This window comes from Corallococcus sp. CA054B (assembly GCF_003611625.1).
GTDB lineage: Bacteria > Myxococcota > Myxococcia > Myxococcales > Myxococcaceae > Corallococcus > Corallococcus coralloides.
The window spans coordinates 1-50,630 of record NZ_RAVY01000047.1 but is presented as its reverse complement, the minus strand read 5'-3'; the positions used below and the strand labels follow the sequence as shown (position 1 = coordinate 50,630).

48 protein-coding genes are annotated in these 50,630 nt (G+C 70.1%); 28 read left to right on the top strand and 20 right to left on the bottom strand.

What is annotated here, in order from left to right; translation table 11 throughout:
* The 4 genes from D7V80_RS41780 to D7V80_RS42235 form a co-directional block, all read left to right on the top strand.
* A partial coding sequence (locus tag D7V80_RS41780; protein ID WP_158616630.1) for a hypothetical protein occupies positions 1-860 on the top strand: 860 nt, incomplete at its 5' end.
* Positions 861-1,084: 224 nt separating this feature from the next.
* Positions 1,085-2,395 carry a cytochrome-c peroxidase gene (locus D7V80_RS14610; protein ID WP_120588739.1) on the top strand — a complete coding sequence of 437 codons (1,311 nt, stop codon included), beginning with the start codon at positions 1,085-1,087 and terminating at the stop codon, positions 2,393-2,395.
* 12 nt (positions 2,396-2,407) lie between these two features.
* Positions 2,408-3,526: a metallophosphoesterase gene (locus D7V80_RS14605; RefSeq protein WP_120588738.1), complete on the top strand. Its 1,119-nt coding sequence runs from the start codon at positions 2,408-2,410 to the stop codon at positions 3,524-3,526.
* A gap of 23 nt (positions 3,527-3,549) precedes the next feature.
* Entirely contained in the window at positions 3,550-4,380 is an 831-nt protein-coding gene (locus D7V80_RS42235) for a c-type cytochrome (protein WP_199738627.1), read from the top strand.
* Positions 4,381-4,420: 40 nt separating this feature from the next.
* Here the strand turns inward: D7V80_RS42235 and D7V80_RS41775 are convergent, their stop codons facing one another.
* Both D7V80_RS41775 and D7V80_RS14595 read right to left on the bottom strand, forming a co-directional pair.
* A complete protein-coding gene (locus D7V80_RS41775) occupies positions 4,421-4,567 on the bottom strand; it encodes a hypothetical protein (protein WP_158616629.1) in 147 nt (48 codons plus the stop codon).
* Between the two features lie 50 nt (positions 4,568-4,617).
* A complete protein-coding gene (locus tag D7V80_RS14595) occupies positions 4,618-4,827 on the bottom strand; it encodes a hypothetical protein (protein WP_120588737.1) in 210 nt (69 codons plus the stop codon).
* A 649-nt stretch (positions 4,828-5,476) separates the two neighbouring features.
* On the opposite strand from D7V80_RS14595, the gene D7V80_RS14590 reads away from it, so the two are divergent.
* Positions 5,477-7,846: a hypothetical protein gene (locus D7V80_RS14590; protein WP_147447104.1), complete on the top strand. Its 2,370-nt coding sequence runs from the start codon at positions 5,477-5,479 to the stop codon at positions 7,844-7,846.
* Positions 7,847-7,887: 41 nt separating this feature from the next.
* Here D7V80_RS14590 and D7V80_RS14585 read toward each other — a convergent pair whose 3' ends face one another.
* From D7V80_RS14585 to D7V80_RS14575, 3 genes are all read right to left on the bottom strand, one after another.
* Entirely contained in the window at positions 7,888-8,922 is a 1,035-nt protein-coding gene (locus D7V80_RS14585; protein WP_014400170.1) for a rod shape-determining protein, read from the bottom strand.
* Between the two features lie 243 nt (positions 8,923-9,165).
* Positions 9,166-9,885, bottom strand: coding sequence for a glycosyltransferase family 2 protein (locus tag D7V80_RS14580; protein ID WP_120588735.1), 720 nt, complete (start codon positions 9,883-9,885; stop codon positions 9,166-9,168).
* 56 nt (positions 9,886-9,941) lie between these two features.
* Entirely contained in the window at positions 9,942-11,411 is a 1,470-nt protein-coding gene (locus D7V80_RS14575) for an aminotransferase class I/II-fold pyridoxal phosphate-dependent enzyme (protein ID WP_120588734.1), read from the bottom strand.
* A gap of 198 nt (positions 11,412-11,609) precedes the next feature.
* On the opposite strand from D7V80_RS14575, the gene D7V80_RS14570 reads away from it, so the two are divergent.
* The 8 genes from D7V80_RS14570 to D7V80_RS14535 all read left to right on the top strand — a co-directional run bounded on the left by D7V80_RS14570 (position 11,610) and on the right by D7V80_RS14535 (position 20,581).
* Positions 11,610-11,921: a hypothetical protein gene (locus D7V80_RS14570; protein ID WP_120588733.1), complete on the top strand. Its 312-nt coding sequence runs from the start codon at positions 11,610-11,612 to the stop codon at positions 11,919-11,921.
* 63 nt (positions 11,922-11,984) lie between these two features.
* A complete protein-coding gene (locus D7V80_RS14565; protein ID WP_120588732.1) occupies positions 11,985-12,812 on the top strand; it encodes a 2,3,4,5-tetrahydropyridine-2,6-dicarboxylate N-succinyltransferase in 828 nt (275 codons plus the stop codon).
* A gap of 83 nt (positions 12,813-12,895) precedes the next feature.
* Positions 12,896-13,528 (top strand): cupin domain-containing protein, encoded by a 633-nt coding sequence (locus tag D7V80_RS14560; protein WP_120588731.1) that lies wholly within the window; start codon positions 12,896-12,898, stop codon positions 13,526-13,528.
* A gap of 45 nt (positions 13,529-13,573) precedes the next feature.
* Complete coding sequence (dapE, locus tag D7V80_RS14555; RefSeq protein WP_120588743.1) at positions 13,574-14,662, top strand: succinyl-diaminopimelate desuccinylase; 1,089 nt, start codon at positions 13,574-13,576, stop codon at positions 14,660-14,662.
* 151 nt (positions 14,663-14,813) lie between these two features.
* Positions 14,814-15,215, top strand: coding sequence for a cell envelope biogenesis protein TolA (locus D7V80_RS14550; RefSeq protein ID WP_120588730.1), 402 nt, complete (start codon positions 14,814-14,816; stop codon positions 15,213-15,215).
* A 221-nt stretch (positions 15,216-15,436) separates the two neighbouring features.
* Positions 15,437-17,695, top strand: coding sequence for a family 2 encapsulin nanocompartment cargo protein terpene cyclase (locus tag D7V80_RS14545; protein ID WP_120588729.1), 2,259 nt, complete (start codon positions 15,437-15,439; stop codon positions 17,693-17,695).
* Between the two features lie 54 nt (positions 17,696-17,749).
* A complete protein-coding gene (locus D7V80_RS14540) occupies positions 17,750-19,147 on the top strand; it encodes a family 2B encapsulin nanocompartment shell protein (protein ID WP_120588728.1) in 1,398 nt (465 codons plus the stop codon).
* A 33-nt stretch (positions 19,148-19,180) separates the two neighbouring features.
* A complete protein-coding gene (locus tag D7V80_RS14535; RefSeq protein ID WP_120588727.1) occupies positions 19,181-20,581 on the top strand; it encodes a family 2B encapsulin nanocompartment shell protein in 1,401 nt (466 codons plus the stop codon).
* 63 nt (positions 20,582-20,644) lie between these two features.
* On the opposite strand, the gene D7V80_RS14530 is transcribed toward D7V80_RS14535, so the two are convergent.
* Genes D7V80_RS14530 through D7V80_RS14520 form a run of 3 tightly spaced genes read right to left on the bottom strand, consistent with a single transcriptional unit; the run spans position 20,645 to position 23,489 of the window.
* A complete protein-coding gene (locus D7V80_RS14530) occupies positions 20,645-21,658 on the bottom strand; it encodes a hypothetical protein (RefSeq protein ID WP_120588726.1) in 1,014 nt (337 codons plus the stop codon).
* A complete protein-coding gene (locus D7V80_RS14525; protein ID WP_120588725.1) occupies positions 21,655-23,166 on the bottom strand; it encodes an FAD-binding protein in 1,512 nt (503 codons plus the stop codon). Before D7V80_RS14525 ends, D7V80_RS14530 begins: the two co-directional genes overlap by 4 nt.
* 2 nt (positions 23,167-23,168) lie before the next feature.
* Entirely contained in the window at positions 23,169-23,489 is a 321-nt protein-coding gene (locus D7V80_RS14520; protein ID WP_014400157.1) for a hypothetical protein, read from the bottom strand.
* A gap of 109 nt (positions 23,490-23,598) precedes the next feature.
* Between D7V80_RS14520 and nrfH the strand changes: the two genes are divergently transcribed.
* Positions 23,599-24,117, top strand: a complete 519-nt coding sequence (gene nrfH, locus D7V80_RS14515; protein ID WP_120588724.1) for a cytochrome c nitrite reductase small subunit — start codon at positions 23,599-23,601, stop codon at positions 24,115-24,117.
* Positions 24,114-25,589 carry an ammonia-forming cytochrome c nitrite reductase subunit c552 gene (locus tag D7V80_RS14510; RefSeq protein ID WP_120588723.1) on the top strand — a complete coding sequence of 492 codons (1,476 nt, stop codon included), beginning with the start codon at positions 24,114-24,116 and terminating at the stop codon, positions 25,587-25,589. Before nrfH ends, D7V80_RS14510 begins: the two co-directional genes overlap by 4 nt.
* Before the next feature lie 4 nt (positions 25,590-25,593).
* Here the strand turns inward: D7V80_RS14510 and D7V80_RS14505 are convergent, their stop codons facing one another.
* From D7V80_RS14505 to D7V80_RS14485, 5 genes are all read right to left on the bottom strand, one after another.
* Positions 25,594-27,036, bottom strand: a complete 1,443-nt coding sequence (locus tag D7V80_RS14505; RefSeq protein WP_147447103.1) for a hypothetical protein — start codon at positions 27,034-27,036, stop codon at positions 25,594-25,596.
* 318 nt (positions 27,037-27,354) lie between these two features.
* On the bottom strand, positions 27,355-28,599 hold the full coding sequence (locus tag D7V80_RS14500; RefSeq protein WP_233585359.1) for a hypothetical protein: 1,245 nt from the start codon (positions 28,597-28,599) through the stop codon (positions 27,355-27,357).
* A gap of 8 nt (positions 28,600-28,607) precedes the next feature.
* Positions 28,608-28,919: a 4a-hydroxytetrahydrobiopterin dehydratase gene (locus D7V80_RS14495; RefSeq protein WP_120588720.1), complete on the bottom strand. Its 312-nt coding sequence runs from the start codon at positions 28,917-28,919 to the stop codon at positions 28,608-28,610.
* Positions 28,920-28,994: 75 nt separating this feature from the next.
* The gene (gene glpK / locus D7V80_RS14490; protein WP_120588719.1) at positions 28,995-30,479 is read right to left on the bottom strand and encodes a glycerol kinase GlpK; all 1,485 of its coding nucleotides are present in this window, start codon (positions 30,477-30,479) and stop codon (positions 28,995-28,997) included.
* Between the two features lie 214 nt (positions 30,480-30,693).
* Positions 30,694-30,930, bottom strand: a complete 237-nt coding sequence (locus tag D7V80_RS14485) for a hypothetical protein (protein WP_120588718.1) — start codon at positions 30,928-30,930, stop codon at positions 30,694-30,696.
* A 399-nt stretch (positions 30,931-31,329) separates the two neighbouring features.
* Between D7V80_RS14485 and D7V80_RS14480 the strand changes: the two genes are divergently transcribed.
* The 4 genes from D7V80_RS14480 to D7V80_RS41425 all read left to right on the top strand — a co-directional run bounded on the left by D7V80_RS14480 (position 31,330) and on the right by D7V80_RS41425 (position 34,124).
* The gene (locus tag D7V80_RS14480; RefSeq protein ID WP_233585357.1) at positions 31,330-32,415 is read left to right on the top strand and encodes an alpha/beta hydrolase; all 1,086 of its coding nucleotides are present in this window, start codon (positions 31,330-31,332) and stop codon (positions 32,413-32,415) included.
* A 303-nt stretch (positions 32,416-32,718) separates the two neighbouring features.
* Positions 32,719-33,186: a type II toxin-antitoxin system RelE/ParE family toxin gene (locus tag D7V80_RS14475; protein WP_147447102.1), complete on the top strand. Its 468-nt coding sequence runs from the start codon at positions 32,719-32,721 to the stop codon at positions 33,184-33,186.
* A 33-nt stretch (positions 33,187-33,219) separates the two neighbouring features.
* Positions 33,220-33,612, top strand: a complete 393-nt coding sequence (locus D7V80_RS14470) for a helix-turn-helix domain-containing protein (protein WP_120588716.1) — start codon at positions 33,220-33,222, stop codon at positions 33,610-33,612.
* Positions 33,609-34,124 carry a hypothetical protein gene (locus D7V80_RS41425; protein WP_147447101.1) on the top strand — a complete coding sequence of 172 codons (516 nt, stop codon included), beginning with the start codon at positions 33,609-33,611 and terminating at the stop codon, positions 34,122-34,124. Before D7V80_RS14470 ends, D7V80_RS41425 begins: the two co-directional genes overlap by 4 nt.
* Here D7V80_RS41425 and D7V80_RS14465 read toward each other — a convergent pair.
* Positions 34,112-35,164, bottom strand: coding sequence for an SDR family NAD(P)-dependent oxidoreductase (locus tag D7V80_RS14465; RefSeq protein WP_120588715.1), 1,053 nt, complete (start codon positions 35,162-35,164; stop codon positions 34,112-34,114). The two genes, D7V80_RS41425 and D7V80_RS14465, sit on opposite strands and share 13 nt — an antisense overlap.
* Positions 35,165-35,430: 266 nt before the next feature.
* Here D7V80_RS14465 and D7V80_RS14460 point away from each other — a divergent pair, with 266 nt between their 5' ends.
* Positions 35,431-36,774, top strand: coding sequence for a hypothetical protein (locus D7V80_RS14460; protein WP_120588714.1), 1,344 nt, complete (start codon positions 35,431-35,433; stop codon positions 36,772-36,774).
* Between the two features lie 12 nt (positions 36,775-36,786).
* Here the strand turns inward: D7V80_RS14460 and D7V80_RS14455 are convergent, their stop codons facing one another.
* Complete coding sequence (locus D7V80_RS14455; RefSeq protein ID WP_120588713.1) at positions 36,787-37,398, bottom strand: TetR/AcrR family transcriptional regulator; 612 nt, start codon at positions 37,396-37,398, stop codon at positions 36,787-36,789.
* A 77-nt stretch (positions 37,399-37,475) separates the two neighbouring features.
* On the opposite strand from D7V80_RS14455, the gene D7V80_RS14450 reads away from it, so the two are divergent.
* Positions 37,476-38,369, top strand: coding sequence for an NmrA/HSCARG family protein (locus D7V80_RS14450; RefSeq protein ID WP_120588712.1), 894 nt, complete (start codon positions 37,476-37,478; stop codon positions 38,367-38,369).
* Here D7V80_RS14450 and D7V80_RS14445 read toward each other — a convergent pair.
* Positions 38,366-38,788: a DUF3574 domain-containing protein gene (locus tag D7V80_RS14445; RefSeq protein WP_233585355.1), complete on the bottom strand. Its 423-nt coding sequence runs from the start codon at positions 38,786-38,788 to the stop codon at positions 38,366-38,368. The two genes, D7V80_RS14450 and D7V80_RS14445, sit on opposite strands and share 4 nt — an antisense overlap.
* Before the next feature lie 107 nt (positions 38,789-38,895).
* Between D7V80_RS14445 and D7V80_RS14440 the strand changes: the two genes are divergently transcribed.
* Complete coding sequence (locus D7V80_RS14440) at positions 38,896-39,309, top strand: DUF6194 family protein (RefSeq protein ID WP_120588710.1); 414 nt, start codon at positions 38,896-38,898, stop codon at positions 39,307-39,309.
* Between the two features lies 1 nt (position 39,310).
* Here the strand turns inward: D7V80_RS14440 and D7V80_RS14435 are convergent, their stop codons facing one another.
* The 3 genes from D7V80_RS14435 to D7V80_RS14425 are packed head-to-tail and all read right to left on the bottom strand — an operon-like array spanning position 39,311 to position 43,779.
* Positions 39,311-40,510 (bottom strand): lipocalin-like domain-containing protein, encoded by a 1,200-nt coding sequence (locus D7V80_RS14435; protein ID WP_120588709.1) that lies wholly within the window; start codon positions 40,508-40,510, stop codon positions 39,311-39,313.
* Between the two features lie 3 nt (positions 40,511-40,513).
* Complete coding sequence (locus tag D7V80_RS14430; protein WP_120588708.1) at positions 40,514-43,054, bottom strand: FtsX-like permease family protein; 2,541 nt, start codon at positions 43,052-43,054, stop codon at positions 40,514-40,516.
* The gene (locus tag D7V80_RS14425; RefSeq protein WP_120588741.1) at positions 43,051-43,779 is read right to left on the bottom strand and encodes an ABC transporter ATP-binding protein; all 729 of its coding nucleotides are present in this window, start codon (positions 43,777-43,779) and stop codon (positions 43,051-43,053) included. The genes D7V80_RS14430 and D7V80_RS14425 overlap by 4 nt, the downstream gene beginning before the upstream one ends.
* A 223-nt stretch (positions 43,780-44,002) precedes the next feature.
* Here D7V80_RS14425 and D7V80_RS14420 point away from each other — a divergent pair, with 223 nt between their 5' ends.
* The gene (locus D7V80_RS14420) at positions 44,003-46,123 is read left to right on the top strand and encodes an ATP-binding protein (protein ID WP_120588707.1); all 2,121 of its coding nucleotides are present in this window, start codon (positions 44,003-44,005) and stop codon (positions 46,121-46,123) included.
* Here the strand turns inward: D7V80_RS14420 and D7V80_RS14415 are convergent.
* Positions 46,074-46,898: a carboxylesterase gene (locus D7V80_RS14415; protein ID WP_233585360.1), complete on the bottom strand. Its 825-nt coding sequence runs from the start codon at positions 46,896-46,898 to the stop codon at positions 46,074-46,076. The two genes, D7V80_RS14420 and D7V80_RS14415, sit on opposite strands and share 50 nt — an antisense overlap.
* Positions 46,899-46,968: 70 nt before the next feature.
* Here D7V80_RS14415 and D7V80_RS14410 point away from each other — a divergent pair, with 70 nt between their 5' ends.
* From D7V80_RS14410 to D7V80_RS14390, 5 genes are all read left to right on the top strand, one after another.
* Positions 46,969-47,265: a DUF3467 domain-containing protein gene (locus D7V80_RS14410; RefSeq protein WP_120588705.1), complete on the top strand. Its 297-nt coding sequence runs from the start codon at positions 46,969-46,971 to the stop codon at positions 47,263-47,265.
* A gap of 57 nt (positions 47,266-47,322) precedes the next feature.
* Positions 47,323-48,075: a hypothetical protein gene (locus tag D7V80_RS14405; protein ID WP_370452493.1), complete on the top strand. Its 753-nt coding sequence runs from the start codon at positions 47,323-47,325 to the stop codon at positions 48,073-48,075.
* Between the two features lie 43 nt (positions 48,076-48,118).
* Complete coding sequence (gene hemF / locus D7V80_RS14400) at positions 48,119-49,018, top strand: oxygen-dependent coproporphyrinogen oxidase (protein ID WP_120588703.1); 900 nt, start codon at positions 48,119-48,121, stop codon at positions 49,016-49,018.
* Entirely contained in the window at positions 49,018-49,548 is a 531-nt protein-coding gene (locus D7V80_RS14395) for a hypothetical protein (RefSeq protein ID WP_120588740.1), read from the top strand. The genes hemF and D7V80_RS14395 overlap by 1 nt, the downstream gene beginning before the upstream one ends.
* 174 nt (positions 49,549-49,722) lie before the next feature.
* Positions 49,723-50,630: hypothetical protein (locus tag D7V80_RS14390; RefSeq protein ID WP_120588702.1), on the top strand; the 908-nt coding region annotated here is incomplete at its 3' end.

Below are 50,630 nucleotides of genomic sequence, written 5' to 3'. Positions count from 1 at the left end.
CGCTCGCCCTCGCCCCCCACCAGGGCATCAGCGCCTTCACCGGTCCGGCGCCCCTCACCCCGCTGGCCGAGGGCAGAACCGGCGTCCGGTATGCTCAGGGCCCCTGCCCCCCGCTGGCCGCGGCGGATCCGCAACGACGTCAGACGGCCCTCAGCCTGGACAGCGCCGCCTGCCTCACCCACGGCATCTCCCCGGAGCACGTGCAGACCGCCCTCCAGCAGGGCCAGCTCAACTCCGCCTACACCCGGCTGGGCAAGGACGGCATCTACTCGCGGACCGCGGACAAGAACGGCGGCGGAGCGCTGGCCGTCTACACGCGCGCGGTGGGAATCGAGCAGCGCTCCTGGAAGGCCCAGGGCAGCGGCGTGGGGAGCAATGACAGCAAGGTGCAGATGATCCTCAGCCCCGCCGTGCTGGAGAACCCCGGCCACGGCTGGCGGGCGTCCTCCACGGACAACATGGGCAAGGTCCCGGGCTCGACCAGCGCGCATCAAGCGGGCCTCCCCGTGAATGATCCGCTCGGCCGCGCCCCCCTCTGGAGCCGCCAGACCGAGTCCGCCCGCAACAGCGCCTTCAACGAGACCGTGCGCGGCAGGAGCCCCCAGGCGAACAACGAGCAACTCCACTGGCAGAGCGTCCCCCTCCAGGGAAACCTCAAGGGGATGTTGGTCACGTCCAGGTCCAGCTTCGACATGCTGATGATGCTCCCCGGCGCCCGGCCGGACGAGGGCGCGCCGGGCAGGGGCACCGTCCGGTTCGGGGAGCAGGACATCCCCGTCCTCCTCACGGACGGCGCGAACCCGTTGCTGGGCGTGCTGAAGAGGGCTGGCATCGCGGACTCCAGCGGAAGGGTCCGCTGACGCAGGCTCGGGACTCGCACGGGCGGAAAGATGAAGCCCGTGCGTGTCTTTCCCTCTGCCCGGTGGGGGAGCGTGACGTCCAACGTTCCAATCCCAGACACTCTCCCTCCCCCTGGACCTAGAGACCGTTGAACAGCTTTCGCGGGTGGCATGAAATGCGCGGACCGGCCTCGGACCCGGGCGGATGTCCCGCGGCGGCTCCAGAGAACGGGTAGGAGGCGTTCATGCGGCTGCCTTCGGGCGTCGTCACGATGCTCGCCGTGGTGCTCAACTCCGGCGCAGGACTGGCAGCACCTCCCCCTTCACAACCCGCGAATGCGACACCGCCGCCGCTGCCGCCGGGCGTCTCCGCGACGCTGTGGCGGCTCTCGGTGCCCAAGGGCTCCGAGCCCACGCCGGAGCGGGTGGCGCTGGGGGAGAAGCTCTTCCGGGACAAGCGCCTCTCCGTGGACAACACCGTGGCCTGCATGACGTGCCACGAGCCGGAGCTGGGCTTCACCGACGGCAAGCCGCTGTCCGAGGGCGTCAAGCAGCAGAAGGTGACGCGCAACAGCCCCACCGTCCTCAACGCCCTCTTCAACGCCACCCAGTTCTGGGACGGCCGCTCGGCCACGCTGGAGGACCAGGCGAAGCTGCCCATCCTCAACCCGCGTGAGATGGGCATGCCGGACCCCGACACCGTCGTGAAGAAGGTGCGCGGCATCCCCGAGTACGTCACCGACTTCCAGAAGGTGTTCGGCCGCGAGCCCAACTTCGACGACCTGGCCGTCGCCATCGCCGCGTTCGAACGGATGCAGTTCTCCGGCGACGCGCGCTTCGACAGGTTCATCGCGGGCGACAGCAAGGCGCTCACCGCGTCGGAGAAGAACGGCTGGGCGCTCTTCAACGGCAAGGCGCGCTGCAACTCCTGCCACGCGGGCAACGCCGTCTCCCCGCTGTTCAGCGACCAGAAGTTCCACAACATCGGCGTCGCCGCGCACAAGCAGGACTTCGTCACCCTGGCGCGCAAGGGCGTGCAGGTGGTGCGCACCGGTGATGAGAAGCAGATCGACGAACTGGCGCTCAACTCGGAGTTCTCCGAGCTGGGCCGCTTCCTCGTCACCAAGCAGGAGAACGACGTGGGCTCGTTCAAGACGCCCATCCTGCGCAACGTGGGCATCACCGGTCCGTACATGCATGACGGGTCGCTCACCACGCTGTGGGACGTGATGGACCACTACAACAAGGGCGGCGTGGCCAATCCCTACCTCGACGGGGGGATGCAGCGGCTGGGGCTCACCGAGCCTGAAATCGACGACCTGGTGGCGTTCCTCTTCACCCTCACGGATACGAAGTTCGACAAGCTCAACAAGGAGCAGCTGGCGAAGCAGCGCGCCCGGAAGAACACCCGGCCGGAGCGGGACACCGCCACCGCCATGGGCAAGAAGGGCAACCTGGGCGACCTGGCTCCCAACCCGGACCTGAACGCGAAGAATCCGGCGGACCTGGGCTTCTACGGCGACGTCACCCCGGTGACGACCCCCAAGCAGCGGTAACCGAGGCGCGCCATGGCAAACAAGCTCCAGAGCATCGAGACGAAGCACTACGCCGAGCGCGACGCCTTCTTCGAGGGCCTGCGCAAGCTGGACCGCCGCGCCTTCATGCGCGTCGCCGGCATCTCCGCCGGCATTGTCGCGGGCATGGGCAAGCTCACGCCCAACAGCTTCCAATTGGTCAACGTGGCGGAGGCGCAGGGGGAGAAGCCCAGGTTCTCCTTCGCGTACATCTCCGACACGCACCTATACGAGAACAAGCTCAACGACCGCTTCGTGCGCGCCATCCTCAAGGCCGTGGACGACGTGAACGCGCTGGACCCCCAGCCGGACTTCGTCCTCTTCGGCGGTGACCTGGCGCAGCTGGGCCAGGCCGGCGAGCTCAAGCTGGGCGCTCAAATCCTCAAGTCCGTGAAGGCCCCCATCAAGATGATGGTGGGCGAGCACGACTGGTTCCTGGACATGGGCGAGCTGTGGCGCGACCTGTTCGGTGCGCCCAACTACTCCTTCGACCACAAGGGCGTGCACTTCGTGGTGCTCAACTCCATCCTGGAGAAGGACTTCTGGACGGAGCGGAAGCTCTCCCCCATGGAGCGCATGAAGATCGTCGCCGGCCTGGACAATGGCATCCAGTCCCGCTTCGAGGTCGGCGCCGAGCAGCGCCAGTGGCTCCAGAACGACCTGGCCAAGGTGGCGAAGACGACGCCCGTCATCGTCTTCAGCCACTCGCCGCTCTACAAGTACTACAAGCCCTGGAACTTCTGGACCGACGACGCGGACGAGGTGCAGGCCATCCTCAAGCCGTACGAGAAGGTCACCGTCATCCACGGCCACACGCACCAGCTGCTCAGCAACCGCATTGGCAACATCTCCTTCCACGGGATGCTGTCCACCGCGTGGCCGTGGCCGTACGCGCCGGAAGGCCTGCCTTCGCTCACGGTGCCCATGAACCGCGCGGATCCGTTCAGCCAGTTCGACGGCTGCGGTAACGGCCGCATGGACGTGCTGGAGTCGGGGCTCGTGGACAAGCTCTACAACCTCTGGCAGCGCGACCCCATCACCGTGCGCGCCAGCTACCTGGGCTCCGGTGGCAAGCAGTCCGCGCCCCCCAAGCCCAAGCTGCCCACCTACTAGGACCGGAAGAGGAACTCCCTCCCATGAACCTGCGAATGAAGCTGCTCGTGGTCCCGTGCGCGGCCCTGTCCTTCGCGGGCGGCGTGGCGCTCGCCACGTCCCCGGAGTCGAAGGCCGCCCCCCAGGCGCAAGCCCTGCCCAGGCACGTCGTGCCCGCGTCCAAGGACGGCAACCTGGTGCTGGGCCTGTGTGACGGTGAGACGTCCCTGGAAGTGCAAGGCGTGAAGGACGGCCAGAAGCTCACCCGCGCCCAGGCCATCACCGCCACCGCTCAGTTGATGGACGACTGGCGCAAGAAGAACCCGAACGCGAACTGGGACGTCGTGCCCGGCCCGGTGCTGGCGCAGGCCACGCCTCCGGCCGCGAAGAAGAACCCGACGCCCGCGCCCCAGCCCAACCCCGGCTCGAAGCCCTCGGGCAACGACGTGCGCCAGGGCGGCGTGGGCGCGGAGACGGGCGCCAAGGCGGTGCCCCAGCAGCAGAAGACGAACCTCCAGACGGGCCACACCTACGGCGCGTTCTCAGAACGTGACGAGCAGGTGTGGGCGGCCTCCGTGCAGGAGACCGTGAAGGAGGGCCACCGCGTGTTCCACGACGCGGAGGCGCTGGGCGGCACGATAGGCGTGTCGTGCGACATGTGCCATCCGGACGCGGCCAACACGCACCCGGAGACCTACCCGAAGTACCAGGTGCAGCTGGGCCGCACAGCGCTGCTGCGCGACATGATCAACTGGTGCATCGAGAACCCGGTGCGCGGCAAGCCGCTGGCGGATGGCGACCCGAAGATGCGCGCGATGGAGGCGTACATCTACGCGCAGCGCAAGGGCGTGAAGCTGGAGTACGGCAAGCACTGAAGCCCGGGCTCGCCCCTCGGGCCCCGGGCGCTTCGTGCGCTCAGGGGCCCAGGTACAGGCCCAGGGCCGTGTAGGCCGCCAGGCTGTAGGTGAGCCGCGGCGGCGTCAGGTGCCGCCGTTCGATGACGCCCTTCGTGGGGCCGCGGTCATCCCAGCGACGCAGGGATGTCCCCAGCGCGAAGGGCACCGACCCCCGACACGAGCCATGGGGTCATGGGGGAAGGCATTCCGCATCCGTCACATCCGGCTGAGGAAGAAGCGGACCAGGATGAACAGCGCCATCGCGTAGGCGTACCCCAGCAGCACGCGCCCGGCGATGCGCTGCGGCGTCGGCTTGCGCGGACCGGCCTCCGGAGGTGGCGCGCGGCGCTGGTCGCGCATCACGAGGAAGCGCCCCAAGCCGAGCGCGACGATGACGGAGATGATCACGAGGTCGAAGGCGCCCATGGTGCGGGAGCTTCGGCCAACGGCCTGACGGGATTCAAGGCAAGCGGCATGCCTCATCCCGCCAGTGGTGCACTGCACGAGCCGGTCCAACAGGTTTCCGCTGGCCCGATGGGGTGCTCTCCCGGCCGCGGTTGCTCCGAACCTGTCCGACAGTCGGACAAGTTCCTGCGGGCGGGGCGGAGCGGGGCCCCGGCCAGCCACGGTGGCCCAAAGCTGTCCGACAGTCGGACAAGTTCCAGGGGGCGGGGCGGGGCCCCGGCCAGCCACGGTGGCCCAAAGCTGTCCGACAGTCGGACAGGTTTCCTCGGCTCGGATGGAGCGGAGGCCCCGCCAACCGAAGTGGTCCAAACCTGTCGGACAGTCGGACAGGTTTCCTCTACTCGGGGGGCGGAGGTCTCGGTCGCGGTGGCCCGAAGCTGTCCGACAGTCGGACAGGTTTTTGATGCGCGCCGCCAGGAGGCCGGCAGGGGGCTTACGTCCTCATCCGAGGGGACGGCCTTCTGCCCGAGAGCCCGGTGCGGCGATGGATGATGGTGGCCCTCTTGAGGTCGAAGGCATCCAGTGCGCTGGCGCTTCGGGCCATGTCCTGACGGGATTCAGGGCTCGGGGGCTTGCCTTCCCCCCGCTGGCACCCGGTTGAATGCGGGCCATGTCCCTCTCCCCTGTCATGGACCCCAGCGGCCTGCTGGAGCGCGCGCCGCGTCTGGCGGAGCTCCTGCCGGATGCCGCGCTGTCGGAGGCGCTCGCGCGGGGTGATGCGTGGGCGGTGCACGCGGTGCTCTCACGCCGGCTGGAGCACGAGCCGCCCGGGCCCACCCTGGAGCTGCTGGCGGCGCTGGTGGAGGACCGGGGCGCCTTCGTCATCGCGACCCGCCCGCCGTCCGCGTCCTCCGTGCTGGGGACGGGCGTGCGGTGGAGGGGCATGCCTCCTCGCGGCGCCGCCCCGAAGGCTCCCTTCGTCGCCGAGCGCACCGTGACGGTGCTGGGCGTTCCGGTGTGGCCCCTGGACGGCTACCTCGTGCGCTCTGACGGCAAGGCGCCGCTCCAGGTCATTGGTCAGGTGCCACCTTCACGCGGCAGGTCTCGCCGCCGCGCGACGTCCCTTACCGCGATGGCGCTGGGGCTCTGCGGCCTGGCGGGGCTGGGCGCGATGTGGCTGGAGGCTCGCAGCATGCGCGCCGTGACGGTCGTCAATGGCCTGTCACGCCCCGTGGACGTGCGCATCGGCGGCGAGCACTGGGTGGTGGCGCCCGGGACGCAGGAGCAGGGGCGCGTGAAGCTGGGAGACGACCTGCTCCGCGCGGTGACGACCTGGCCCGGCCAGGAGCCCGTCATCGAGGACGTGTGGCTGCCGACCGACGGCGAGCGGATCCTCTACAACGTGAAGGGCGCGGCGATGCTGGAGGCGGTCCCGGATGACGGGGCCACCTACTCGGGCCCACGCTCCAGGTCCCTGCCGGAGAGCGCCATGGTGCTTCAGCCGGGCGAGCGACTCTCCGTCCAGGCCGCGAACTGGGAGGCCGCTGCGCGCGCCTTCGCGGAAGCAGGACGCTGGGAGTCCGCGGGCCGCGTGGCGTCCGCCGTCGCACAGGTGGAGCCAGGGAATGCCCTGGCGCGGGAGGTGGCCGCGCGCGCCCTGCTCATCCTGGACTCACAGGCGCCGGTGAACCTCCCGGACGCCCTGCGCTGGCGCAACACGCGCGGCTACGCGGCGATGCTGATGCACACCTGGCAGGAGGATCCGGGCGCGCAGGCGCTGGCGCTGTCACTGCTGCGCCTCATTGGAGACGGAGACGCGGCCCGCGCCCGCTACACGGAGCACGCGCAGCAGCATCCGGACTCACCGCTGGCCGCCCTCTACCTCCAGCGCGCGAGCCCGCCGTCCCTGGGCACCGCGGAGGCCGTCACCGCGTACCAGGCGCTGGCGAAGCGCTTCCCGGATTCGCCCGACGTGGTCCGTGCCTGGCTGGATGCGCGCTGGCGCTTCGAGCTGGGGGACTCGCGCTACTGGAGTGACAGCGAGCGCCAGGACTTCATCACCGAGACGGCGAGACAGCTGAAGGCACTCGAGGAGAAACACCCGCCGGACACCCTGGAGGCGCTGGAGCTGGACGTGCGCATCCTCCTGCGCGCGCAGCTGCGCGACGCGGCCACCACCGTGGTGCGCCGCTACGCCGAGGACACGCGCCGCCGGACCTGGGACTTCCTGGTGCTGGCCGGACGCACGGCCGCGGCCGCCGGGCCCGAGCACACGTCCTACGTGATGCGCGACTGGATTCCCTCCCCCCTGGCCCGGCAGCCGGAGCGGATGGCGCTGTTGGACCTGCTCACCGGCCAGCGCTCGCCCAAGGCGGCGGAGGTCGCGGCGGTGACGTCGCCCGTGGACCGCGCCGTGCTGCGCCTCACCCGGGACGTGCTGCAGGACCCGAAGCGCGCGCTGAAGGATGCCGTGGGCGAGTCCGAAGCCGTGCTGTCCCGCCTGGACCCGGAGGTCGCCGCGCTGCTCGCGCTGGAGCTCACGCGGGTGGGGGATGCGCGCGCGAAGAACCTCTTCAACGCGTCGCTGCCGGTGATGCTCGCGCGCGAACCGCTGCGCAACCACGCCCTGTCCGCCTCGCGCGACACCGGACCGGGGCTCATCCGCCTGGACCCGGGGCTGCGCGCCGCCGCCATCCTGGTCCACGCCCGGCGAGACGCGCGGGAGGGCTACCCGGTCTTCGTCGAGCGCCTGGATGGCCTCACCCGCGTGGACGCGCTGGGAGGCTTCGCCGTCCGCGCCACCGGCCCCTGGATGCGGCGCGCGTTCGACGCCTGCATGGACACGAAGGTGGAGCGGTCCATCCCCCCGGGGATGCTCCTGCGAGGCGCCGTCGTGGAGGAGCAGGCCCGCCAGGAGGACGACCGGGAGGGACGCCGCCCCCACTGCGAGGCGCGCATCGTCAGGCCCACCGGGCTGCCGCTGCCCCGGGCCGCCACCGTCACCACGACGGCCGGAAACGCGAACGGCGCCGACCCCTGAAAGAGGTCCGGCGCCGTCACGGTGCAGCGGGAGAGGGAACCTCAGCCCGGCTGGCAGACCTGGCGGAGGATGTCCAAGGACTCCAGCGCCTTGCCCGCGCCAATCACCACGGCGGACAGCGGGTCCTCCGCGAGGAACACCGGCAGGCCCGTCTCCTCACGGAGCAGCGTGTCCAGGTTCTTGAGCAGCGCGCCGCCACCGGCCAGCACGATGCCGCGGTCCGCGATGTCACCGGCCAACTCCGGCGGCGTGCGCTCCAGCGTCAGCTTCACCGCTTCGACGATGCCGTTGACGGGCTCCGCGAGCGCGTCGCGCACCTCGTCGCTGGACACCGTCAGCGTGCGCGGCACGCCGGCCACCAGGTCGCGACCCTTGATCTCCATGGTCATGACCTCGTCCGTCGGGTACGCCGTGCCGATGCCCATCTTGATGAGCTCCGCCGTGCGCTCACCGATGAGCAGGTTGTACTTGCGCTTGACGTACTGGATGATCGCCTCGTCCAGCTTGTCGCCGCCGATGCGCACGGACTTGGCGAACACGATGCCCGCGAGGCTGATGACCGCGACGTCGGACGTGCCACCGCCGATGTCCACAATCATGTTGCCGCTGGGCTCCGTCACCGGCAGGCCCGCGCCAATCGCCGCGGCCATGGGCTGCTCGATGAGGTAGACCTCGCGCGCGCCCGCGTTGGCGGCCGCCTCACGCACCGCGCGGCGCTCCACCTCCGTGATGCCGGACGGGATGCCGATGATGATGCGCGGGTTCACCAGCGTCTTGCGGTTGTGCGCGCTCTGGATGAAGTAGCGCAGCATCGCGGCGGTGATTTCGAAGTCGGCGATGACGCCGTCCTTCATGGGCCGGATGGCCACGATGTTGCCCGGCGTCCTGCCGAGCATCTCCTTGGCCTCCTTGCCCACGGCGAGCACCTTCTTGCCGCCGCGCGAGTCCTGCTGCACCGCCACGACGGAGGGCTCGTTGGACACGATGCCCTGGCCGCGGATGTAGATGAGCGTGTTCGCCGTACCCAGGTCGATGGCGAGGTCGCGCGAAAACAGGGTGTGGAGCCAGTCGAACATACGGGGACGGAAACTTTCGGAAGGGCCGCGAAACTCCCCGCCCTTCAGACGGAGTGCGTTGTCGAAACTACTACGCGCCGCAATACGGAGGAAGAAAAGCCGGAACCCCTCGCGGGGTGCCGCTCGCTGGACAACCAACCGCACCCGCCCGTCTGTTCCCTTGTCCCCATTCGGAGCGCGATTTTCTTGAAGGACCCGTGCCGCATCCTCCCCCGGACAGCGGCCGGGCGGACGTCAGGGTGTTCAGCGCTTCAGGGAGTACTTCCCGATGGCGTAGAGGGCGCGCACGCCGTCCTTCCAGCCAATCTTCTTGCCCTCCTCGTAGGTGCGCCCATGGTAGCTGATGGGCACCTCGAAGACGCGCCAGTTGCCGCGCGCCACCTTGGCGGTGATTTCGGGCTCGAAGCCGAACCGGTCCTCCTCCACGTGCACGGAGCGCAGCACTTCCGCGCGGAAGGCCTTGTAGCAGGTCTCCATGTCCGTGAGGTTCAGCCCGCTCGTCATGTTGGAGAGCATGGTGAGCAGGTTGTTGAGGACGGTGTGCCAGTAGTACAGCACCCGGCGCGGCGACCCGATGAAGCGGCTGCCGAAGACGACGTCCGCGTCGCCGTCGAGGATGGGCTGGATGACCCGGGGGATGTCCCGGGGGTCGTATTCCAGGTCCGCGTCCTGCACGAGGATGATGTCCCCCGTGGCCTCGGCGAAGCCCCGGCGCAGCGCGGCCCCCTTGCCCTGGTTGTTCTCCTGGAAGAGCACGCGGATTTCGTTCCGGTTCTTCGGCGCGCCCCCCAAAATGTCCAGGCCCTGTTCGGACAGCTGACGCAGGAATTCGCGGCTGCCGTCCTTCGAGCAGTCGTCCACCAGGACGAGCTCCTTGGGGAAGTCCACGGCGATGCAGCGCCGGAGGATTTCCGCCAGGGTGGGAATCTCGTTGTAGACGGGGATGACGAGCGAGACGAGCATGGCGGCCCCGCCCTATCGCATTTCCCCCGCCAGGGCGACTCCCTTGCTCACAAAATTCAGGGCTGGGCCGCCGCGCTCCGGAGCGCGTCCAGCAGGGACTCCAGGTCCGCGTCCCCGGTGAGCGGGTGGATGAGCGTGGTGCGCAGGTACACGCCCCGGGGCAGCCGCGTCTGCACCAGGTAGAAACTCCCACGGGAGACCAGCGCTTCACGCAGGCGGACCTGGAGCGCGTCCCAGCCCTCCGGCGGCACGTGCGCGGGGGTGTGGCGGAAGCAGACGATGTTGCAGTCGGGCTCCAGGGCCAGCTCGAAGTCCGGGGCGGCGGTGAGCATCCCCGCGAAGCGCCGGGCCAGGTCGTAGGAGGCGGTGACGGCCTCCTCGAAGACGCGCGTGCCCAACACGGACAGGCACGCGTAGACCTTGAGCGGCATCATCTCCTTGGTGCACTCCAGCGTGCGCAGGCCCACGTCGCTGTAGGGGCGCGCGTCGTCGCCGTCGCCGTGGAAGAGGTAGTGGGCCTCCTGGGAGAAGGCGTCGAAGGAGCGCGCGCCGTCGCGGAAGAGCACGGCCGTCACCAGCGCGGGCATGAGCAGCCCCTTGTGCGCGTCCCACACCACGGAGTCCGCCCGCTCGATGCCCTTCACCTGCGCGCGGTACTTCGGGCTCAGGGACGCCGCGGCCCCGTGCGCGCCGTCCACGTGGAACCACAGGCCGTGCTTCTGGGCGAAGTCCGCCACGGGCTCCAGCGGGTCGAACGCGCCGGTGGCGGTGGAGCCCGCGCTGGCCACCACGGCGATGGCCTTGCGCCCCGCGCGGGTGGCCCGCTCGAGCGCGTCCTCCAGGGCGTCCGGCCGCACGCGGAAGTGGTCGTCCACGTCCACCGGGGTGAGGCCGCCCTCGCCCCAGCCCATGATGCGGACCGCGCGGGCCAGGCAGTAGTGGGCGGAGCGGGGGACCAGCACCGTCAGGGGCGGGCCCGCGTGCGCGCCGCCGTTCCACGCGTCGTAGCCGGCCTTCGCCTGACGGGCGGCGAGCAGGGCGGTGAGGTTGCCCGCGCTGCCGCCAGAGGTGAGCACGCCCCGGGTGCTGGATGGCAGGCCCAGCTTCGCCGCCATCCACGCGAGCACGTGGTGCTCCATCGCGGTGGCGACGGGGCCCATCTCGTACACGGCCATGCCGTTGTTGAGCAGCGACGACACGGCGTCGCACAGCGCGGCCAGCGGCACGGGCGCCGTCACCTGATGGCCCACGTAGCGCGGGTGGTGCAGGTGGTGCGAGCCCTCCAGCACGCGCGCCATCAGTGACGCGAAGGCCTGGGAGACCTCCGGCGCCGGCTCCTCCGGGAAGGCCGTGGCGAAGCGCTCCTGGTTCACCGCGGGCGGGGCCCAGGGCAGCACCGGCATCGCGCCCCCGGCGAGCGCGGCCTTCAGGTAGTCCGCGAGCTGATCCATCAGGGCGTGAGCGGTGGCCCGGAAGGCCTCCGGTTCATAGGCGGCGCGCAGCGGCGGGAAGACGGGGGTCGTCATGGCGGGCCCACGCTAACGGGAGCGCGTCCTCCAGGCGCGGGAAACCCGGGCGCGAAGGGCCGGACGGGCTCCAGGCCGGCCGGCGGACCCCCTCTGCTCCCGGGGCGGCCGGGCGGGCAGGGGCCCGGCGAAGGGGTGGGCGGCTCGCGGCGCCCACGGACCGTCCCCACCTTTCCGACGCACAGGAGGAGACGACCGATGGCTTTCGACGACACGCCGTCCGAACGGCGCTCCATCATCAGCGGCATGCGCGTCCGCTCGGCGGACGGGAAGCTCCTGGGGTACGTGGCCCTCATCGGGCAGGAGCATCTCTACGTCCGGCGCTCACCCTTCGTCCGCCACCGCGAATGGAAGGAGGCCCCGCTGTCCGCCGTGGGCCGGGTGCTCCAGGGCGCCGTCATCCTGAAGGAGGGCACGGGCCCGCTGGCTCATGCGGATGCCATGTTTCACGGAGAAATCCCGACACAGACCCTGCCCCTGGTGCTGGGGCCCGAGCCGTCGCACGCGTGAGGCCGTCCGGCGGTGGACATTGAGGGGGGCGCGGACACCTGAAGTGTGATTCAACCCGGCGTCATGGCGACATCCCTCGAAGAGCTCTCCCAGCGGGTGTCCGCGGCGTTCGCGGACCGGGCGAAACTGAAGGACGCGGACACGGTGGCGGCGGTGCGCGAGACGCTCGCGCGGCTGGACACCGGGGAGCTGCGCGTCGCGGAGAAGGGCCCGGACGGCTGGCGGGTCAACGCCTGGGTGAAGGAGGCCATCCTCCTGTTCTTCGCCGTGTCGGAGATGAAGGTGATGGAGGTGGGCCCCTTCGAGTTCTACGACAAGGTGCCCCTGAAGAAGGGCCTGGAGGCGGCGGGCGTGCGCGTGGTGCCTCCGGGCACCGTGCGCTACGGCGCCTTCGTGGAGAAGGGCGCGGTGATGATGCCCGGCTACGTGAACATCGGCGCGCGGGTGGGCGCGGGCACCATGGTGGACACCTGGGCCACCGTGGGCTCCTGCGCGCAGGTGGGCCGCAACGTCCACCTGTCCGGCGGCGTGGGGCTGGGTGGCGTGCTCGAGCCGCCCACCGCGTCGCCGGTCATCATCGAGGACGGCGCCTTCCTGGGCAGCCGCTCCATCGTGGTGGAGGGCGTGGTGGTGGAGGAGGAGGCGGTGCTCGGCGCCAACGTGGTGCTGACCGCGTCCACGCAGATCATCGACGTCACCGGGCCCCAGGAGGTCATCCACAAGGGCCGCGTGCCGGCGCGCAGCGTGGTGATTCCGGGCATGCGGGAGAAGCAGTTCCCCGCCGGCAAATACATGGTCCCGTGCGCGCTCATCATCGGGCAGCGCAAGGCGTCCACCGACCAGAAGACCAGCCTCAACGCGGCCCTGCGGGACTTCGCCGTCGCGGTGTGAGCCTGCGACAAATCCGGCGCGGGCGGGGGCGCGTATAGGGGTTGTCGCGCGACTTGTTACGTCCGCGTCGTTCTCAGGAGAGCATGGAACACCTCGACGACATCCTCCCCGAGTGGCTGCTCGGGACCCTGGAGCCGGCCCGGCGCGACGCCGCGGCCCGGCACCTGGAGGGCTGTGAGCGCTGCCGGGCGGAGCTGGCCCGGCTGACGCCCGCGGTGGATGCGCTGGGGGCGCTCGTGGAGCCGGTGGCGCCTCCCGCCTCCGTGCTCACGCGCCTGATGGAGCGGATGGAGAGCCCCGGCCGCTTCGCCCGCTGGACCGGGAAGGTCGCCGCGTTCCTGGACGTGGCGGAGGCTCGGGCCCGCGAGCTGCTGGAGTCCATGGCGGAGCCGTCCCACTGGATGCCCGGCCCGGTGGAGGGCGTGGAGCTGATGCCGGTGGAGACGGGCCCGGCGCGCGAGGGGATGATGGCCGCCGTCGTGCGCCTCCAGCCCGGTGTCCGCTACCCGCGCCATGCGCACCTGGGCCGCGAGTGGAACCTGGTGCTGGAGGGCGGCTTCCGCGAGGACTCCGGCCATGAGGTGTGGCCCGGAGACGAGCTGGAGAAGACGGACGGCTCGCTGCACGACTTCACCGCGCTGCAGGGCCCCGCGTGCATCTGCGTCACGGTGTTGGATGGCGTGACGTCCTTCGCGGACCTGGCGGACGGCGCCTGAGGGGACGGTGTGCCGGGCACGGGCGGGGAGTATGGTGCTTCGCGCATGGCCTCCACCGACCTCGCCACCCGACTCGCCCAGACGACGCTCGAGCTGTGTCGCATTGAGAGCCCCATTGGCCACGAGGGTCCCATCGCGGACCACGTGGAAGGCTGGGCGCTGAAGCACTTCCGCCGCGAGGAGGTCTTCCGCGTCGGGCACACGCTGCTGTTGGGCTCGCTGGAGGACCCCCGGCCCACGGTGGCGCTCATCGGCCACCTGGACACGGTGCCCATGCACCCCGGGGATGTGGGCCGCGCGCCGCGCATCGAAGGGGAGCGCGTGCACGGGCTGGGCGCGTCCGACATGAAGGGCGGCGTCGCGGTGATGATGGCGCTGGCGGAGGACCTCAAGCGCGACGCGCTGCCCGTCAACGTGGCTTTCCTCCTGTACGAGCGCGAGGAGGGCGCCTACGCGGAGAGCGGCCTCATCCCCCTGTACGAGAGGCGGCCGGACCTGTCCCGCGTGAAGTTCGGCATCGCCATGGAGCCCACGGACGGCGTGGTGCAGGTGGGCTGCGTCGGCAGCATGCAGGTGACCGTCCGCTTCACGGGGCGCAGCGCGCACTCCGCGCGGCCGTGGCAGGGGGAGAACGCCATCCACAAGGCGGGGCCGCTGCTCACGGAGCTCCTGGGCCGCGAGCGCGTGGAGGTAAACGTCGCGGGCTTCCCCTTCTATGAAGTCATCAGCGCCACGCTGGCCAAGGGCGGCCGGGCGCGCAACGTGGTGCCGGAGGCGTTCGAGCTGAACCTCAACTACCGCTTCGCGCCGGGCAAGAGCGTGGCGCAGGCGAAGGAGGACGTGCTGGCGCTGGTGGCGGGCCGCGCGGAGGTGGAGTTCACGGACGCGTCGCCCAGCGGGCCGGTGGCCGCGGGCAACCCGCTGTTCCAGCGGCTGATGTCGCTCACGGGGCTGCCCGCCGCGTCGAAGCAGGCGTGGACGGACGTGGCCCGCTTCGGCGAGTGGGGCGTGGACGCGGTGAACTTCGGACCCGGTGAGACGGCGCAGGCGCACCAGCTCCACGAGAGCGCGCCCATCCCTCCGCTGGCCGTGGCGTACGAGAAGCTGGCCGCGTTCCTGAAGGGCGCGGCTTGAGCGGTCCGCGCGGCGCGTGCGCTCCGGAGCCGGATTTTCGGCCTCGCGCGTGAGCGCATTCGTCAGCTGGCGTGCATCTGCTCGGGGGGGCATGCGTGCACTTCCGGCGGTTGCGCTTACCCTTGCAGGGTCGTCACCCTGGAGGTTGTTGATGCACGCCGAGTCGAACATGCAGGACCCGAACGAGACCCCGTCGTCCAACACGATGCTGCCGGTCGGTGAGGCCACGCCGGCGCGCCGCCGCTCCTCCGGTGCGCGCAAGGGCGCCCGCAAGGCGTCGTCCCGCCGCACGGGGGCCGCGAAGAAGGCGACCTCCAAGCGCACCACCGCGAAGAAGGCCGCGGGCAAGCGCACCGCGAAGAAGGCCGCTGGCAAGCGCGGCACGGCGAAGCGCGGCGCCGCGAAGAAGGCCACCGCCAGGCGCGGCGCCCGCAAGGCTCCGGCCCGTCGCGCCGCCGCCGGCCGCACCGCGCGCAAGACGTCCGCTCGCGGCACGTCCACGCGCAAGACGTCCGCTCGCAAGAGCTCCGCGCGCCGTTCCACGCGCCGCTAGCAGGTCACGCGAGGGTCACGCGGGGAGGCGAACGTCGCTCGACGGAATGCGCCCCCCGCGGGAGGTCTCCTTCCTTCTCAACGACTGATCCAGGAGGGTCATCCCCCATCCCCGCGAACCCTTATCTGCGGGATTAATCAACTTTTGCCGCTCAAACGGGCATCCGTGGTGTTGCCCACTGGACGACAGTACAAGCCCCTGGGGATCAACGAGGGGCGAGCATGTCCAAGGGGAAGCAGAAGCAACCGTTCCAGTTGCCGGATTTCTACGTGCCGTGGCCGGCGCGCCTGAACCCGAACCTGGAATCGGCCCGCGCGCACACCAAGGCGTGGTCGTACCAGATGGGCATCCTGGGTCCACCCCGGGATGGTACGGACCGCGAGGTCTGGTCCGAGCGCCGCTTCGACGGCATGGACTACGCGCTGCTCTGTGCGTACACGCACCCGGAGGCGCCGGGCCCGGAGTTGGATCTCATCACGGACTGGTACGTCTGGGTCTTCTACTTCGACGACCACTTCCTGGAGGTCTTCAAGTACTCGCGCGACGTGAAGGGCGGCCAGGCCTACCTGGACCGGCTGCCGCTGTTCATGCCGCTGGACATGTCCCCGCCGCCGGAGCCGGTCAACCCGGTGGAGCGCGCGCTCTGGGACCTGTGGCAGCGCACCGTGCCCTCCATGTCCATGGACTGGCGCAAGCGCTTCTTCGAGAACACCAAGCACCTGCTCGATGAGTCGATGTGGGAGATCGAGAACATCAGCGAGGCGCGCGTCTCCAACCCCATCGAGTACATCGAGATGCGCCGCAAGGTGGGCGGCGCGCCCTGGTCGTCCGACCTGGTGGAGCACGCCGTCGCCGCGGAGATTCCGGACCGCGTCGTGAGAAGCCGGCCGATGCGCGTCTTCAAGGACACGTTCTCGGACGCGGTGCACCTGCGCAACGACCTGTTCTCCTACGAGCGCGAGCTGGAGGAGGGCGAGCTCTCCAACGGCGTGCTGGTGGTGGAGAAGTTCCTCGACTGTGACACCCAGCGCGCGGCGGAGCTGGTCAACGACCTGCTCACGTCGCGGCTCCAGCAGTTCGAGACCACGTTCGCCACGGAGCTGCCGTGGCTGTTCGCGGAGTACGGGCTCAACCCGGTGGAGCAGGCGCAGGTGCTCACGTACCTGCGCGGCCTGCAGGACTGGCAGTCCGGCGGCCACGAGTGGCACATGCGCTCCAACCGCTACATGAACCAGCACTCGGAGGAGCGGCCGGCGCTGTCCATCCCCGTGCCCTCCGGTCTGGGCACCTCCGCGCTGCGGATTCCGCTGACGCCCGGCGGGCTGGGGCTGGGGCCTCGCTCCCGCTCCCTGAGCCACGTGCCCCGCCAGTACGTGGGCCCCACGAAGCTGCCGAAGTTCTACATGCCGTACAGCACGTACCAGAGCCCCCACCTGGACCGCGCGCGCAAGAACTCCAAGGAGTGGGCGCGGCGCGTGGGCATGCTGGAGGTGGTGCCCGTGGTGGGGTTCTACGTCTGGGACGACCACAAGTTCGACGCGGCGGACGTGGCGCTCTGCGGCGCGTACATCCACCCGGACGCGACCCCGGAGCAGCTGGACCTGACGGCGTGCTGGCTCGTCTGGGGCACCTATGCGGACGACTACTTCCCCATGCTCTACGCGAACACGCGGGACATGGCGGGCGCGAAGATGTTCACCGCGCGGCTGGGCCAGTTCATGCCGGATGACGTGGAGGCCGCCAGCGCCGCGGTGCCCACCAACCCGGTGGAGCTGGGCCTGGTGGACCTGTGGAAGCGCACCGCCGGCCCGCTGTCGCCGCGCGGCCGCATGCTGTTCCGCAAGGCCATCCAGGACATGACGGACAGCTGGGTGTGGGAGCTGAACAACCAGCTCACCCACCGCGTGCCGGACCCCGTGGACTACGTGGAGATGCGCCGCAAGACGTTCGGCTCGGACCTCACCATGAGCCTGTCGCGCCTCTCCAAGGGCGACGCGGTGCCGGAGGACGTCTTCAACACCCGCACGCTGCGCGGGCTGGAGAACTCCGCCGCGGACTACGCCTGCTTCGTCAACGACCTCTTCTCCTACCAGAAGGAGATCCAGTTCGAGGGCGAGCTCAACAACTGCGTGCTCGTGGTCCAGAAGTTCCTGGACGTGGACAAGGACGAGGCCGTCCTCACGGTCAACGCGCTGATGACCGCGCGCATGAAGCAGTTCGAGCACCTGGTGGCCAAGGAGCTGCCGGTGGTCATCCGCACCTTCGACCTGGATGCGAAGGCGCAGGAGAAGCTGAACAAGTACGTGGAGCAGCTCCAGCAGTGGATGGCGGGCATCCCCCGGTGGCACGCGGAGGTGGCCCGTTACACCGAGAAGGAGCTCATCCACGACGCGGCGCCGAAGCTCAAGGCGGGGAGCGTCTCCCGCCTGGGCACCTCCGCGATGCGCGTCGCCGAGCTGTTCCGCGCCGGCAGGTCCTGAGTTCAACCGCAGTCCGAAGCCTTTTCGATTCTTCAACCTGCAGAAGGGTGACCCATGTCCAACGACACCAAGAAGTTCGACGACAACAACCAGAGCCTTGGCACGCAGGCGGCGCGTCAGCTGGCGACGACGACCAAGTCCGAGCCGCAGATGCAGGGCATCTCCTCGCGGACGCTGCTCAAGCTGCTGCCGTGGGTGCAGGTGTCCGGCGGTACGTACCGCGTCAACCGCCGCATGACCTACGCGGTGGGCGACGGCCGCGTCACCTTCACCAGCACCGGCGCCAAGGTGCAGGTGATTCCCCAGGAGCTGGGCGAGCTGCCCCTGCTGCGCGGCTATGAAGACGTGGACGCGCTCACCGCGCTGGCCAACCGCTTCGAGCAGAAGGAGTACAAGGCCGGTGAGGTCATCACCGAGGCCGGCAAGGAAGCGGACTCCATCGTCCTCATCGCCCACGGCAAGGTGAACCGCATCGGCACCGGCAAGTACGGCGAGCCGCTGGTGCTGGAGACGCTGGCGGACGGCGACCACTACAGCTACCAGGCGCTGCTGGAGTCGCAGGACTACTGGCAGTTCACGGCGAAGGCCGTGACGCCCGTCATCGCGCTCGTCCTCCAGCAGTCCGCCTTCGAGGCGGTCGTGGCGCAGGTGCCGTCGCTGCAGAAGCACATCGAGAACTTCAAGGCCCGCTCCAAGAAGAAGCAGGACACCTCCGGCCAGAAGGCCATCGAGCTGGCCGCCGGCCACCACGGCGAGCCCGTGCTGCCCGGCACCTTCGTGGACTACGAGACGCACCCGCGCGAGTACGAGCTGGCCGTCGCGCAGACCGTGCTGCAGATCCACACGCGCGTCGCGGACCTCTTCAACGACCCCATGAACCAGACCCAGCAGCAGCTGCGTCTGACGGTGGAGGCGCTGAAGGAGCGCAAGGAGCACGAGCTCATCAACAACCGTGAGTTCGGCCTGCTGCACAACGCGGACCTGAAGCAGCGCATCCACACCCGCTCCGGCGCGCCGACGCCGGACGACATGGACGAGCTCCTGGCCACGGTGTGGAAGGAGCCGTCGTTCTTCCTGGCCCACCCGCGCGCCATCGCCGCGTTCGGGCAGGAGTGCAACAAGCGGGGCATCTACCCCACCAGCACCGACATGAACGGGACCATGGTGCCCGCGTGGCGCGGCATCCCCATCGTGTCCTGCAACAAGCTGCCCATCAGCGAGTCGCGCACCACGTCCATCATGCTGATGCGCGCGGGTGAGAAGAACCAGGGCGTCGTCGGCCTGCACCAGGCGGGCATCCCGGATGAGATCGAGCCCAGCCTCAACGTCCGGTTCATGGGCATCAACGAGAAGGCCATCATGAACTACCTGGTGACGGCGTACTTCTCCGCGGCGGTGCTGACGCCGGACGCGCTGGGCATCCTGGAGAGCGTGGAGCTGGGCCGCTCGTAGTTCTTCGTCCGCACGTAACGGGAAGGTTCTTCCATGACGACTTCACAGAAGGACGTAGCGGCGCACGAGGGCACCACCCTCAGCACGGCGGGTGCGCGCCAGCTCGCGACGACGACGAAGACGCAGCCGGTGATGCAGGGCATCTCGCCCCGCTACCTGCTGAGCATCCTGCCCTGGGTGCAGGTGTCCGGCGGCACGTACCGCGTGAACCGGCGGCTGACGTACACCGTGGGCGACGACCGGCTGAACTTCAGCAACATCGGCGCCAAGGTGGAGATCATCCCCCAGGAGCTGCTCAAGCTGCCGCTGATGCGGGGCTTCCAGGACGTGGATGACCTGCTCATCCGCACCCTGGCGGGCCGCTTCACCCAGCAGCACTACAGGGCGGGCGACACCATCGTGGAGGCGGGCAAGTCCGCCGAGCACGTCTACCTGCTGGCGCACGGCAAGGCGCAGAAGCTGACGGCCGGCAAGTACGGCGACCCCGTCGTGCTGGACACGCTGGCGGACGGCGACCACTTCGGTGACCAGGCGGTGGTGGAGTCGAACGACGTGTGGCCCTTCACCGTCAAGGCCGTCACGGCCTGCACGGTGATGGCGCTGCCGCAGGGCGTGTTCGAGTCCCTCATCGCCCAGTCGCCGGTGCTGAAGGCGCACGTGGAGCGCTACCGGGCCAACCTCAAGAAGCCCCAGGACAAGGCGGGGCAGGCCGCCATCGCGCTGGCCGCCGGCCACCACGGCGAGCCCGTGCTGCCCGGCACCTTCGTGGACTACGAGCTGAAGCCGCGCGAGTACGAGCTGAGCGTGGCGCAGACCATCCTGCGCGTGCACACCCGCGTGTCGGACATCTTCAACGACCCGATGAACCAGACCGCGGAGCAGCTGCGGCTGACCATCGAGGCGCTGAAGGAGCGCAAGGAGTGGGAGCTCATCAACAACCCGGAGTTCGGCTTGCTGCACAACGCCGACCTCAAGCAGCGCATCAACACCCGCTCGGGCCCGCCGACGCCGGACGACATGGATGAGCTGCTGACGCGCCGCCGCAAGACGCGCTACTTCCTGGCCCACCCGCGTGCCATCGCGGCGTTCGGCCGGGAGTGCAACAAGCGCGGCCTGTACCCGACGGTGGTGGACGTGGGCGGGGCGAAGTTCCAGGCGTGGCGCGGGGTGCCCATCCTCCCGTGCGACAAGCTGCCCATCAGCCGGGAGAACACCACCTCCATCATCGCCATGCGCATCGGTCAGGACGACCAGGGCGTGGTGGGCCTGCACAACGCGGGCATCCCCGACGAGGTGGAGCCGAGCCTCACCGTGAAGCGCATGGCCGTCAACGACCAGGCCATGACGAACTACCTGGTGAGCACCTACTACTCCGCCGCCGTGCTCGTCCCAGACGCGCTGGGCGTGCTGGAGAACGTGGCGCTCGGCGGCTGAGACGTCTTTCGCCGCGGGACATGGACGGGCCCGGTGCCTTCAGCGCGCCGGGCCCGTTTGTCTTTAGCGGCACCGGGCGAAGTACCAGCGCAGCTGCACCTGGCCTCGGAGCACCGGGCCATCGTCCGTGTCCGCGCCGGGCGCCGTGGTGAGCGAGGCGAGGGCGCTGGTGCAGCCGGGCAGCGTCACGTCGATGGCGGCGCCCGGGTGGAAGCGATTGTCGGTGCCGTCGAAGGCCAGCTCCGCGCGGAAGTCCGCCACGGAGGTCTTCCGCTGCACGCCCAGGCCGGTGCGCAGCGCCCTGCCGTCCCGGAACAGGTCCAGCGCCTGCATCGTCGCGAGCGCGTCGAAGCGCCGGCCGAGCGAGGCCTGACCGGTCAGCCAGAACGTGTGCCGCGTGTCGCGGAGCCCGTCGCCCGTGAGCACGCCGCCTTCCGTGCGGGCGGAGACGCCCCAGCCGGCGGAGATCTGGATGTCTCCGCTCCGGGAGCGCATCTCCCGTTCGGCCTGGCCGAAGATGGCGGACAGGTCCACGCCCCGCCCGGACACATCCTCGTCCGAGTCCGCGGGCGGCGGCACGCCGTGGCGCTCCAGCTCCTCCTCGACCCGCTCGGGCAGGGGGGAGTTGAGCACGGGGTCATGCGGATCATGGAACGTCGTCCGGAGCCCGAGTCCCACGCGCCATGCGCCCGTGCCGTCCAGGTCCGGCAGCATGGCCGCGGACACCGTCGTCTTCGTCAGCACCCGCATCAGCCGGCCCGTCAGCGAGTTCGAGCGGTAGCCCGACAGGCTCCGGACGCCGCCGCCGAAGAGGAAGTAGGGCGCGACGTCCAGGCTGAGCCCCGGGCGGAACGCTTCCGGCGACGCCGATGCCAGGACCGTGGCCATCACCGGCTTGGGCGCCGCGCCGAGCAGCACGCGCAGGGGCGCTTCGTCCATGGCGACCAGGGCCGGGGACTCCGGCACGTCCACGTCGAGCACGTAGCGGTAGAGGTTGATGGTGTCGCTGTCTCGCGCGCTCGCCGCTCCTGGGGCGAGCAGGGCGCCCACCACCGACAGGCTGGCGAGCCTGCTCACGCGAGTTCCAGCCCGCGGAGATAGTCATTGGCGAAGGCCGCGCGCAGCTCCGGCGTGGTGAGCAGGGTCTGGCGCGCGGCGAGCCAGGCGTCCACGCGTGCCTCGCCGTACAGGCTTCGCACCGCCGGGCCGTCCAACTCGTGGAACTTGCCCCAGTGGTACGTGTGGGGGATGGAGGATTCGGCGAGCTGCTGCCAGACGCGGCGGTTGTAGGACCTCGTGCGGGTGGACGCAGCCCCGTCGATGTCGAGGACGCACGTCATGGGCGCGTGCTGGGTGAACGCCAGCGGGGCCCGGGAGGGCAGGGCGTAGCGCACCCCGAACAGCCCGGGGAACGCATGCGTGCGATTGATGGCGAGGGCCAGCTCCACCGTCTCGCGCACCCGGCCGAGCGGCACGCCCACCGCGCTGCCCCAGGCCTTGCCCCGGGTGGTCGTGTCGGTGAACAGCTCGCCGTGCGTCCCGCAGACGTTTTCGTATTCCGGGTAGAAGCGATCCATCAGCCGCGCCAGCAGGGGGATGGTCAGCTCCGAGACCATGTCCGTCAGCACGCCGACGATTTCGAGCGCGCTGTCCCCCTGCGTCAGCTTGCTGCCGGGGCTGGGCGGGCTCGAGCCTTCCGGACACCGCGCATGCTTGTACATCACCGTGACGAAGACCCCCCGCTCCATGTCGTTGGGGTTGATGACCGCCGTGAAGTGATAGGGCTTGAGCCCCTGCGGTCCCGGCAGCGTGATGCCGGAGAAGTCCAGCTGGTCGAGCGCGCGCCAGAGCCCGTCATCGAGCGGCATCCGCCGGCGGTACGCCTGGAGGTAGTAGAGGTCCACCACCTCCATGAGGACGCCGTGCACGAGGCCGAAGCCGCCCAGGCCCACCAGGGCGGCGTTGAAGAGGGCGTCATCCCGGATGAGCTCCGCGCCCAGCTTCTGGGGAATCTCGTCGTGGATGACCGGCGCGGTGGCCCGCTCCAGCCACACGTGCCGGTCCGGTGAGACGACGACGTGCAGGCCCACCACGAAGTCCTGCATGGCGCCGGTCTCCAGGTTGGAGCCATGCGTGCCCGTCCCGATGGCCCCGGCGATGGTCTGCCCATTGCTGGCGCCCGAGGTGGTCAGCGACTTGCCAATGCTCTTCAGGAAGTGGCTCAGCTCCGCGACGGAGACACCACACTGCGCGAAGAGGAGGTCCTCCCTCCGGCCTGGATAGGCGGGATGGGTGCGGGGCGCGGGGAAGAGGTAGTTCAGCGGCCGGGTGTTGACGAGGATGCCGCTGGTGGCGGGCGCCTTGGTGAAGGACCAGCCGCCCCCCAGGCCGCGGATCTCCAGGCGCCCGGTGAGCGCGCGCTGGATGAGCCCCTGCAGGCCCACGGTGGTGTCGATGTAGCCCGGCACCGTGGAGTGGGAGGCATCCGCGTTCCAGACGTCCACCAGCAGCTCCAGCTTCTGGGTGTAGCTCTGGTGCCAGTTCTGCCAGCGCTTCTGGCTGCTCTCATGGATGACAGGCGGCATGGCTACCGCACCCCGAGGTCGCCAGGCGTGGGCTGGGCCTTGGCGCAGCGCCACTCCACCCGCTGCGGCATGGCGAGGCCGAGCGTCAGCACGCTGATGAGCGCGAAGCCCACGTTGGTGCTCTGGGTGACCTCCGCGAGCGCCTGGCCCTGGCAGTTGTCCACCCGGGGCCGCTCCTGGACGAGCCCCCAGCCCAGGGACCAGAGGACCTCGCCCTGCGGTTCGGTGGCGCTGGCCCCGGCGGCGCCGGGCGCCTGGACGCGGTAGTGCGCACAGGCCGAGCTCAACCCCAGACACAGCAACGCCGCCGCACGCTTGGACATGCTCGAGCATGGGCCCGCCGGAGGGGGGGGACCATGCGGTCGGCGGTCGCGGAGGTGTGTCTGGCACTTCACGCACACGCGCCACCGTCATGCGTGTAGGGTGGCCCACGTGCTCTTCGCATCCCGCACCGTACTGGCCGTGACCCTCGGGATTGCCATCGGTGTGGCGGTCGGTCTCGGCGGCTTCACCTTCGCGTACGCGAAGGGCTCGTCCTACCTGCGGGACGACCCTGCCGCCTGTGCCAACTGCCACATCATGAACGAGCAGTACGACGGCTGGCGCAAGAGCAGCCACCACGCGGTGGCCACCTGCAACGACTGCCACACGCCCGCGGGCCTTGTTCCCAAGTACTACACGAAGGCGAGCAACGGCTTCTGGCACTCGTTCTACTTCACCACCGGCACCTTCCCCGACCCCATCCGCCTGCGTCCGGGCAACCGCGTGGTGACGGAGAACGCGTGCCGCAAGTGCCATGCCTCCATCGTGGAGGCCATCGAGACGCCCCCCACGGGTCATGGGCAGGTGGCGCCCGGCGAGCAGCTCCAGTGCCTCACCTGCCACAACTCCGTGGGTCACCCCGAAGGGTCGGGGAACCCCGAGTTCATCCGTAAGGAGATTGCACGATGACCGAGCCCGAGAAGGCTCCGGAGAAGCGCCGGCTGTTCAGCGGCATCAAGCTCGTGGTGGCGGTCGCGGTGGTGGCGGCGCTGGCCTCGGCGGGCGTCACCGCCCTCCTGGTCAACATCATGGAGCGCAAGCAGGAGGCGAAGAACCCCTTCTACCGGGTGGTGGAGCTCGACGACACCATCACGGACCCCGCCGTGTGGGGGAAGAACTTCCCGCTCCAGTACGACGGCTACAAGCGCACGGTGGACCAGAAGCGCACCCGCTACGGCGGCAGCGAGGCGGTGGCGCGCACGCCCACCCAGGCGGATCCGCGCTCGGTGGTGGCGCAGAGCCGGCTGGAGGAGGACCCCCGCCTGGTCACCATGTGGAGCGGCTACGCCTTCGCCACCGACTTCCGCGAGGAGCGCGGCCACGCGCACATGCTGGAGGATCAGGTCTTCACCGAGCGGCAGCAGGTGACGCAGCAGCCGGGCACCTGCATCCACTGCCACGGCAGCGTGTACGTGCCCTACAAGAAGCTGGGCGACGGGGACCTCATCAAGGGCTTTGAAAAGATGAACCAGATGCCCTTCGCCGAGGCGCGCAAGCTCGTGGAGCACCCGGTGTCCTGCATCGACTGCCACGACCCCACCACCATGCAGCTGCGCGTCACGCGCCCCGGCTTCATCGAGGGCATCGCCGCGCTCAAGGCCAGCCAGGGCGTGCCGGACTTCAAGGTGAACGAGGACGCCACCCGCCAGGAGATGCGCACGTACGTGTGCGGGCAGTGCCACGTCGAGTACTACTTCAAGGGCAAGGAGAAGCGCCTCACGTACCCCTGGGCCAAGGGCATCAACATCGATCAGATCATGGCCTACTACGACGAGGACGGGCACGCCGACTGGACCCACGCCCTCACCGGCGCGAAGGTCCTCAAGGCGCAGCACCCTGAGTTCGAGATGTACAACCAGGGCATCCACGCGAAGAGCGGCGTGGCGTGCGCGGACTGCCACATGCCCTACCAGCGCGAGGGGGCGATGAAGATCAGCGACCACCACGTGCGCAGCCCGCTGCTCAACATCAACCGCGCCTGTCAGACGTGCCACAAGTGGAGCGAGGCGGAGCTGCTCAACCGGGCGGAGACCATCCAGACGCGCACCTTCCAGACGCGCAACATCGCCATGGACGCGCTGGTGGACCTCATCCACGACCTTGAGAACGCGAAGAAGGCGGGAGCGCCCGAGGAGTCCCTGGCCAAGGCGCGCGACCTGCAGAAGCGCGCCCAGTTCTACCTGGACTTCGTGGAGGCGGAGAACTCCATGGGCTTCCACGCGGACCAGGAGGCGGTGCGCATCCTGAGCAACTCCATCAACTTCTCACGCCTGGGCCAGAACGCGCTGCGCCCTGGCGGAGGGGCCTCCACCGCCCCGGACCAGCGGCCCGCAGGAGCGCCCACCCCCGGAAGTGCGGGCGCTCCGCAGGGCTCGAAGTAGGCGCTCAGTACTTCACGCGCAGCAGGAAGACGTCGCCGCGCGTGGGCTTGAACTTGTCCACGCCGAAGTCGGTGACGCGGTCGGTGTAGCCGTACAGCACCGCGTCGCCGTCCGGCATCAACGTCACCGCCGGCACCGCCTCCACGCCGTACAGCTCGCCGCGCGCTTCGGGCGCGGTGCCCAGGAAGAGGCGCGAGGCCAGCGGCTGTCCCGTGGGGTCGAAGCGCTGGGTGAAGAGCTGCGCGGACCCCAGGCCGTCCGTGCCCGAGGCGCCGTTCTCCAGCCATGAGTACGTGTAGCCCACCACCAGCACCTCGCCGGTGGAGTGGATGGCCACGCCCTGCACGGACGCGTCCACGCCCAGGTCGCGCGCCCAGCGCTCGGTGCCGTCCGCGCCCGTCACCACCACGAAGGGGCTGGGGCTGGAGGCGCCCTTCAGCGACGCGCCCGCCCAGGAGAAGCTGCCCTGGAAGTCGCCGCCCGCCACCACGTCCCCGGCGGTGTCGCGGCTCACGTCCCGGACGCTGCCCTTCACGCCGGGCCGCACCTTCGCCCAGCCGAGCGCGCCGTCCTGCCGGTACAGCGCCACGAACGGGCTGCCTGAGCCGGAGCCCTGCGTGACGTTGGTGCCGAAGCGCACGGTGCCCGTGTAGCGCCCCGCCACCGCCACGCTGCCGTCCGCGCCGGGGGCCAGGGACAGGGGCTCGGCGCCCGCGCCCTCGGACTCCGCGCCGCCCACGGCGAAGGCGCGCTCCGCGGTGCCGTCCGCCGTGAACACCGCCACGCCGGCCGAGGCCCCCTTCACCCCGTTGCCCAGGTCCACGGAGCCCGGCGCGGTATAGGCCACGTACAGCCTTCCTTCCGCGTCCGCCGCCACGTCCTTCACCGTCAGCTCGCCGGGCACCCGGTGCGCCCAGAGCGTCGCGCCGTCCGCGGACAGCCTCGCGACGATGGCGCCGTTGCTGAGCTTGCCCGTGCCCAGGTCCACCGTGCCCTGGATGTTGCCGGCCAGGAGCATGCCGCCCGCGCCATCCGCCGCCACGCGGACGCGCACGTCGGCGCGCAGCTCCACGGGCGTGGGCTCCACGCGCACGTCGTACGCGTGGGTCCACAGCGTCTGCCCCGCGCCGGAGCGCCGCGTGAGGACCAGGTCCACGGCGTCATCCGTGGGCGTGCGCGCGTCCAGGTCGTCGTAGCCGTGCACGGCGGCGGTGAAGAAGTCGCCCGTGGTGGCGTCCACCGCCAGGTCCAGCGCCAGGTCGTCCTGCGCGGCGCCCTCCTTCGCGAACCACAGCGTGGCCCCCGAGGCGGGCGGCACGACGTCCGGCTCCTTCACCGGAGGCGGCTGTGTCTGCGGGTTCTCATTGCCCGGCGGCGTCTGCGTGCCGCTGCCCGGGGGGGGAAGCTCGCCCGGGATTGAAGGCTGCTCATCGGGTGGGCACCCCACCTTCGAATCCTGGCAGGTGTCCGGATCAGGCTTCTCAGCCCCACCTCCGCACCCCCACCCTCCGCCAACCGCGAATCCCAGCACCGTCGCTCCAACGACAGTCCGGCGCCACCCCCGCCCCAGATACATGGAATCCCCTCCGTGTACGGCAGGGTTCGCATGCCATCCCACCCCGGCAAATACGGCACGGAAGGTTGCTCGGCCGCCCGCTGCCGGACGGCGCATGTCTCGCGTGGGTGGGCCTCGCGACGCCGTGGGTGGGGGACGCGAGCACCCACGAAGGTCCTCGCGTTTACCCACGCGGCGCAAAGCCAGACACTACCGCCAGAAGCCGATGGAGACGCCCCAGTTGGAGTAGCGGCTCGCCAGGTCGAACGACGCGGTGATGGACCAGTCCTCCCAGTAGCGCAGCACGAACAGCTCGAAGCCGCCGGTGAGGTGCGGCCGGGGGTTCCGGTCCCGGAAGGGGGACGGCTCCAGCCACGTGCCCGCGCGCAGGCGCAAGAGGCCCGGGAAGGTGTCCCATTCGGCGCCCAGGCGCGGCTGGAAGGTGGCGGTGTCGCCCACGGGCTGGGGCTCCGTGGTGGTGGCGAGCGCGCGCGACGCCACCGCGTTGCTCACGCTGGAGATGAGGTCCACCTGCGCGGTGATGAGCCACCGGCCCGCCAGTGCGTCGCGGGGCTCCTCCTCCGGCACCGGCAGTGCGTCCCCGTCCACCTGGAGCTGCCGCCGGGCGGCGGGGGACAGCCGGTTGTAGCGGTGCGCGCCCTCGCCCAGCCGCCAGCTGGCGCCCAGGGACAGCACCGCGGGGGACACCACGGCCGCGTAGATGCGGCGGCCCGCGATGAAGGGGCTCTGGTCGTCGTCGCGGCGCCAGCCCGCCACCACCTCCGGGCGCACCGCCACGCCAATGCGGTAGGGCCGCCCGTGCGGACGGAAGAGCATGTCCACCGCCACGCCGGTGTCGCCGTAGCGCCAGGACTGGTCGCCCAGCTCACTGAAGCTGGCCTGCGCGGAGAAGATGCCCAGGGACAGGATGAAGTCGTCCTGGCCGAAGGCGATGGAGCCCGCGAGCGTGGACTGGGTGAGGGAGACGCGCAGCTTCTCGCCCTCGCCCCGGCAGCCCTGGGTGAGGCAGTAGCCCGTGCGGCTGTTGCGCCACAGGAAGCCGATGCCGAAGCGCTTGTATTGCAACATCAGCGCGCCCAGGAGCTGGCGGCTGTCCACGGATTCGTCGGCCAGGCCGTCGTTGTCCACGTCCCGGCGCTTGGTGCCGGTGAAGGGCAGGTCCAGCCAGGACAGGGTGACGCCCAGGTCCCAGTCGCGCTCCAGTGACGGGCTGCGCTGGGCCAGGGCGGCCAGGTTGCTGGACACGCCCGCGGCGCCCTCCGCGATGCCCACGTAGGCGCCGCCCAGGCCCACCACGCGCGCCGACCCCAGCAGCGCCCCAGAGTTGAAATACAGACGTTCCGGACGGGGCTCCGTGGGAGCGTCGTCCTGGGCCAGGGCCGGGAGCGCGGTGAAACACACCGCGCACGCCAGGGCCGCCAGGGTGCCGCGCACGCCGTGAATCACCGGACGGCGGCCCCTTCGCCGAAGAGGCGGTCCGCCTCCGCCGCCAGGGCGGTGTCGCGGGCCGTGAGGCCGCCCGCGTCGTGCGTCACCAGCGCCAGCGTCACCTTGCGCCACCGGATGTCGATGTCCGGGTGGTGGTCCGCGGCCTCCGCGGCCTTCGCCACGCGCTCCACGAAGGCGATGCCCTCCAGGAACGAGGGCGCTTCGTAGGTGCGGCGGATCATCCCGCCCTCGTGCTTCCAGGCGGGGTGCTGGGTGAGGAAGGTCTGGAGCGCATCCGGGGAGAGCAACGTGCGGTCGTAGGCCATGGCGGCCGTTCTACCCGCTCCCCCGCCCGATGGAAGCCCCGGCGCGTTCAATGCGCCGGGCTCCAGTGTCTCATTTCACGCGCGCGAAACCGCCAGCTTCCACTTTTCCAGGTGGCGCGCGCGCACCTCCGGCTTCATCTTCGGCTTGAAGGTCTTGTCCGCCTTCCACGCGCGGCGGATGGCGTCCGGGCTGGTCCACACGCCCGCGCCCAGGCCGCCCAGGAAGGCCGCGCCCAGGGACGTGGTCTCCAGGTTGCGCGGGCGGACCACCGGCACGCCCAAGAGGTCCGCCTGGTACTGCATGAGCAGGTTGTTGGCCGCGGCGCCGCCGTCCGCCTTGAAGACGGGGATGTTCCGTCCGCTGTCCTTGCGCATGGCCTCCGCCAGGTCGTGGATCTGGAGGGCCACGCCCTCCAGCGTCGCGCGCGCCAGGTGGGCCACGGTGGTGGAGCGGTCGATGCCGGCGAACAGGCCGCGCGCCTCTGGGCGCCAGTGCGGCGCGCCCAGGCCCGCGAGCGCCGGGACGAAGACGACGTCGCCGGAGTCCTTCACGCTGGCGGCCAGCGCCTCCACGTCCGGGGCCTTCTTGATGACCTTGAGGCCGTCGCGCAGCCACTGCACGGCGGCGCCCGCGATGAAGGAGCTGCCCTCCAGCGCGTAGTTCGTGGTGTTGCCCAGCTTCCACGCCACGGTGGTGAGCAGCCCCGCGGTGGAGCGCACCGGCTGCGTGCCGGTGTTCATGAGCAGGAAGGCGCCGGTGCCGTAGGTGCACTTGGATTCGCCGGGCTCGAAGCACGCCTGCCCGAAGAGGGCCGCCTGCTGGTCGCCGGCCATGCCCGCGACGAGGATGCCGTCCGGCAGGCTGCGCATGCCGCGCGTGGTGCCGTACACCTCCGCGTTGCCGCGAATCTCCGGCAGGCACGCGCGCGGCACGCCCAGCAGCGAGCACAGCTCGTCATCCCAGTTGAGCGTGCGCAGGTCCATGAGCAGCGTGCGGCTGGCGTTGGACACGTCCGTGACGTGGGCGACGCCGCCGGTGAGCTTGTGGACGAGCCACGAGTCGATGGTGCCGAAGCACACGTCGCCGCGCTCGGCGCGCTTCTTCGCGCCCTTGAGGTGCTGGAAGAACCAGGTGAGCTTGGTGCCGGAGAAGTAGGGGTCCAGCACCAGGCCGGTGACTTCCCGCACGCGGGGCTCGACCCCCTGGGCCTTCAGCCGCTGACAGATGTCCGCGGTGCGGCGGTCCTGCCAGACGATGGCGCGCGCCAGGGGCTCGGAGGTTTCCCGGTCCCACAGGCCCGTGGTTTCGCGCTGGTTGGTGATGCCCACCACGGCGATGTCGCGGCCGGTGAGGCCCGCGTCCTTGAGTGCGCGGGCGATGCACCACTCGCTGGTGTTCCAGATGTCGATCAGGTCGTGCTCCACCCACGACGGCTTGGGGAAGTGCTGGGGCAGCTCCTTGTAGGAGCGGCCCACCACCTGCAACCGGGTATCGAGGATGGAGACGTGGGTCCCCGTGGTGCCCTGGTCCAGCGCCAGGACGTATTTCGCCTTCGCCATGCGTGCGGAGCCTCTTTCGTCGGCCAGTGGCCGGACACGGAAAGGGGACCCTACTCCAAGCGGAGGCGCCCGCACCCACGGCGCGTGCGGGATGTCGGGCACCGGGAGCAGTCCGTGGAACGCTCCCGTGCCCGCGTGGGGGTGCCGTGACGGCGCGCCTGACCGGGGGAAGTCCACGGTACTTCCCGGCGCTGCCGCACGCGGCGGCCCGCTCTCAGTAACTCGCGACCCGCGAGCGGTTGTTGAAGTAGCGGCGCAGGCCGTAGGCGCCCAGGCCCGCGAGAATCATCCGGCCCAGCGAGCCGCCCGCGCCGGAGGACCTGCGCCCCCGGTACCCGTAGCCAATGGGACGGCGGCCGTAGGCGCTGCGTCCGCGGTTCCAGCCACTGCCCTTGAAGACAGTCCGTTGCGACGCGCCCAGCGCGCCCAGCAGGTTGGATAGCAATGCCATGGTGTCACTCCGTGGTGAGGGGTACGGGGCCCATGCGTCCTCGACGGGGGTCGGACCCGTGAAGGACGCGCGTGCGTTGAAAGGTGGGCCTTACGCCGTGTGTCGACACCCCATGTCGAACAGGGCGCGCGAAAGCCCGTGTCCCGGGCCGGAGGGCAGGCGGGCGGGTTGGGGGCGTGACGGGCGCGGACTACGGCTGTGTCGCGGATCCGGACGCAGGGGGTTGGAGAATTCGAGTGATGGCCGCCTGCCCATCGAACGAAAGCCCTGGCCAGGTGAGGCATGGCCCACCCGGTTCCCTGCCGTGGAAGGCGTCTCCAGATTCCGGTCCAGGTGGGCGCACCTCCAGCGCCCCGGCCTCAATCACAGTCAACGCGCGGGATGCTCAGGACACACGAGATGCTCGGACTGAAGAAGGCCGTCGGGATGTCAGTGCTGGCGCTGGGCATGCTGGGCCTTTCCGGCACGGCGCTGGCGAAGGACGCTGCGGCGGCCGCCCAGGTGGCTCCGCAGATGCAGGTCATCCTGGAAGCGCACAAGTCCTTGAAGCCGGTGCTGCCGCACACCGTGTCACCGAAGGAGGCGCGCAAGGGAGTCACCGCGGCGGACGCGGTGAAGAAGACGCTGAAGGACCAGGGCAAGCCGGTGGCGCCGAAGGCGGTCGCCAAGGTGGAGGACAAGGAGTTGAAGGGGCCGGCGGGCGACATCCCGGTGCGCGTGTACACGCCGGAGGGCGTGGGTCCGTTCCCGGTGGTGGTCCACTTCCACGGCGGCGGCTTCGTGCTGGCGGACCTGGGCACGCATGACGCCAGCGCGCGTGCCCTGGCCAACCAGGCGAAGGCAGTGGTGGTGCGCGTGGAGTACCGCCATGCGCAGAAGAACCCGTACCCGGCGGCGGCTGACGCCACGGCGGCCTTCCAGTACGTGCAGAAGAACGCGAAGGAGTTCAACGGCGACGGCAGCAAGGTCGCGGCGGCCGGCGAGAGCGCGGGCGCGCACCTGGCGACGGTGGTGTCCATGCGCCAGAAGCAGGGTGGCGGCGCACTGCCGGTGTATCAATTGCTGGTGTATCCGTTCGTCAGCAATGACGTGAGCACGCCTTCGCACCAGGCGAATGGCCAGGGCAACTACCTGGGCAAGGACTGGGCGAAGAACAAGGACCCGAACGCGCTGCCCTTGAACGCGAGCAAGGCGCAGCTGAGCAGCCTGCCTCCGGCGATGGTGCTGACGGCGGAGCTGGATCCGCTCAAGGACGAGAGCCAGCAGTACGCCAAGAACCTGAAGGCCGCGGGCGTGAAGGTGGACGTGAAGAACTACGCCGGCGTGACGCATGAGTTCTTCGGCATGGCGCCGGTGCTGGACGTGGCGAAGACGGCGCAGGCGGACGCGGGCATGGCGCTGCGGAAGGCGTTCAAGGCGGCGCCAGCGGCGCAGACGGGCGTGGGCGGCTCGGGCATGACGGAGCCGGAGCCGGCGAAGGAGTAGTCGGCGGTCGCAGGCCGTAGCACGCGTGGGGGTCCGTCATCCCTGTGGGGCGGACCCCCATGTTCTTTTCAGGCGCGCGGGATGTGTCCCAGGTCGCGCAGGAAGGTCACGGTGCGGGCCATTAAAGCTCAATGTAGGTAACTGTGTGTTTTGCGTCAAGCCTGCAGAATCATTACGCCTGTCTGCTTGGTGGAAGATCGGTCGACTCTTGAGCGAGGCCTAAAAATTGATCCAGCCCCCAGTGACGCTACATTACATGCCTGTAGTGCAGTCCCATGCCACCTGCACAAGGAGAGTTCCTTGGTGCTCGGCTGGTTGGTGAGGGAGCGGCCTACTTTAGGCGGGGTGGCAAATGGTTCCGACGATGTTAACCTCCAGGTTGACAGCAGAGGCGGGAAGATGCTGAAAACCCACCTTGTCGAAGGTCTTCCAACCTCAAGGTGGGAGATCCACTTTTTGGTTCTGGAGAATGATCGGAGGCCAGTCGAGGAGTTTTTAGAGCAGTTAGAGGAAACTGAGCAGGCGGCATTCGTCGCTCGATTCACTCAAATGCTTTCTGGCCCACCGTTTACGCAGTTGAGCACATTTAAGACGTATAGCAGTATCTGGCAGGTTGCTACGCATGACTACAGAATTCTAGGGTTTAGAAGCGGAAACACGCTCGTCCTAACCAACGGATTCAAGAAGACAGGGAAGAAGACTCCGCCAGAATGTGTCGAAAAATGCCAAGAATATAAAACGCAATATTTCGATGAGAAGCAGGCGGAATAGTAACAGTTTGTTGGTTCTCAGGGGGTTGGACGCATGGCCTGGGCCGATCGAGTCAAGAGCGCAGCTTTTCAGCTTGAGGTTAAAAAGCACCGAGTCACATTGGATGTCGCCGAGCGTCTTGCCGAGGCAATGAAAGCTCGAGGAATGAAAGCCAGCCAACTGGCCGAGAAACTTGGCAAAAGTCGAGCTTGGATTTCAAAGTTTCTCCATGGCGGAAGAAACACTAGTTTCTTCACTGCCGTGGAAATTGCTGACGCGCTTGGACTTGATATCGAAGTTCGGCTCGTCGAGCGCGCATCGCTGAATCTGGTGAGTGCTGTGGAGATACGTAATATCGCGCCGAGTGGCGAAGTGATTCCGTTCACAGCTCGCAATGGACTGAAGTATGACTTCACGGCAAGTATTGGGAAGTCACAGGCGGCATGACTACAAGCACTAATGGCGGAAGCTCAACGGAAGCTTCTCCGCGCTTGGCCCTTTCGCCTGTAGTACAAAAATTGGCGCAAGCGGTGAACTTGGAGAGCGTCCGTTTGATGAAGGCGGATGCCGAGATTCTAGGCATTTCTGCTGGCGAAACTCTTTCGGAAATAAAGCTTGAAGTGTTCGCTGGTGGTGAAAGATCGCCTGATAGTCGCCAAGCACTTAGGATCTTTGCTGGCGCAAGGTTGGATTTTTTGCCTTCATCCGAATCAACAAAAGTGTTGGTTCGCCTGTCTTGTCATTTTGCGCTTGATTACAAGGTGGCCGAAGAGGCTTTGTTTGCGAGTTTGGGAGAGTCTGATATTACGGCATTTGCGACGACCAATGGCATTTACAATGCTTGGCCATATGTTCGAGAGTATTCCCAGAGCACGCTTGCTCGTATGCAGTTGAGTGGAGTGCTGTTGCCGTCATTTAATGTGGGGCGGATGTTGGCGCTCCAGGCTCAAAAGAAGTGAGTGTGTCGGTGGCTTGTTTTGGATGAGTGGGAGTCTGACTTAAGCCCATTGGGGTCGGTTGGGTTGGATATAAATCCCTGCTCCCGCAGGAAGGCCACGGTGTGGGCCACGCCGTCCGCGAGCGGGGTGGGGCGGAAGGCCAGCTCGCGCTGGGCCTTGGCCGCGTTCACGCGTGCCTCCCAACGCATGAAGGACAGCTGACCGGGGGCGACGAGCGGCGTGAAGGGGAACACGCGCGCGAGCGGCGCGGACACGCGGGCCAGGGCCTCCATCAGGAAGACGGGCGCGACGGCGGGAGGCTTGCCGGCCCCGGCGGCCTTGCTGATGGCGAGCGCGAGGTCCGCGGTGCTGACGTACTGGTCGGAGACGAGGTAGCGCTCGCCGTTGACGCCGCGCTCGGCGGCGGCGAGGTGCACGTCGGTGCAGCCGTCCACGTGGACCACGGACATGCCGCCCGGAGGGAGCAGCGGGGCCTTCTTGTTGAGCAGCTGGATGAAGAAGGAGTTGAGCCCCACGTGCACGGGGCTGGGGCCGTAGACGGCGGCCGGGTTGACGAAGACGACGTCCAGGCCCTGCTGGCGGATGGCCTCCACGGCGCGCTCGGCTTCCTGCTTGGAGCGTTCGTAGACGGTGGGCTTGGGGTGCGGATCGATGTTCGCTTCGGTCAGCTCTCCGCCCCGGGGCGCGGCGAAGACATCCATGGTGGACGTGTAGACCACGCGGCGCACCTTCGCGGCATGCGCGGCGGACAGGACGTTCACGCTGCCCTGGCGGTTCACGCGGTCGAAGATGGAGTCGTCCCGGTGCCACTGCTCCGGCATGCCCGCGGCGTGGAAGACGAGCTCCACGTCATGCAACGCGGCGGGCAGGGTGCCCGGCGACGTGACGTCACCCTGGATGAGCCGCACGGAGGAGGGGAGCAGCTTCGAGGCGCGGGCCAGGTCCCGCACGAGCGCGCGGACGGAGGCGCCCTGCTTCACGAGCCGCTGCACGATGGCGTTGCCAATGAGGCCGGTGGCCCCGGTGACGAGGACGTTCATGGGACCGGCAATCTAAGCCCCCTGGCCTCCACGCTGTACACACCGCCGCGATGGGCCGTTGCATTCTGCTCGCGCGGAAGGGACTCGCGGACACTGACCCGCTGGGGCGGCAGGGAATAGATCCAGGCGCTATCCAGATGAGAGTCTATTCCCGATGCGTCTCGCTGTTGATGATGGGGCTGGTCCTGTGTGGGTTCGGTTGCGCGGTCTGCCCTCTGGGGGTGGCCCCCTCCCCGCGGGCTCCGATCGCGGGGGCTTCGCGCCTCATGAGCTGGAGCAAGCCCCAGCGGCTCTCCGCCGGGCCGTCGCTTTCGTGGGAGCACACGCGCGCGGCGGCGGGCCCAGCCGGGAGCGCCTTCGCCGTCTTCGCGCATGTCACGACCCAGAACGCGCCCCACGACTACACGGCGCTCTACGCCAGCCGCTATGACGCCACGTCCGACACCTGGACGTCCGAGCAGCCGCTCCAATCACAACCCGGCAACCTTCTGCGGACCAGTCTGGCCGCGGATGAGCAGGGAAATGCCCTGGCCGTCTGGATTCAGCAGACCCCGGCCGGTAACACCTTCTTCGCCAGCCACTTCTCGGCGGCGACGGGCCAATGGAGCCTCGCGCTCCAGCTCACGTTCCCCGTGGACGACACACCCACCATGCGTCTGGCCATGTCGCCCACGGGCGATGCGGTCTTCGTCTGGACCACGCTCTGCAAGACGCTGTGCAGGCCCGCCGAGCACCGGGTGATGGCCATGCGCTATGCGGCGGCCAGCAACCGGTGGATCCAGCCGCCGGTGCCGCTCAACTCCGCGCGTGACACCCCGTCGCTCTGGCCCGCCGCCGCCCTCGACGCGAACGGCAGCGCGCTCGTGCAGTGGCAGCAGGCGGATGCCCGGGGGACGCAGGCCATTCATGGCAGCTCGTTCAACGCCGACAAGCTCCAGTGGTGTGGCGATTCAGTCCTGAGCCGGACGAACTACGGCGCGGCCTCGACGCCTGCCATCACCATGGACGCGTCGGGCAACGCGCTCGCCGTCTGGCCCCAGCGCTTCTCGACGCTGGCCGGCGAAGAGATGCAGGGAATCGACGCACGCCGCTACGACCGTGCGAGCAACACATGGCAGCCCGCCGAGCGCATCGACTCGCACCTCTCCGATTACGGCGGCATGTTCAACCCGTCCATCGTCGTCGCGACGAACACGGGCGATGCACTGGCCGGCTGGCTGTACATCCCCCACCCCCCGCCCCTCACCGGGGCCGCCGAGGGACGCGTGTACCTCGCGGCGAAGGAGGCCTGGGACATCCGTCCGCGCTTCGACCGCAGCGTCGACCCGAACAACCCGCGGCTCGGAGGCACCGTGCTGGGCGGATTCCCGGTGCTCGCCTCTGACCCGGCCGGTGACCAGGTCGCCCTCTGGGCCCAGTCCGACCACACGGCCTGGGCGAGCTACCTCTATGCCCCAGGCAACTTCCGGCCCCCGGAACCCCTGCGGTCCGCGCCGGGAGCTGTCGTGGGCGCCATCACGGGGGCCATGGAGCTGAATGGGCATGCGACGGCGGTGTGGCTTGAGACCGCCGCGGATGGCGACAGCCTCTGGGTCGCGCGCTACCAGTAGCAGCCGCTCGCGTCAGCGGTGCCGTGTGGCGCGGGGCTCGGGGCGGGAGCGCAGCCCGTCGAAGAACATCCCGGTGAGCCGGTGCACGCGCTTGGGGCCCGAGGCGTCCTCCGCGGCGGCGAGGGAGATGGCCATCGCCATGCACACCACGTCATCCAGGAGGACGTCGCTTCGCACCTCGCCTTCGCGCTGCGCGGCCTTCAGCAGCCGCTGGCCTTCGGCCGTCGTCGCGTCGCAGCCCGCGGTGTGGCTCTTGAGGACGATGCCCAGGGACGCCGCGAGCCCCTTGTACATGCTCGCCGAGTGCACGAGCTCCTCCAGGAAGACGCGCAGCGCCTCGAGCGCGGGCAGTGACTCCGCGCGCTCGCGGCTCTCCTTCGCGAGCAGCAGCAGCCGCTCGTCGCACGTCGCGGCGAGCAGCGCCTCCCGCGACTCGAAGTGACGGTAGAGCGTGCCGATGCCGACCTCCGCCCGCTTCGCCACGTCGTTGAGCGACGCGTCCGCGCCGCGCTCGGAGAACACGGCATGCGCCGCCGCGAGCAGCCGCTCCCGGTTGCGCCGTGCATCCGCGCGCAAGGCTCCGCCCGTCACGTCCTCCTGCGGGTTCTTTGGCTGCTTTGTCATTGCCACTTGAAAAACGGAGGATAGCTCCGCATTTAACCGGAGCAATCCTCCGCTTAGCAAGGGAAAGGCAGGACCTGATGGCGACGAAGAGCGAGACCGTGTTGGTGCTGGGAGCGACCGGACAGCAGGGCGGCGCGACGGCGCGGGCGTTGTTGAAGGACGGCTGGCGGGTCCGCGCGCTCGTGCGGGACCCGGCGAGCGCCAGGGCCCGGGAACTGGACGCGGCGGGCGTGGAGTTGGTGCGGGGGGACATGGGGGACCGCGCGTCGCTCGACCGTGCGGTCGCGGGGGCGTACGGCGTCTTCAGCATCCAGCCCAGCTCGGCACAGGCGAGCTACGGCGTCACGGACGACGACGAGGTCCGCTTCGGCACCTCCATCGCGGACGCGGCGAAGGCGGCGGGCGTAGAGCACTTCGTCTACACGTCGGTGCTGGGGCTGCGTCCCGGCACGGGTGTGGACCACTTCGAGACCAAGTGGCGCATCGAGGAGCACGTCCGGGCCAGTGGCCTTCGCGCGACCATCGTGCGGCCGGGGACCTTCATGGAGCTGCTGCTGGTGCCGGACTTCGGCCTGACGCGGGGGGCGCTCCAGTTCTTCATCCAGCCGGAGCAGCCCATGCAGTTCATCGCGGGGGAGGACATCGGCGTACTGACCGCGCGCGTGTTCGCGGAACCTCGCACGTACGTGGGGACCACGCTGGAGATGGCGGGAGACTCGCTCACCGGCAATGCGCTCGCGGAGAAGATCGGCCGGGCCACCGGGACGTCCGTCTCCTACTCTCGGTTTCCGCCAGAGGTGCTTGCGGCGAGCCCGATGCTGCGCAAGCTCGTGAAGCTGTTCGAGGATGGCTTCGTGTTCGAGAGCGCGGACATCCCGGCGCTGCGGCGGCTGGCGCCGGGGCTGCTCACGTTCGATGCGTGGCTGGAGCGCGGGGGCGCCGCGGCGATCCGGGAGCGGTTCGCGGCCTAGAACGCGACGCAGGGCTGGGAGTCGATGCGCAGCACCGACTCCTGGTCGAACTGGCTCTTGTACTCCTCGCGGATGGTTTCGATGTCCGCCGAGCGCGCCTTGCTGCCGTCGTGCAGCAGCACGATGATCTTGCTCTGCTCGTGCACCAGCTCGCCGCTTTCCAGCTGGTACTGCCCGTTGGCGTCGTACACGGTCAGACCCTCCTGGAAGCGGGGCGTGACGATCGTGTCCACGAAGGCCTGGAACTCGACCTCGCTGACGGGCTCGTTGTTCACCCGGTTCCGGCCGAAGTACAGGTCCGTCTGGTACAGCGGCTCTCCCACCTTGCAGTCCAGGCCGTCGTCACCGCCACATGCCGTGACGCCCGACCCGAACACGAGGGTCAGCCCCAGCAACAGCCGTGAGGCAACGGCGGTCATCCCTGGAAAATGCATCGCGGGTCACTCCGGGAAAGTGGGGACGGGAGCATGACCGGCTGTTTCCGTGCGTGATAGAGCGACTCCGGTACGACTCGGAGGAGTTCGCCATGACAGGAGCCATCAGCCTGGAAGCGCTGGCGGAGTACATCCAGGACGCGTTCAGGGACGTGCACGTGGACACCTCCACGCCAGACCTCTTCTTCTTCGCGGGGGACGAGCGGAAGCACCCCTTCGCGACCATCGTCACGCGGGACACCGAGTTCGACCACCACTCGGAGCTGGACCGCGACGGCGTGTTCCGGCTGAACCTGGGCGTGAGCAAGGAGAGCTTCCAGAAGCTGTTCCCGGAGCTCGATCCGAACGTGGACTTCACGGACCTGGACGTGCTCCTGCCGCACCCGGCCTATGCGCGCATGTTCTGGGTGAGCGTGCTCAACCCCAGCCACGAAACGCTCCGGCTGCTGCGCCCGTACCTGAAGGAGGCCCACGACCTCCAGGTGAAGCGGGGCGCCCGGGGCTGAGTCACGGCGTGCGGCTGCGGACGGTCTGCTCATCCCGGGGCGCGTCCGCGTACCCCGTCATCTCCAGGTAGCCGCGCCCCTGCACGGGCCGACCCTCGCGCGTGCCGTCCACGGTCACCGCGCCCTCCCAGTAGCGCACCAGCACCGGCAGCTCCTGGTCCGGCAGCTTCGGCGTCACGGTCAGCTCCAGCGACACCTTGGGAACCTGGACGCGCCAGCCCGCCGGGTACTCGCCGCCGCGCGGGCTCTTCCAGGTGCCCCGGGGCTCCAGCTTCATGTCCTCCGCGGTCAGGTGCTCGGCCTCACCCGTCTTGGGGACGTACGCGCCCGCGCTGAAGGTGTCCTTCGAGCCGTCCTTCTTGCGCAGTTGGTAGAGCATCAGCTCGCTGCCGTCGGAGAGCTGGAGCGCGAACCAGTCCCAGCCCACCTGGTCGCCGCTGAGCGCGCTGGTGCTCCACTCGCGGTCCATCCAGCTCTCGCCCTTCACCTGCACCGTCTGCCCGTCCACCGACACCGTGCCCCGCGAAGGCATGCGCGGCATCGAGTAGTAGTAGGACGCGTTGCCCCGCTCCGCGCCCTTCTGGCTCAAGCCCTTGTCGCCCTGGAGCACCGGCGGCTTGCCCTCGTCGAGCGTCAGCTCCAGCGTCACTCCGTCGCCCTGCGCGCGCAGGTGCATGGGCCACGTGCCGCCCGTTCCTTCGCTGCGCACGTCCCAGTCCTGAAGCCAGACATGGAAGGGCGCTCCGTCCGCGCCCGCCAGCCCCTGCGCCGCGCGGCTGAAGCGCTCGGTGACGTGGAACTTCCCGGCGCTCACGTCCGTCAGCGTGAAGTGCCCCATGAACACCTGCCGCGTGCCCCAGCTGGACTCGCGCTGGGGCTGCTCCGGCGACAGCGCGCTGCGGAACAGCGTGAACTGGTAGCCGAAGGCGCGCCCGTCCTGCGTCTCCAGATTTCCCGTCCAGTACCACCACTCGGTGCGGAAGTCGGGGTGGGGGCCGTGGTCCTCCGGGAAGTGGAAGGGCCGGGGCTCCATCGCGCGCGCGTAGCCCTCCGTGCCGCCATCTCCGCCCATCGCGGACGCGACCGTCATGCCGCCTGTGTTCGCGGGACCGGTGTCCTCCGTGTCCCGCAGCACCACGCCCACCGCCACGCCCAGCGCGGCGAGCACCAACACCACTCCGATGACGAGTCCCCGCCCCATGCCTCACTCCTCCCGCAACGCCATGGCCGGATTCGCGCGCGCCATGCGCCACGCCGGGTAGAGCCCCGCGAGCGCCGCCGCCACCAGCGCCAGCACCAGCGCCTGGCCCACCACGCCGGGCGCCACCACCAGCTGCAACGTCCACCCGAACGAGCGCTGGTTGATGACGTGCACCAGCACATAGGCCAACGCCAATCCCAGCGGCACGGAGAACAACCCCGCGAGCAGGCCCAGCAGGCCCGTCTGCAACGACACCATGCCCCACAGCTGTCCAGGCGTGAGCCCCGTCGCGCGCAGCACCGCGAACTCGCGCGCACGCTCCAGCTGCAGCGACATCAGCGCGCTCAGCACGCCCACGAACGCGACGCCAATGGCCAGCAAGCGCAGCACCTGCGTGATGGTGAAGGTCCGGTCGAACACCTCCATCGACGCCTGCCGCAGCGCCCGGTTCGCGCGCACGTTCAAGGCCTGCTCACCGCCCGCGCGGTCGCGCACGCGGGCCACCAGCTCGTCCACGTCCTGTCCGGGGGCGGCGAAGAGGGACAGGCCGGACACGCCCCGGTCCTCGTACCAGTGCTCATACGTGGCACGCGGCATCAGCACCGTCCCCACGTCCGAGCCATAGTCGAAGTAGACGCCCGCCACGCGGAAGTCGTGCGGCCCCTTGTCGGTGGCCACGCGCAGCGTGTCGCCCGCGTGCACGCCCCGGTGGAACGCGAAGGGCTCCGACACGATGAGCGCATCCGTTGATGCGTCCAGTTGCCGCCACACGTCCTCCGCGCGCCCCTCCTTGAAGCGATACGTCCGCTCGTGGCCCTTCGCGAAGTCCACTGCCAGGAGGTCCGTGTCCACGTCGTTGATGCGCACGTGGATGACCCGGATGGAGCCGCTCGCCTCGACACCCGGCGTGGACCGCAGCTTCTCCGCGAGCCCCGGCACCAGCGACGAATCTCCGCGCCGCGCCACCAGTGACGGCGGCGACACGAACACGTCCGCCTGCAACGCGGACTCCAGCCACGCAGCCACCGTGCCTCGGAAGCTGGACACCATCAGGCCCACGCCCACCGTCGTCGCCACCGCGACCATCAGCGCCGCCAGCGCCACCGCCGTGCGCGACAGGCTCGCCGTCACGCCGCGCGCCGCCATGCGTCCCAATGGACCGAACATCGCGCCCAGCGGCCGAGCCGCCGCCTTCGTCAGCTTCTCCGTCACCCAGGGCACCAGCAGCGAACTGCCAAGCAGCACCCCGAAGAGCCCCGTATACGCCGGCAGCAGCGCCTGCGTGGGCCAGGCGAGCACCGCCGCCGAGATGGCCAGGATGATCAGCCCCAGCACCGCCAGCTTCGGCGCCCGGTTGCGTGACACGTCCTCCACCGTCGAGCGCCGCAGCGCCGTCACCGGTGCCGCCCGCGCCGCTTCCCACGCGGGCACCAGCGCCGCCAGCACCGTCGCGCCCAGGCCCAGGCTCAGGCCCTTGATGAGCGTGAACGGCTCCAGGGACAGCCGCCGCACGTTCACCACGAAGTACAGGTCGTTGATGGTGCGGGTGATGAGGCCCACCAGCCCGCTGGCCATCAGGATGCCCAGCAGCAGCCCCGCCGCGGTGCCCACGATGCCCAACAGCAGGGCTTCGCCCAGCACCACCGCGAACAGCTCTCCGCGCGTCACGCCCACCGCGCGCAGCCGGCCCAGCATCCCGCGCCGCTGCACCACGGAGAACGTCATCGTGTTGTAGATGAGGAACATCCCCACCACGAGCGCCAGCAGCGACAGCGCGGTGAGGTTGGTGCGGAACGCCCGCGTCATCTGCTCCACCGTGCCCGCGCGCCCGGACGTCTGGACCAGCTCCGCGCCCGGCGGCAGCGTGGCCTTGAGCGTCGCGGCCTGCGCCTCTCCGTCCTTCAAGCGCAGGTCCACGCGCGTCAGCCGCCCCTCCAGGCCCAGCACCTCCTGCGCGGTGGAGATGTCCGCGATGAGCAGCGACTCCAGCGCGCGCTCCGTCGTCTCCTGCGAAGGCGTCAGCAGGGCGGACACGCGCAGCTCCCGCCGAAGCCCCGTCACCGTCACCGGCAGCGTGTCCCCGGCCTTCACGCCCAGGCTCCGCGCCGTCTTCGCGCCCATCACTACCGTGCCGGGCCGCGTGAGCAGCGTGCCGACGTCCCCCACCGCGCCGCCCGTGGAGAAGTCCCGGAAGGGCGCCTCCGCGAACGGATCCAATCCCAACAGCGTGAGCGTGCGGTGGTTGCCGCCCTCCACCTGCACGAAGCCCTGCACCACGGGGGCCGCGTCGGGTGCGTCCGGCCGCAGCTTCAGCGCCGTGTAGACACCCTCCGGCAGTCCGGACGTGCCGCCGGTGATCTGATGCGTGGCGCGGCCCGCGACGACGTCCGTGGACTGCTCGAAGGCGCGCAGCGCGCTGCCGCTCGCCAGGTCGATGGACACCACCACCGCCACGCCCATCGCGATGCCCAGCAGCGACAGCGCCGTGAGCCACGGGTGCCCGCCCAGGTGCCGCAGGCTGGAGCGTGCGAGCAGCGCCCTCATGGCGTCCCCCGGCCGCGCGCCCCGCCGGGGCGCTCCACCAGACGTCCGTTCTCCATCGTCAGCACGCGGTCCGCGCGCTCCGCCATCGCGGGCTCGTGGGTGACGATGAGCGCGCACGCATGGCCCTGCCGGGTGAGCCCTTCCAGCAGGTCCAACACCTGGCCGCCCGTCTCCTCGTCCAGGTTGCCCGTAGGCTCGTCCGCCAGCAGCAGCGGCGGGGCGTGGGCCAGGGCTCGCGCCACCGCCACGCGCTGCTGCTCTCCGCCGGAGAGCCGGTCCGGGAAGCTGTTCGCGCGCGTGCCCAAACCCACGCGTTCCAGCAGCTCCCGCGCCCGCGCGCTGGCCTCCGCGCTCGAGCGGCCGAGCAGCTCCAGCGGCAGCCGCACGTTCTCCTCCACCGTCAGCGTGGGCAGTAGGTTGAACGCCTGGAAGATGAAGCCGATGCGCTCGCGGCGCAGCAGGGTGCGGTCCCGCTCCGGCAGGCGCCCCAGGTCGCGGCCCTCCACCAGGATTTCACCGTGCGTCGCCTGGTCGATGCCGCTGATGAGGTTGAGCAGCGTGGACTTGCCGGAGCCGCTGCGGCCCAGCAGCACCACGAACTCGCCCCGGTGCAGGGCGAGCGACGTGCCGGAGAGCACCTCGCGCACGGAATCGCCTTCCGCGTAGGACTTGGTGACGGCGCGCAGTTCGACGAGGGGCCGCGAATCAGAAGGAGAGGAAGGCATGCCGGGCATCCGACATAGCCGATGCCCGGCGTCCGGGAGCGTTTCCCCGCCCAACCAGGAGGGATGCCCGCTACTGGACGCCAGCAGCGCCAGGGAGCGCTCAGCCCATGACACCTGGCAGGTTGTCCGGGTTGCTTTTCGTGCGTCCCGACACGTCCCGGTGTTTGATGGCCGCCTCTTCTCGCCGGAAGCCTTGCCTTCCGCGGGGTAGGGGGGGCCACACATGAATGAAGCCCAGGCCGGGTGGGTCGCGGCGTCCGGCAGTGTGCCCCCGCCGCTGCATGAGCTGCTTCAGCAGCTCCCTGCCTTCTTCGGCCTCTACCGCGGCCCCGGTCACCACATCGAGTTCAGCACCTCCACGCGCCTGCCGCTGCTCGACACGCATGGCCAGGTGGGCATCCCGCTGCGCGAGGCCTGCCCCCAACTGGGAGGTCCCGGCTGGCACGAGGCCTGGGACCGCGTCTTCGCCACCGGAGAAGCCCTGCACCTGCGCGAGGCCTCCGCCCGCGCGCGCACCGCCGACGAGGAGTTCTTCTTCAACCTGTCCCTGCTGCCGCGACGCGACGCGCAGGGGAGGGTGGAGGGCGTGCTCGCCTTCGCGGTGGACGTGACGGAGCTCGTGCGCACCCGCCGCGCCGCGTGGACCACCGCGGCCTGGCGCACCGAGCGCCTCCAGGCGATGACCGCCGCGCTCTCCGAAGCGCTCACCCCCGCGCAGGTGGTGGAGGTGGCCGCGCGCGAAGGCGCCCTCGCCATGGGGGCCGTCACTGGACTGGTGGTGGTGCCCGCGGGCGCGGCCCTGGACGTCTTCGAGCGCGCCGCCGCGCATGGCTTCGCTCCCGGTGAGCTGGAGGGCTGGCAGCGCTTCGAGGTCTCCGCGACCTGTCCCCTCACGGACGTGACGCGCACCCGCGAGCCCTGCGCGCTGGGCTCGTGGACGGAGTGCATGGCGCGCTACCCGAGGCTCGCGCAGCTGTCCCGCGAGCGCCCCCTGGCGGCGTGGGCGTCCGTGCCGCTGGTGAGCGGTGGGCGCGTGTGCGGCGCGTTGGGCCTGGGCTTCGGCGACGCGCGCGACTTCGACGCGCCGGAGCGTGCCTTCCTGCTGACGGTGGGCCGCCTGTGCGCGCAGGCGCTGGACCGCGCGCGCCTGTACGACGAGGAGCGCGCGGCCCGGAGCGTCGCGGAGGCCGCCAGCCGCGCCAAGGACGCGTTCCTCGCCACGGTGTCCCATGAGCTGCGCACGCCGCTCACGTCCATCCTCGGCTGGTCGCAGATGCTGCGGCAGGGCCTGCTGGGTGAAGACAAGCGCCAGCGCGCGGTGGAGGCCATCGAGCGCAACGCCCGCGCGCAACGACAGCTCATCGAGGACCTGCTCGACATCAGCCGCATCGCCAACGGCCGCTTGCGCCTGGAGCCGGTGCCGCTGGAGCTGGGCCACGTGGTGGAGGCGGCGCTGGATGCCGTCAGGCCCACGGCGCTCGCGCGCGAGCTGACGCTCGATGTCTCCGTGGACGAGGATGGCGTGCCGCTGTTTGGCGACCCGGACCGCTTGCAGCAGGTGGTGTGGAACCTGCTCTCCAACGCCATCAAGTTCACCCCGCCCGGCGGCCACGTGACGGTGTCCGCGCGCACGCGCGACGAGGGCGCGGAGCTGGTGGTGCGCGACGACGGCGAGGGCATCCCCGCGGACTTCCTGCCCTTCCTCTTCCAGCGCTTCCAGCAGGCGGACACCGGCGTGAGCCGCCAGCACGGAGGCCTGGGCCTGGGCCTGTCCATCGTGCGGCACCTGGTGGAGCTGCACGGCGGCACCGTGACGGCCGTCAGCGACGGGCTGGGGAAGGGCGCCACGTTCACCGTCGTGCTGCCCCGCTCGCGCGTGGGCACGGCCCCGGGCGCCTTGCGCGTGCCGCGTCCCGTGGAGGGCCTGACGCTGCCGCGCTTCCCGGAGCTGGAGGGCCAGCGCGTGCTGGTGGTGGATGGCCAGCCGGACGCGCGCGAGTGGATGTCCGTGCTGCTCACCCGCGTGGGCGCGCACGTGCTCACCGCCACCAACGTCACCGACGCCATGGATGAAGTGCGCCGCTCCCCGCCCACGGTGCTGGTGACGGACGTGGCGCTGGCAGGCGAGGACGGCTACTCGCTCCTGTACCGGCTGCGCGCGCTGCCCTGGGAGTCCGGAGGCGGCGTGCCCGCGCTCGCCGTCACCGCCGCCGCGCGCCGCGAGGATCGCGACCGCGCCCTGCGCGCGGGCTTCAGCGCCTTCGTCACCAAGCCGCTCGACGCGGTGGAGCTGCTCACGGCGGTGGCGCGTCTTGCCCCTCCGCCCAATCCGCCGGGCTCCTGAGGTCCTCCTCCGCGCGCCACGGCTGGAGGAAGTCCCCCACCTCCCGGGCGAGCCGCGCCCCGCACACGTCGCGCGGGATGATGTGGAAGCCCTCCCGATAGGCGACGTGCCGCACCTCGGGGCACGCCTTCATCCGCCGCGCGAGCCAGCGTCCGCCCTCCGGATCCACCACGTGGTCCTGCTCCGCGGTGGCCACCAGCACCGGGCAGCGCACCCGGGGCGCGTCCGCCAGCGCCAGGTCCTGCAGCCTGCACAGGTCGCGCAGCCGGGCCACCGGGAACGCGGGCAGCACCGGCGCCTGCGCCAGCGTGGCCGGGTCGGAGATGTCCGTGCCGCCCTTGTCCACCCACGGTGTGGTCCATTCGAGCAGCGGCGTCCTGCACAGCTGACGCACCAGCGCCATGCGCGCGCCCCGGAAGCGCACCGCGGGCGCCACCAGCGCGAGTGCGTGCACCGCTTCCGGTTGATGCGCGGCCAGCCTCAACGCCAGGAGCGCGCCCATGGACAGTCCGGCGACGAACACGCGGCGGTGTCCGGAGAGCGACGCCAGCGCCTCGTCCGCGCAGGCCTGCCAGTCGCGGAAGTCCACGTCCAGCATCGCCTCCGGCGTGGTGCCGTGGCCCGGAAGCCTGGGCGCCACCACGCGCATCCCCCGCGCCGCCAGGGCCTCGCCCAGGGGACGCACCTCCCACGGGCTGCCGGTGAAGCCATGCAGCAGCAGGCAGGCGTCCGGTCCCCGCCCCAGGGCGAAGGGCGCGGTGGACTCCCCGTCGATGTCCCGCCAGCGCGTGCTCACGGGGAGGACACTGGCCACGGCGGGCCCCAGGCGCTATGCCGCCTGACTCATGGCCGACACTCCGACGAAGCCCCCTGAAATGCAGCTCCAGGTGCAGATGAGCGAAGAGGTGTCCAATGGCCAGTACAGCAACCTGGTCCTGGTGAATCACACGGACTCGGAGTTCGTGTTGGACTTCCTCTATGTCCAACCGCAGCAGCCCCTGGCCCGCGTGCGCTCGCGCATCATCACCGGCCCGCGCCACGCCAAGCGGCTCCTGAAGGCGCTCCAGGAAAACGTGCAGCGTTACGAGGCGCGCTTCGGCACCATCCCCCTGGACGAGGAGGGCGAAGGCCCCCGGCACTGAAGGGCCGGGTCCGCCGGGACTTTCCCTCCCGGCCATTCCCGGCGCACACTGCGCGGCATCGTGTTCCGAGCCCTTGTGTTCGCCGCTGCCCTGCTGTCCGCCGCCAACGCCTCCGCCCAGTGCACCGGGGACGGAGTACAGCTGTATCCCGCGCCCGGCGGCATCGTCCCCACCAACATGCGCATCCTGCTGGAGGGCGTGGGCACCGCGAAGTCGCCGGTGCTGGGACTGGTGGGCAAGCCGCTGAAGCTGGTCTCCACCGACCACGAGGTGAAGCTCAAGGTCACCAAGGGCTGGGAGAGCTCCCTGGGCCGCGCCACCGTCATCCTCAAGCTGGCGGAGCCGATGCAGCCGGACAAGCGCTACTTCCTGAACCTGCAGGAGGTGCTCCCCAACATCGCCCTCCTCAACGGGCAGGTGGGCGCGCAGCCGTCATGGCTGAGCGGCAAGGGACCGGACGCCAAGGCCCCCAAGTGGGTGAAGCGCCCCGCCGTGTCGGAAGGCTTCGTGCGCCGCTCGCCCCAGGGCATCGCACGCTTCGTGAAGCTCAACCTCTCGCTGCGCGAGGAGAGCCCCGCCTTCCTGGTGGTGAAGCTGTCGCCGCGCCGGCTGGGCCTCTCTCCCCAGCAGTACCTGCTGCCCGTGCAGAACAACACGGCTTATCTGGGCCATGAGGCCTGCGGTGGAGCGTTCTCCCTGGAGGACGGGCGCAGCTACCGCGCGCGCATCGAGGCCTTCGATGCAGCGGGCAACCTGGCGCCATCCACGCCTCCCGTGGACTTCGAGGCCCCGTCCGCCCAGGGCCCCTAGTAGTGTGCCCGCCCGTTCAACCCGAAACAGGGAGACAACGGGCATGACGGCGACGGTGGATGTGGAGGGTTTGAAGGGGCGCATGGCCGCCTTCATCCAGAAGCTCCAGGACGACATCTGCGGAGCGCTGGAGCAGCTGGACGGCCAGGGCCGCTTCCGCGAGGACGCGTGGAGCCGCCCCGGCGGCGGTGGCGGCCGCAGCCGCGTGCTGGAGGATGGCGCCGTCCTGGAGAAGGCGGGCGTCAACATCTCCATCGTCCACGGCGAGCTGGAAGAGGCCTTCGCCAAGAAGCTCCAGGGCGAGGGACGCACCTTCTGGGCCGGCGGACTGTCGCTGGTGCTGCACCCGAAGAGCCCGCATGTGCCCACGGTGCACGCCAACTACCGCTTCATCCACCAGGGCGGGCGCGCGTGGTTCGGCGGCGGCGCGGACCTGACGCCGTACTACCTGGACGAAGCGGACGCGGCGCACTTCCACCGCACGCACAAGGCCGCGTGCGACGCGCACGACCCCACGTACTACCCGCGCTTCAAGGCCGCGTGCGATTCGTACTTCCACCTGCGCCACCGGGGCGAGGCGCGCGGCGTGGGCGGCCTCTTCTTCGAGAACATGGGCGGCGACCTGGAGCGCGAGTTCGCCTTCGTGCAGGCGTGCGGCAACAGCTTCATCCCCGCGTACCTGCCCATCGCACAGAAGCACAAGGACACGCCGGTGACGGAGGCGCAGCGCTACTGGCAGGAGGTGCGCCGGGGCCGCTACGTGGAGTTCAACCTCGTCTACGACCGGGGCACCATCTTCGGCCTGGAGACGCAGGGGCGCACGGAGTCCATCCTCATGTCGCTGCCGCCGCGCGTGCGCTGGCGCTACGATTACCACCCGGAGCCCGGCACGCCCGAGGCCCGGCTGGTGGAGGTGCTGCGCAACCCCCGGGAGTGGGCCTGATGTCCCCGGCTCCGGAGCCTGGGTCGCCTGGGGCGCCCGGCCCCGCGCGCCCGCGCAACACGGCGGTGCGCACGGGCATCGCCGTCACCGTGTTCGCGGCGGTGGTCGCCACCGCCCTGTTCATCGTCCGGCTGTCGGCGATGAAGGGCTCCGGAGCCGTTTCACCGGAGCAGGTGGCCACCGAGGCCCGCGTCCAGGTGCTGGCCCTGTGCGACGCGGTGCAGGGCTTCCGCGACGAGCACGGCGACTATGTGTCCATCGCGCCCGCGCCCACCCCCGTGCCCCGGCGGGGCGAGGCCGTGCCCTTCCCGAAGGACCACGAGGACTTCCGCCGCATCGGCTTCGACCCCGGCCCCGCCGTTCACCTCCAGTACGAGGTGCGGGTGGAGGAGAGCCCCGTGGGTGAGCCGGAGGTGTCCTGCTTCGCCCGCGCGGACACGGACGGGGACGGCCTCAACGCCGTGTACCGCGTCCGTCTGGATGCCAACGGGATGACGACCCCCGTGGAGGTGGAGCACGAGGGCGAGTAGCCCCCCATGCAACTCGGGGTTCTCGTTGTGAGAGAATCCTCCGTGATGGGAAACGTCGGCGACATCCGCGGCCCCCGCGCAGGAGGTCCTCAAGGCTCTGGTGGGCCCCGCTCTGGCGGTAGGCCCTCGGGGCCCGCGACCTCGTCGCCGGCATCTCCCTTCCGCGATGACGGGATGGAGACCTCCACCCCCACCACCTCGCCCGGCGACCGCACCCGCATCGGGGCTCCGCCCGTGGGGCTTCCGCCGGAGGCCGACGGCGGCGCGCGTCTGGAGCCGGGCGGAGAACCCGGAGCAGAAGGGCTCCCCGGCGGCGAGGGGATGGAGACCGGCGGCGAGCACGGCCTCCCCGGCGACGAAGGGCTGGAGACCGGTGACGCCCCGGAAGGCGGCGACGCGGACGGCACGTCGCGGGACGTGGGCGCGCGCTCGGCCCGCGTGGGCGTTCCCACCCGGGGCCCGCTGCCCCCGCGCACCGACAGGGGCGGCGGGACGACGCGCGCGCCCCGCGCGGACGCCGGCACGGGCTTCGAGTCCCCCGGCACGACCTCCCAGGGGCCCCGGCGCAAGGGCAACGACGGCTTCCGCACGCCCGGCTCCGCCCCCACCACCGCCAGCCCCTACCTGGGCGCGGGCGAGGCGCGCGGGCCGGTGCTGGACGTGGAGTCGCTCATCCCCTCCGACCTGAACGACCTGGAGAGCCACCTCGCGGTGGGCAAGCGCTTCGCGTCGGACGGGGCGCTGCTGGCCGCGCAGGTGCGGCCCTCGTCGCTGCCCTCGTCGGACCGGGTGGCCCGCCTGTGGGCCTTCTTCGCCGCCTACGCGGAGGCCGCCGCGCAGCACCCGCCCGCCGCGGAGGGCAAGGCCGCCTTCGAGCAGGCCCTCAAGGACCAGGGCTTCGCCGGCCTCCAGGACGCCCACACCGGGCAGAACGGCGTGGAGGCTGGGAAATGGGTGATGGACGCGCCCACGCCGCGGGAGGCCCGCGAGCGCGCGGACGCCGTCCGGCTGGAGCCCCCGCCCGACGTGCGCCACTCCGAGCAGGCCGCCCCGCTCACCCCCGGCCTCTACCAGCCCCTGCC

What these genes read in the sequence shown, in the direction of transcription:
- D7V80_RS14450 (WP_120588712.1), top strand. Translation starts at nt 37,476, where the DNA reads ATGGCGACGAAGAGCGAGACCGTGTTGGTGCTGGGAGCGACCGGACAG.
- D7V80_RS14460 (WP_120588714.1), top strand. Translation starts at nt 35,431, where the DNA reads ATGAGCTGGAGCAAGCCCCAGCGGCTCTCCGCCGGGCCGTCGCTTTCG.
- D7V80_RS14420 (WP_120588707.1), top strand. Translation starts at nt 44,003, where the DNA reads ATGAATGAAGCCCAGGCCGGGTGGGTCGCGGCGTCCGGCAGTGTGCCC.
- D7V80_RS14550 (WP_120588730.1), top strand. Translation starts at nt 14,814, where the DNA reads ATGCACGCCGAGTCGAACATGCAGGACCCGAACGAGACCCCGTCGTCC.
- D7V80_RS14425 (WP_120588741.1), bottom strand. Translation starts at nt 43,779, where the DNA reads ATGCCTTCCTCTCCTTCTGATTCGCGGCCCCTCGTCGAACTGCGCGCC.
- D7V80_RS14430 (WP_120588708.1), bottom strand. Translation starts at nt 43,054, where the DNA reads ATGAGGGCGCTGCTCGCACGCTCCAGCCTGCGGCACCTGGGCGGGCAC.
- D7V80_RS14565 (WP_120588732.1), top strand. Translation starts at nt 11,985, where the DNA reads ATGGCGACATCCCTCGAAGAGCTCTCCCAGCGGGTGTCCGCGGCGTTC.
- D7V80_RS14605 (WP_120588738.1), top strand. Translation starts at nt 2,408, where the DNA reads ATGGCAAACAAGCTCCAGAGCATCGAGACGAAGCACTACGCCGAGCGC.
- D7V80_RS14470 (WP_120588716.1), top strand. Translation starts at nt 33,220, where the DNA reads ATGGCCTGGGCCGATCGAGTCAAGAGCGCAGCTTTTCAGCTTGAGGTT.
- D7V80_RS14540 (WP_120588728.1), top strand. Translation starts at nt 17,750, where the DNA reads ATGTCCAACGACACCAAGAAGTTCGACGACAACAACCAGAGCCTTGGC.
- D7V80_RS14465 (WP_120588715.1), bottom strand. Translation starts at nt 35,164, where the DNA reads ATGAACGTCCTCGTCACCGGGGCCACCGGCCTCATTGGCAACGCCATC.
- D7V80_RS14590 (WP_147447104.1), top strand. Translation starts at nt 5,477, where the DNA reads ATGTCCCTCTCCCCTGTCATGGACCCCAGCGGCCTGCTGGAGCGCGCG.
- D7V80_RS14610 (WP_120588739.1), top strand. Translation starts at nt 1,085, where the DNA reads ATGCGGCTGCCTTCGGGCGTCGTCACGATGCTCGCCGTGGTGCTCAAC.
- D7V80_RS42235 (WP_199738627.1), top strand. Translation starts at nt 3,550, where the DNA reads ATGAACCTGCGAATGAAGCTGCTCGTGGTCCCGTGCGCGGCCCTGTCC.
- glpK (WP_120588719.1), bottom strand. Translation starts at nt 30,479, where the DNA reads ATGGCGAAGGCGAAATACGTCCTGGCGCTGGACCAGGGCACCACGGGG.
- D7V80_RS14435 (WP_120588709.1), bottom strand. Translation starts at nt 40,510, where the DNA reads ATGGGGCGGGGACTCGTCATCGGAGTGGTGTTGGTGCTCGCCGCGCTG.
- D7V80_RS14585 (WP_014400170.1), bottom strand. Translation starts at nt 8,922, where the DNA reads ATGTTCGACTGGCTCCACACCCTGTTTTCGCGCGACCTCGCCATCGAC.
- D7V80_RS14395 (WP_120588740.1), top strand. Translation starts at nt 49,018, where the DNA reads ATGTCCCCGGCTCCGGAGCCTGGGTCGCCTGGGGCGCCCGGCCCCGCG.
- D7V80_RS14580 (WP_120588735.1), bottom strand. Translation starts at nt 9,885, where the DNA reads ATGCTCGTCTCGCTCGTCATCCCCGTCTACAACGAGATTCCCACCCTG.
- D7V80_RS14525 (WP_120588725.1), bottom strand. Translation starts at nt 23,166, where the DNA reads ATGCCGCCTGTCATCCATGAGAGCAGCCAGAAGCGCTGGCAGAACTGG.
- D7V80_RS14410 (WP_120588705.1), top strand. Translation starts at nt 46,969, where the DNA reads ATGGCCGACACTCCGACGAAGCCCCCTGAAATGCAGCTCCAGGTGCAG.
- D7V80_RS14570 (WP_120588733.1), top strand. Translation starts at nt 11,610, where the DNA reads ATGGCTTTCGACGACACGCCGTCCGAACGGCGCTCCATCATCAGCGGC.
- D7V80_RS14575 (WP_120588734.1), bottom strand. Translation starts at nt 11,411, where the DNA reads ATGACGACCCCCGTCTTCCCGCCGCTGCGCGCCGCCTATGAACCGGAG.
- D7V80_RS14485 (WP_120588718.1), bottom strand. Translation starts at nt 30,930, where the DNA reads ATGGCATTGCTATCCAACCTGCTGGGCGCGCTGGGCGCGTCGCAACGG.
- D7V80_RS14520 (WP_014400157.1), bottom strand. Translation starts at nt 23,489, where the DNA reads ATGTCCAAGCGTGCGGCGGCGTTGCTGTGTCTGGGGTTGAGCTCGGCC.
- dapE (WP_120588743.1), top strand. Translation starts at nt 13,574, where the DNA reads ATGGCCTCCACCGACCTCGCCACCCGACTCGCCCAGACGACGCTCGAG.
- D7V80_RS14480 (WP_233585357.1), top strand. Translation starts at nt 31,330, where the DNA reads ATGCTCGGACTGAAGAAGGCCGTCGGGATGTCAGTGCTGGCGCTGGGC.
- D7V80_RS14535 (WP_120588727.1), top strand. Translation starts at nt 19,181, where the DNA reads ATGACGACTTCACAGAAGGACGTAGCGGCGCACGAGGGCACCACCCTC.
- D7V80_RS14560 (WP_120588731.1), top strand. Translation starts at nt 12,896, where the DNA reads ATGGAACACCTCGACGACATCCTCCCCGAGTGGCTGCTCGGGACCCTG.
- D7V80_RS14440 (WP_120588710.1), top strand. Translation starts at nt 38,896, where the DNA reads ATGACAGGAGCCATCAGCCTGGAAGCGCTGGCGGAGTACATCCAGGAC.
- D7V80_RS14455 (WP_120588713.1), bottom strand. Translation starts at nt 37,398, where the DNA reads ATGACAAAGCAGCCAAAGAACCCGCAGGAGGACGTGACGGGCGGAGCC.
- D7V80_RS14595 (WP_120588737.1), bottom strand. Translation starts at nt 4,827, where the DNA reads ATGGGCGCCTTCGACCTCGTGATCATCTCCGTCATCGTCGCGCTCGGC.
- D7V80_RS14510 (WP_120588723.1), top strand. Translation starts at nt 24,114, where the DNA reads ATGACCGAGCCCGAGAAGGCTCCGGAGAAGCGCCGGCTGTTCAGCGGC.
- D7V80_RS41425 (WP_147447101.1), top strand. Translation starts at nt 33,609, where the DNA reads ATGACTACAAGCACTAATGGCGGAAGCTCAACGGAAGCTTCTCCGCGC.
- D7V80_RS14445 (WP_233585355.1), bottom strand. Translation starts at nt 38,788, where the DNA reads ATGACCGCCGTTGCCTCACGGCTGTTGCTGGGGCTGACCCTCGTGTTC.
- D7V80_RS14495 (WP_120588720.1), bottom strand. Translation starts at nt 28,919, where the DNA reads ATGGCCTACGACCGCACGTTGCTCTCCCCGGATGCGCTCCAGACCTTC.
- D7V80_RS14545 (WP_120588729.1), top strand. Translation starts at nt 15,437, where the DNA reads ATGTCCAAGGGGAAGCAGAAGCAACCGTTCCAGTTGCCGGATTTCTAC.
- hemF (WP_120588703.1), top strand. Translation starts at nt 48,119, where the DNA reads ATGACGGCGACGGTGGATGTGGAGGGTTTGAAGGGGCGCATGGCCGCC.